The 57,671-nt window shown below is 71.3% G+C and carries 32 protein-coding genes and 1 pseudogene (1 of these 33 running past the window's edge); 8 read left to right on the plus strand and 25 right to left on the minus strand.

The window, feature by feature from the left end; all coding sequences use genetic code 11:
- Window positions 1-241: 241 nt before the first annotated feature.
- On the minus strand, window positions 242-1,513 hold the full coding sequence (locus tag ACZ63I_RS16635) for an MFS transporter (RefSeq protein WP_469339269.1): 1,272 nt from the start codon (window positions 1,511-1,513) through the stop codon (window positions 242-244).
- 305 nt (window positions 1,514-1,818) lie between these two features.
- Here ACZ63I_RS16635 and ACZ63I_RS16640 point away from each other — a divergent pair, with 305 nt between their 5' ends.
- The 3 genes from ACZ63I_RS16640 to ACZ63I_RS16650 all read left to right on the plus strand — a co-directional run bounded on the left by ACZ63I_RS16640 (window position 1,819) and on the right by ACZ63I_RS16650 (window position 5,503).
- Complete coding sequence (locus tag ACZ63I_RS16640) at window positions 1,819-2,073, plus strand: acyl carrier protein (RefSeq protein WP_469339271.1); 255 nt, start codon at window positions 1,819-1,821, stop codon at window positions 2,071-2,073.
- Window positions 2,070-3,701, plus strand: coding sequence for an HAD-IIIC family phosphatase (locus tag ACZ63I_RS16645; RefSeq protein ID WP_469339272.1), 1,632 nt, complete (start codon window positions 2,070-2,072; stop codon window positions 3,699-3,701). Before ACZ63I_RS16640 ends, ACZ63I_RS16645 begins: the two co-directional genes overlap by 4 nt.
- Before the next feature lie 167 nt (window positions 3,702-3,868).
- Window positions 3,869-5,503, plus strand: coding sequence for an outer membrane protein assembly factor BamB family protein (locus tag ACZ63I_RS16650; protein ID WP_469339273.1), 1,635 nt, complete (start codon window positions 3,869-3,871; stop codon window positions 5,501-5,503).
- A gap of 67 nt (window positions 5,504-5,570) precedes the next feature.
- Here the strand turns inward: ACZ63I_RS16650 and ACZ63I_RS16655 are convergent, their stop codons facing one another.
- The gene (locus ACZ63I_RS16655; RefSeq protein ID WP_469339275.1) at window positions 5,571-6,401 is read right to left on the minus strand and encodes an AfsR/SARP family transcriptional regulator; all 831 of its coding nucleotides are present in this window, start codon (window positions 6,399-6,401) and stop codon (window positions 5,571-5,573) included.
- Window positions 6,402-6,569: 168 nt separating this feature from the next.
- Window positions 6,570-7,238 carry a ScbR family autoregulator-binding transcription factor gene (locus tag ACZ63I_RS16660; protein WP_469339276.1) on the minus strand — a complete coding sequence of 223 codons (669 nt, stop codon included), beginning with the start codon at window positions 7,236-7,238 and terminating at the stop codon, window positions 6,570-6,572.
- Between the two features lie 725 nt (window positions 7,239-7,963).
- On the opposite strand from ACZ63I_RS16660, the gene ACZ63I_RS16665 reads away from it, so the two are divergent.
- Complete coding sequence (locus tag ACZ63I_RS16665; RefSeq protein ID WP_469339277.1) at window positions 7,964-8,941, plus strand: ScbA/BarX family gamma-butyrolactone biosynthesis protein; 978 nt, start codon at window positions 7,964-7,966, stop codon at window positions 8,939-8,941.
- A gap of 65 nt (window positions 8,942-9,006) precedes the next feature.
- On the opposite strand, the gene ACZ63I_RS16670 is transcribed toward ACZ63I_RS16665, so the two are convergent.
- A complete protein-coding gene (locus tag ACZ63I_RS16670) occupies window positions 9,007-9,882 on the minus strand; it encodes an NAD(P)H-binding protein (RefSeq protein ID WP_469339279.1) in 876 nt (291 codons plus the stop codon).
- A gap of 177 nt (window positions 9,883-10,059) precedes the next feature.
- Between ACZ63I_RS16670 and ACZ63I_RS16675 the strand changes: the two genes are divergently transcribed.
- Window positions 10,060-10,725 (plus strand): ScbR family autoregulator-binding transcription factor, encoded by a 666-nt coding sequence (locus tag ACZ63I_RS16675; protein WP_469339280.1) that lies wholly within the window; start codon window positions 10,060-10,062, stop codon window positions 10,723-10,725.
- Here ACZ63I_RS16675 and ACZ63I_RS16680 read toward each other — a convergent pair.
- From ACZ63I_RS16680 to ACZ63I_RS16695, 4 genes are all read right to left on the minus strand, one after another.
- Window positions 10,718-12,280 carry an FAD-dependent monooxygenase gene (locus ACZ63I_RS16680; RefSeq protein WP_469339281.1) on the minus strand — a complete coding sequence of 521 codons (1,563 nt, stop codon included), beginning with the start codon at window positions 12,278-12,280 and terminating at the stop codon, window positions 10,718-10,720. The genes ACZ63I_RS16675 and ACZ63I_RS16680 overlap by 8 nt on opposite strands.
- A 355-nt stretch (window positions 12,281-12,635) precedes the next feature.
- A complete protein-coding gene (locus tag ACZ63I_RS16685; protein ID WP_469339283.1) occupies window positions 12,636-14,915 on the minus strand; it encodes a catalase in 2,280 nt (759 codons plus the stop codon).
- A gap of 197 nt (window positions 14,916-15,112) precedes the next feature.
- Window positions 15,113-15,919: an SAM-dependent methyltransferase gene (locus ACZ63I_RS16690; RefSeq protein ID WP_469339285.1), complete on the minus strand. Its 807-nt coding sequence runs from the start codon at window positions 15,917-15,919 to the stop codon at window positions 15,113-15,115.
- 140 nt (window positions 15,920-16,059) lie between these two features.
- Window positions 16,060-16,503: an SRPBCC family protein gene (locus ACZ63I_RS16695; protein ID WP_469339287.1), complete on the minus strand. Its 444-nt coding sequence runs from the start codon at window positions 16,501-16,503 to the stop codon at window positions 16,060-16,062.
- A 128-nt stretch (window positions 16,504-16,631) separates the two neighbouring features.
- On the opposite strand from ACZ63I_RS16695, the gene ACZ63I_RS16700 reads away from it, so the two are divergent.
- Entirely contained in the window at window positions 16,632-16,841 is a 210-nt protein-coding gene (locus ACZ63I_RS16700; RefSeq protein ID WP_469339289.1) for an RNA-binding protein, read from the plus strand.
- Window positions 16,842-16,862: 21 nt separating this feature from the next.
- Here ACZ63I_RS16700 and ACZ63I_RS16705 read toward each other — a convergent pair whose 3' ends face one another.
- Window positions 16,863-18,107, minus strand: coding sequence for a serine hydrolase domain-containing protein (locus tag ACZ63I_RS16705; protein WP_469339291.1), 1,245 nt, complete (start codon window positions 18,105-18,107; stop codon window positions 16,863-16,865).
- A gap of 243 nt (window positions 18,108-18,350) precedes the next feature.
- Between ACZ63I_RS16705 and ACZ63I_RS16710 the strand changes: the two genes are divergently transcribed.
- Window positions 18,351-19,472, plus strand: a complete 1,122-nt coding sequence (locus tag ACZ63I_RS16710) for a lipid II:glycine glycyltransferase FemX (RefSeq protein WP_469339292.1) — start codon at window positions 18,351-18,353, stop codon at window positions 19,470-19,472.
- A 96-nt stretch (window positions 19,473-19,568) separates the two neighbouring features.
- On the opposite strand, the gene ACZ63I_RS16715 is transcribed toward ACZ63I_RS16710, so the two are convergent.
- From ACZ63I_RS16715 to ACZ63I_RS16765, 11 genes and pseudogenes are all read right to left on the minus strand, one after another.
- The gene (locus tag ACZ63I_RS16715) at window positions 19,569-20,291 is read right to left on the minus strand and encodes a dienelactone hydrolase family protein (RefSeq protein ID WP_469339294.1); all 723 of its coding nucleotides are present in this window, start codon (window positions 20,289-20,291) and stop codon (window positions 19,569-19,571) included.
- A gap of 182 nt (window positions 20,292-20,473) precedes the next feature.
- Entirely contained in the window at window positions 20,474-22,048 is a 1,575-nt protein-coding gene (locus ACZ63I_RS16720) for a nickel/cobalt transporter (protein WP_469339295.1), read from the minus strand.
- A complete protein-coding gene (locus ACZ63I_RS16725) occupies window positions 22,045-23,406 on the minus strand; it encodes a tetratricopeptide repeat protein (protein WP_469339297.1) in 1,362 nt (453 codons plus the stop codon). The genes ACZ63I_RS16720 and ACZ63I_RS16725 overlap by 4 nt, the downstream gene beginning before the upstream one ends.
- A 92-nt stretch (window positions 23,407-23,498) precedes the next feature.
- Window positions 23,499-25,064 (minus strand): DUF4331 domain-containing protein, encoded by a 1,566-nt coding sequence (locus ACZ63I_RS16730; protein ID WP_469339298.1) that lies wholly within the window; start codon window positions 25,062-25,064, stop codon window positions 23,499-23,501.
- A 596-nt stretch (window positions 25,065-25,660) separates the two neighbouring features.
- Window positions 25,661-26,236: pseudogene (locus ACZ63I_RS16735) on the minus strand (SDR family NAD(P)-dependent oxidoreductase).
- Window positions 26,237-26,317: 81 nt separating this feature from the next.
- Window positions 26,318-27,127: an aminotransferase class IV family protein gene (locus ACZ63I_RS16740; protein ID WP_469339300.1), complete on the minus strand. Its 810-nt coding sequence runs from the start codon at window positions 27,125-27,127 to the stop codon at window positions 26,318-26,320.
- Window positions 27,128-27,319: 192 nt separating this feature from the next.
- Complete coding sequence (locus ACZ63I_RS16745; RefSeq protein ID WP_469339301.1) at window positions 27,320-28,477, minus strand: ROK family transcriptional regulator; 1,158 nt, start codon at window positions 28,475-28,477, stop codon at window positions 27,320-27,322.
- Window positions 28,478-28,568: 91 nt separating this feature from the next.
- Complete coding sequence (locus tag ACZ63I_RS16750) at window positions 28,569-30,068, minus strand: glycoside hydrolase family 36 protein (protein WP_469339303.1); 1,500 nt, start codon at window positions 30,066-30,068, stop codon at window positions 28,569-28,571.
- Window positions 30,069-30,130: 62 nt separating this feature from the next.
- A complete protein-coding gene (locus ACZ63I_RS16755; RefSeq protein WP_469339305.1) occupies window positions 30,131-31,480 on the minus strand; it encodes an ABC transporter substrate-binding protein in 1,350 nt (449 codons plus the stop codon).
- An 83-nt stretch (window positions 31,481-31,563) separates the two neighbouring features.
- Window positions 31,564-32,460 carry a carbohydrate ABC transporter permease gene (locus ACZ63I_RS16760; RefSeq protein ID WP_469339307.1) on the minus strand — a complete coding sequence of 299 codons (897 nt, stop codon included), beginning with the start codon at window positions 32,458-32,460 and terminating at the stop codon, window positions 31,564-31,566.
- A gap of 9 nt (window positions 32,461-32,469) precedes the next feature.
- Window positions 32,470-33,423, minus strand: a complete 954-nt coding sequence (locus tag ACZ63I_RS16765) for a carbohydrate ABC transporter permease (protein ID WP_469339308.1) — start codon at window positions 33,421-33,423, stop codon at window positions 32,470-32,472.
- A 214-nt stretch (window positions 33,424-33,637) separates the two neighbouring features.
- On the opposite strand from ACZ63I_RS16765, the gene ACZ63I_RS16770 reads away from it, so the two are divergent.
- The gene (locus ACZ63I_RS16770; RefSeq protein WP_469339310.1) at window positions 33,638-35,647 is read left to right on the plus strand and encodes a DUF4832 domain-containing protein; all 2,010 of its coding nucleotides are present in this window, start codon (window positions 33,638-33,640) and stop codon (window positions 35,645-35,647) included.
- Window positions 35,648-36,147: 500 nt separating this feature from the next.
- Here ACZ63I_RS16770 and ACZ63I_RS16775 read toward each other — a convergent pair whose 3' ends face one another.
- The 5 genes from ACZ63I_RS16775 to ACZ63I_RS16795 form a co-directional block, all read right to left on the minus strand.
- A complete protein-coding gene (locus tag ACZ63I_RS16775; RefSeq protein ID WP_469339311.1) occupies window positions 36,148-36,831 on the minus strand; it encodes a helix-turn-helix transcriptional regulator in 684 nt (227 codons plus the stop codon).
- Between the two features lie 389 nt (window positions 36,832-37,220).
- Complete coding sequence (locus tag ACZ63I_RS16780; protein WP_469339313.1) at window positions 37,221-40,037, minus strand: AAA family ATPase; 2,817 nt, start codon at window positions 40,035-40,037, stop codon at window positions 37,221-37,223.
- 24 nt (window positions 40,038-40,061) lie between these two features.
- The gene (locus ACZ63I_RS16785) at window positions 40,062-43,139 is read right to left on the minus strand and encodes a helix-turn-helix transcriptional regulator (RefSeq protein WP_469339315.1); all 3,078 of its coding nucleotides are present in this window, start codon (window positions 43,137-43,139) and stop codon (window positions 40,062-40,064) included.
- A 212-nt stretch (window positions 43,140-43,351) separates the two neighbouring features.
- Window positions 43,352-44,107, minus strand: a complete 756-nt coding sequence (locus ACZ63I_RS16790; protein ID WP_469339316.1) for a thioesterase II family protein — start codon at window positions 44,105-44,107, stop codon at window positions 43,352-43,354.
- A 173-nt stretch (window positions 44,108-44,280) separates the two neighbouring features.
- Window positions 44,281-57,671: the end of an SDR family NAD(P)-dependent oxidoreductase gene (locus ACZ63I_RS16795; RefSeq protein WP_469339317.1), read on the minus strand. The gene runs 19,396 nt beyond the window's last position; only the last 13,391 of its 32,787 coding nucleotides appear in the window; its start codon lies beyond the right edge, outside the window — the gene reads right to left on this strand; it ends in the stop codon at window positions 44,281-44,283.

A 57,671-nucleotide genomic window follows, 5' to 3' on the forward strand; every position in this document is an offset into this window, starting at 1 on the left:
CGCCGCGATCTGTTCAAGTTTCGCGGCAGTGGCAATGACGACTAGCTCCGCCAGCGACCCCAATCTGTCCCGGTGCTGCAGCGGACTTGTCGTGGGGGGGGGGGGGGGGGGGGGGGGGGGGGGGGGGGGCGCCCCCCCCCCCCCCCCCCCCGGGGGGGGGGGCCCCCCCCCCCCCCCCCCCGGGACCGGTCACCCGGCCGGGGTACGCGAGAGGCCGGACGGGTCCGGCGGGAGCGAGCGGTCAGACGGTGGAGGTCCGGTCCGCGCTGGTCTGCGGCTCCTCACCGGGGACGCTCGCGGCGGCCGGCCTCGGAACGGCGAACAGCAGGAACGACAGCAGGACGAAGACCGCAGCGGAGAGGATGGGCACCGCGCTGGAGCCGTCGATGATGCCGAAGACGACACCGGACAGGCCCGCGGAGATCGCCGCGATGGCACCGGCCGTGCCCATGACGGATCCCTGGTGGCTGTCGTCCACTGCCGCCGACATCATGCCCACCATGCCGCTGTAGGAGACGCCGTACGTGGCCGCGCCCACCAGGCACAGGGCGTAGAGCGCGATCATCGAGCCGGTCAGCGCGGTACCCGCGACGCACACGGTCATCCCGGCCAGCGCTCCGGCGACCGCGACCCGCGGCTTGAGGTACTTCATCGAGAGCGGCACCAGGGAGAGGAAGGACACGGCGAGTCCCACGCCGACCACCGAGATGAGGTTGGTGACCGCGCGCTGGTCGAAGCCCTCGTTGGCCGTCAGATAGAGGCCGATGAACTGGAAGAAGGCCGTCCAGCCCAGGGACATGAGGAGCAGCGCGAGCGAGAGCAGCCTGACCCCGGGGAACGCGAGGGCCTCGGTGAGGTGTTTGACCGGGTTCGGGAAGGCCATGCGCCCCGCGGGCCGGGGCGCATCGTCCTCGCGGTAGGCGACGAGCAGGACCAGCAGGTTGAGCAGGGTGATACCGGCGACGAACACGAAGGGGGTCGTGAGGTCGAACCAGGACACCAGGGCGGCGTCGCTGAGGTAACCGCCGATGAGCGGCCCCACCACGTACCCGCTGGAGACGCAGAACATGATCACGCCGATGGAGTTCACCCGGCGTTCCTTCGGCGTGACGTCGAGGATCGCCGCCTGGGCGACGGGCAGGCTGCCGGAGAACAGACCGCCGATGATCCGTCCGGCCACGAACAGCGGCACGTCCTGCCGCATCAGCCCCCAGATGGTCAGGACGTAACTCAGTGCCATTCCCAGCAGACACAGCAGGAGTGTCTTCTTGCGGCGGAAATGGTCGGAGAGCGAGCCGAGCAGCGGGGCGCCGAAGAACATCGCCAGTGAATAGCTGCCGATGGCGACCCCGTAGAACAGGTCGCGGGTACTGGTCCCGCCGCTGCCCATGATGCCGATATCGGCGTCGTAGGAGATCGGAATCAGTACGGGAATGATGAGACTGACACCTAAGTTGTCGATCAGAATGATGAAGTAGAGCGGGATGAGACTGGCCAACCCGTTTTTGCGCACGACTGTTTCTCCCTGTTCGATTCGGGTGGTACCAGTGACTCGTCGGGTCCTGGTGAAGCTGCGGTCAGGGGTGAGAACCGCGCGGACGGTATCTTAACGCACCGTGATTCACCGGGCGTTGACGGCCCGCAGGCCGCGCCCTGCGCCGGAGTCGCTGAACAGGTACGCTCCCGAATCCGTCGTCCGGCGCCTGTCGCGCGGTCTGCCGGGGCCGATGTCCGGCCGCCCGGTGACGGCTGTCGGCGCGTGTGACCTTTCCGTCGTATCCGTTGGCCGGTCACGGCCGAAACGAGGATTTTCCCGCTATGGAAGCGAACGAACTGAAGTCCGTGGAAAGCACGGTGCTGGAGGCGTTCCGCGACGTACTGGGCCTGGACCTGGTCGCCCCGGACATCCCTTTCGCCGCGCTCGGCGGGGACTCGATGCGGGCGGTACGCGTGTTGTCGCGGATGTGGCGTGAACTCGGCGTGGAACTGCCCGTGCACGCGCTCGGCAACGACACCACCGCCGCCGAGTTCGCCACGTCCGTCCGCGCGCACATGAACGGCAGGACCGCGTGAGCGAGCCGGGCGAGCCGGGCGGGCCGGGCGTCGCCCTCGCCTCGTCGTTCACCTCGGACGGGCTCGCCGGTGCCATGGCCCGGCGGCTGCGGGAGACCGGGCGCGAGCTGCGGACCGCGCCGTACGGTCAGCTCCTGGAGCCGCTGCTGGACCCGGAGGGTGTGCTGCTGGGCCACAGCGGGGTCAACGTCCTGCTGCTGCGCGCCGAGGACCTGTACCGGGGCGGCCAGGACCCCTCGGCCGGGAACCGGCTGCTGGACACGCTGCTGTCGGCGCTGTCCGCGGTGCCGGCCCGCAGCGCGGCCACCTGGCTGGTGGCGCTCGCCCCGCCGTCGCCCCGGGCGCTCGCCGACCCCGTGCAGGCCCGCTGGACCGAGGCCGCGGCGCGGCGGGTCGCCGAGACCGTCGGCCCGCTGCCGGGCACCCATCTCGTACCCCTCGACGATCTGGCCGACCGTTACGACGTGCCGGAGACGCACGACGAGTACGCCGACCGGATCGCGCATCTCCCCTACACCGAAGCGTACTTGGACGCACTGGCCGACCGGCTCGCACGGCTGGCCGCCACCACGTGGAACAGGCCCCGCAAGGTCGTGGTGCTCGACTGCGACAACACCCTGTGGACCGGAGTGTGCGGCGAGGACGGGCCGCTCGGGGTGGAGATCGGCCCGGGGCGCCGCGCGGTCCAGGAGTTCATGCTGGACCAGCGGGCGCGGGGAAAGCTGCTGTGCCTGTGCAGCCGCAACGAAGAGGCCGACGTGCGGGCCGTGTTCACCGAGAACCCCGGCATGGCCCTGACGCTTCGGGACATCACCGCGCACCGGATCGGCTGGGGGCCGAAGGCCCAGTACCTGTACGAGCTGTCGCAGGAGCTCGGGCTCGCGCTGAACTCGTTCGTGTTCGTGGACGACGACGCCGTCGAGTGCGCGTCGGTACGGGCGAAGCTGCCCGAGGTCGCCGTGGTGGAGCTGACCCGGGACTCCGCCGCCGCACCCGGGCAGTTGGCCGGGGAGACGGCCTTCGACATGCTGACGGTGACCGACGAGGATCGGCTGCGGGCCGACTGGTACGCGTCCGAGCCGGAGCGCCGGGCCCTGGAGGTGTCCCTCGCGGACTACGACGAGTTCCTGGCCCGCTGCGAGATCGACGTGACGATGGAGGCCCTGACGGATCCCGCGCTGGACCGGGCCGCGCAACTGACGGCGCGTACGACGCAGTTCACCCTGGCCGGCACCGCCTTCACGGTGCCGGAGCTGCGGCGGCTGCTCGACGGCGGCGGGCGGGGCTGGACGGTGCGGGTCCGTGACGTCTTCGGTGACTACGGCACGGTGGGGCTGGTGCTGGCCGAGGCCCGGGGGGACGTGCTGGACGTCCCGGTCTTCCTGCTGAGCTGCCGGGTCCTCAACCGGCGGGTGGAGACCCGGATGCTGCGGATGCTGAGCGCCGAGGCCCGCGCGGCGGGCTGCGGCACGGTGCGGCTGCCGTACCGGCCCACCGCGCGCAACGCGCCCGCGCGCCAGTTCCTCCAGTCGCTCTCCGGGAGCCCCGTCGGCGCCGGGGACGAGGCGGGCGCCGTGGAGGTGCCGGTGGGCGACTGGACCGACGCGCCCGCGCCGGCCGCGCCGTAGGCCGGCGCTCCGCGGTCGGGCACCGACCGCACCGCACGTGGCCGGTGATCCGGCCGGCCATCCGTCAGGCGTACGGCGCCGCGTGCCCGGAGCCGGAGTCGCGAGTCGGCTCCCGGCCCGTGGCCCGCACAGCCCGCGCCGCAGTGAGGGAACGAGGGATCAACTCCATGAATCCACGCACGAGACGCCGGTCACCGCGGCGCGGCGGGCTCCGGCTCCGGCTGGCCGCCGCGGCGGTCGGCTGCGCCGCCCTGACGCTGGCCGGCGTCGCGTCGGCGAGCACCGGTGCCCCGGCCCCGGAGGCTTCCGGGCCCGCCGGTCCGCCGAGCGTCCCCGTGAAGTCCCAGTGGGTCAGCGCGGGGCAGAACAATCACAACACCCGCCACGCCGCGACCGAGCGCACCATCGGCCCGGGGAACGTGGGCAGGCTGGCCCCGAAGTGGACCTTCACGACCGACGGCGACGTCTCCGCCACGCCCACCGTGGTCGACGGGACCGTCTACGTGCCCGACTGGGGCGGCACGCTGTGGGCCATCGACGCCGACAGCGGCAAGAAGATCTGGTCGAACAGCATCACCAGTTACGACGGGGTGGAGGGGCACATGTCCCGCACCAGCCCGGCGTACTGGAAGGGCAGCCTGTACATCGGCACCGGCACCCTGACCACGACGGCGATGAAGAGCGCGTACGTCATCTCCGTGGACGCCAGGACCGGCGCGAAGAAGTGGCTGACCAAGGTCGACGACGACCCGACGACGGTCATCACCTCCTCCCCCACGGTGGACGACGGGGTCATCTACGTGGGGACGTCGTCGAAGGCGTCGACCCTGCACGATCAGCCGGAGTTCCGCGGCGCGGTCCTTGCCATCGACGCGCGTACGGGCAAGATCCTGTGGAAGACCCGCACCATCCCGAAGGGCTACACCGGGGCGTCCGTGTGGGGCAGCCAGCCCGTGGTCGACCACAAGACCGGCCTGGTGTTCGTGGGCACGGGCAACAACTACACGTCGCCGCCCGGTGTCTGCGTCAACCCCAAGCAGACCGACTGCACGCCGCCCTCCGCCGACGACCACTTCGACAGCGTGCTCGCCCTGGACCTGAGGACCGGCAAGATCAGATGGGCCAAGCACACGCTGACGGCCGACACCTGGATGATGTACATGCAGAACCAGGCGCCGGACTTCGACTTCGGCTCGGCCCCGAACCTGTACACCACCAAGGTCGACGGCAAGCCGAAGGACCTGCTCGGCATCGGTCAGAAGAGCGGTGTGTACTACGCCCTGGAGCCGGCCACCGGCAAGGTCGTGTGGGAGACGCAGGTCGGCCCCGGCGGTGCGCTGGGCGGTATCCAGTGGGGCTCCGCCACCGACGGCAAGCGCATCTACGTCGGCATCGGCAACGGTGATCACCTTCCCTGGACGATCACCGCCGCGGACGGCACCACGTCCCGGGTCGAGAGCGGCTTCTTCGCGGCGGTCGACGCCGCCACCGGCGAGATCGAGTGGCAGACCGCCGATCCGCAGGGCGAGGAGGGCAAGTGGCTCGACGACTCCTTCATCACCAGTGCCAACGGCGTCATGTACGCGGGGTCGTCCGCGCCCGGCGGGACCAACATGTACGCGCTGGACACCAGGACCGGTGCGATCCTGTGGGACTTCGAGAGCGGCGGCTCCGTCTTCGGCGGCGCGGCCGTGGTGAACGGCGATGTCTTCTGGGGCTCGGGCTACTACATCTCCAACGTGGGTGAGGGCCTGAGCGGTCACAACAACAAGCTCTACCGCTTCACCCTGGACGGCCGCTGACACACCGTCACCAACGCGAACGGTCCGGGCAGATCCTGCCCGGACCGTTCGCGTGCGGGTACGGCCGTCAGCCCACGTGGGTCAGCCGCTCGCGGTCGCCGGCGACCGGTTGAACGCTGGGCTCCGGGTGGGCCATCAGGATCGAGCGCTGGAGCCGGCGCAGAGCGGCGGAGGGCTCAAGTCCGAACTCCCGCACGAGACTTGTCCGCAACCGCTGGTACACGTCGAGCGCCTCGCTGCGGCGGCCCGAGCGGTGCAGGGCGAGCATGAACTGGCCGTGCAGGTTCTCGTGCGTACGGTAGCGGCTGACCAGGACGGTCAGTTCGCCGAGGAGTTCACGGTGCCGGCCGAGCTTCAGGTCGGCCTCGATGCGCTGGTCGAGCGCGCAGAGCCGGGTCTCCTCCAGCCGCCGGGCCTGCATCTCCAGTTGCGGCCCCGCCTGTACGTCGGCGAGCGCGGAGCCGGTCCACAGGGCGAGGGCGTCGCCCAGTTCGCCGGCCGCGCGCGGGAAGTCGCCCGCGTCCATGGCCCGGTAGCCGAGTCCGGCGAGCCGCTCGAACTCGGCGACGTCGCTGGAGCCGCCGAAGGTGCGGAGCGCGTAACCCCCCGGAGTGGTGGTCAGGACGTCCTTGGGCGTGCGCGCGGGCGCGTCCTCGGGGGCCTTCTCCAGGGCCGTGGCGATCATCTCGCGCAGTTGCAGGATGTAGGTCTGAAGAGTGGTCCGCGCGCTGCGCGGCGGCCGGTCGCCCCAGAGCTCCTCGATGAGCGAGGCGACGGGTACGACCTGACCGGCGTGGAGCGCCAGCAGGGCCAGCACCTTTCGCGGTTTCGGAGCCCTCGGCGCCACCGAGACGCCGTTCTCCCTGACGGCCAAGGGGCCCAGTACTTCGATGTCCACGCCGTTTCCCCTCTTCGTGCATGAGTCATCATTCGCCCGGCGGTTCTCGTCCAGGGCCAGTCCTCGGTAGGTCGAGTTAAAAACAGCACGGACGGTTTGTCAATATCAAACCGTTCGCGCTGTTTTAAAGAGGCGCGCCGTCGACTTCGACGGTGCGCGACGGCGACTTCACGGAGGCGCGGCGTCCTCACCGCTCCGCACGCACGCCTCCCCGCCCGGCTCACCGGCGTGGGCCACGGGGCGGGCGGAGACCAGGACATGAGAGGGCGCGATACCGGGCAGCAGCAATTCCCAGAACCCGGCGATCCGGCGTTCGGCGAGCCACTGCGGATCGTCCCCGGCCAGCGCCTCGGAGCCCACCGTCACCGCCACGATCACGGCCGCGGCGTCGTCCGGCGAGACACCGGAGGCCAGATGCCCCTCCGCCTCGGCGCGGCGGAGCGTCTCCTCGACCCAGCCGTGCCAGGTGCGCAGCAGCCGGGGGCCGGGGCCGAGGGCGCGTTCGGAGCTGAGGTCGAAGCCGGCCCGCACGACGATGTCGTCCAAGAGGCTGCCCGCCAGTCCGTGCGTGGCGTCGACGAGCGTCTGGAGCGCGCTCGTCCCGGTACGGCCCATGGGCTGGACGAGCCCGCGGATCGCGTCGGCGGCGGCTTCCTCGACGGCGCGGGCGAGCGCCCTCTTGTTCTCGAAGTGGAAGTGGAGAGCGCCGTTGCTGACCCCCGCCCGCCGGCTGATCGTCGTGAGCGACGAAAGCACGTACCCCTCTTCCGCGAACACCGAGGCGGCGGCGTGGATCAGCGACTTCCTCGTGCGCACCGCACGTTCCTGCTTGGCCATTCAAGTTCTCCTGGGGCCGCCGACGAACGAGGCGGCTTCGACCGACGTGGTGTGACGCATGAGGGAAGTGGGATCACCGGGCCGGATCGCCGTACGCCCGGGACGGCGATCCGGGGTATTCGGAGCGCGGCGCCCTCGGCGGGCGGAAGAGCGCCCGGCGGTTCGGCGGGGTCGCTCACGTCGCCGTCGGCCGCCCGGTGGGCCGCGTCGCCCCGCGCGTCGGCGGGAAACGCTCTCGGTACCGGGGTCACGCATGCGACCTTAACAAACCGCCCACGCGGTTTATAGATGAAGGACGTGTCTATTCCTCTGATCGGCGACAGCGTCCGGGCGGGTTCCGGCCGCACGGCGCGAAGGCGCGCCACGACCGCCCTGCTCCGCCCCGCCCGCGCGGGCACCACCGCCCGCCACTCCGTGCGCAACCCGCCGGGCGCGCACTCTGCGCCACTCATCCGGCCAACATTGCCGCAGCCGGACCGAGGTGACGGTGCGCCGGACGGTCCGCGCGCCGTCGAACTACCGGGGAACATGCGAGATGCGGGGGCGCTCCCACCAGGCCCGACCGGCACGCCCGCCCCGTCCGCCCCCGGTCCGAAGGCGCCCGGAACAAGCCATTTCCCCCTGCCTGGCCGCCGGGTGACGTCTGGAAAGTAAACCGGGTGGTATGTATCTTTGCTCGCCCGGGTTCCACTTCCGTCCACGTCACCGCGATTCAGGGGACAACCGTGTCTGAGACCTCTCGCTTCACCCGCGCGATGCACGGCACTGCACGCAGTGTGAACGGTACGAAGGTGTCCACCGGTTCCGCCCTCCCGCGCCATGCCAACCTGACCACCACCGTCCCCAAGGAGTTCGTCCACCGGGCGAGCGTGGCCGAGGTGATGCTGACGGACTGGGCCCGCACAGGGGACCTGCGGTTCTCCGTCACGGCCCAGTGGCCGCGCGGGCACAGCTTCTTCACCCCCGTCGCCGACCGCTACGACCCGCTGATGGCCGCCGAGACGTTCCGTCAAGCGGGGGCGCTGCTGGCGCACGCGGAGTTCGAGGTCCCGCTCGACTTCCACTTCCTCATGTGGGATCTCACCATCGAGGTCCGTCCCGCGCACCTGGCGGTCGGCGGCGCCCCCGCCTCCCTGGAACTGGACGTCACCTGCCGGGACGTCAAGGAACGCGGCGGCGCACTCGCGGGCTTCCGCTACGACGTGGTGATGCGCCGCGACGGCCTGGTGGCCGCGACCGGCAGCGCCAGCTTCAGTTGCATGTCCCCCAACGTCTACCGCCGGTTGCGCCGGGGCCGCGGGCCCGATGCCGTACGTTCGCTGCCGCTGACCGCCCCCGCCGTACCGCAGGCCGTCGGCCGGGTCTCCCCCACGGATGTCGTCCTGTCCGCGACCCCCCGCCCGGACCGCTGGCGCCTGCGGCTGGACACCCGCCACCCGATACTCTTCGAGCACCCCGCCGACCATGTGCCGGGGATGGTCCTCCTGGAGGCCGCGCGGCAGGCGGCGCTCTCCATGGTGGGATGCCGCTCCGTACCCCTCGCCCTCAGCAGCGAGTTCACGCGGTACGTCGAGCTGGACGAGCCCTGCTTCATCGAGGCGCGGGTCGTTCCCGGGGACGGCACGCGGGTCGTGGTGACCGGCAGTCAGGGTGACGAGCCGGTCTTCTCCTCCGAGGTGACCATGGGGCCCCTCGCCGCCTGAGACAGCGGGAACCGCTGCCCCGGGGACCGGAGCCGGGCGGCCGGGGTCCCGGTTGCCGGCCGGCGTCATCCCGTCCGCCGGGTCTCCCCGGCGTGGACCGGCACGAACGCGCCCCGGTGGTCCTGGGCCCACTGCCGGAACGTCAGCGGCGCACGCCCCGTCAGCGCGCGCAGCGTGCCGTCCACCGCGGCCTTCGCCCCCGCCCGCTGTCTCTGCGCGCTCTCCAGCAGGGCGTCGACGATCGGCGCCGGGTAACGCGCCGTCATGCCCGCACGGGCCTGCTCCGGTGTCAACTCCTCGAAGCGCAGCGGCACTCCGAGGGCCTGCGCGAGCTGCCGGGTCTGCTCGACGGGGGTGACCGACTCGGGGCCGGTCAGCGTGTACGCCCTTCCCGCGTGGCCCTCCCCTGTCAACACCCGCACCGCGGCCTCGGCGACGTCCCGCGGGTCCACGCACGCGTTGGCCGACGTCCCGTGCAGAGCCTTCACGACCCCCTCGGAGCGGATGGAACGCGCCCAGGAGAGCGTGTTGCTCATGAAGGCGCGCGGCCGCAGCAGCGTCCATTCCAGACCGGAGGACCGCAGCAGTTGCTCGGTCGTACGCTGCCAGCGGGTGATGAGATCGGCGGCGTCCGGGTCGAGCACGGCCGCCGCAGACAGTTTCACCACCCGCCGCACACCCGCCGCGCGCGCCGCGCGGACGAGCCGCAGATCGTCGTCGCGGCCCGGACGGCTCGTAATCACCAGCAGCGTACTCACACCGCGCAGTGCCCGCTCCAGCGACGGCGGGTCGTCGTAGTCCGCGGCAACGGTTTCCGTCGCCCCGCCGCCCGTTACGATCTTGGCGGGATTTCTCGCCATCAGACGGAACCGGGGCCCCTCGGGCAACCGTCGTACCACCTCGCGACCCACCGTCCCCGTCGCTCCCGTCACCAGAATCATCAGACCTCTCCCCCTGGAGAAGAGCAGCACGTTCCGCTGCCCCACCCGGGCACGGACGACCCGCGGACGCTCGCCGCGCACGGCCGCGACCAGTAAGATACATACTGGGCGGTTTTTATTGCGCGGTTTTTACCGAGCACAGAAGCTCCACGGCTGCACCGACTGAAAGAGACCTTCATGGCCAAGCAGGACCGAGCCATCCGTACACGGAAGGTGATCCTTTCGGCGGCGGCCAAGGTCTTCGAGCAGAACGGCTTCCAGGCGGCGACGATCAGCGAGATCCTCAGGACCGCCGGCGTCACCAAGGGGGCCCTGTACTTCCACTTCCCCTCCAAGGAGGACCTCGCCCAGGAAGTGCTGTACGAGCAGGACCAGCGGCTCCCGGTCCAGGACCAGACGTGCAAGATCCAGCAGCTCGTCGACACCGTGATGCTGCACGCGCACCGGCTGCAGACCGATCCGATGGTGCGGGCGGGGGTCCGGCTCTCGCTCGACCAGCAGGCCCACGGTGTCGACCGGAGCGGGCCCTTCGTGCGCTGGTCCGGGATCGTGGAGACACTGCTCGCCGAGGCCCACGAGCGGGGTGAACTGCTCCCCCAGGTCGTCCTGACCGAGACCGCGGACGTCGTCGTCGGCGCCTTCGCCGGGGTCCAGGCCATGTCCCAGGCCATGTGCGACTACCACGACCTGCTGAACCGGGTCTCGGCGATGCTGCGGCATCTGCTGACCAGCGTGGCGGACCCCGCCGTCCTGGCCGGCGTGGAACTGGGCGCCGACCGGGGCCGCGTGGTGGCCGAGTCGCTGGTGCAGTCCGCACCGAGGGAACCGGCCCCGGTTAGCTGACGGCGTCGGCCACGTCGCGTTCGCCCGCTCCGCACCCACCGGGCCGCGGAGCCCCTCGTCCCGCGCCCGCGCCGACGGCTTCGCCGAAGTGGACCGCCAGCGCGCTCGCCAGGGGGTCTCCTCCGGGAGCCCAGGCGATGTACCCGTCGGGTCTCACCAGCAGTGCCTCGCACGGCAGTTCCGGAGTCCTCCCGGCGTCCACCACATGGAGCAGGCCCTGCCACGGCCGCGCCTGCCGCCGGTACTCCTCGTTGTCGTCGCCCGTGAGCAGCAGCAGCGGACGCCCCTGGCGCAACAGGCCGATCACGTCGTCACGCCCGTCCGCGGTGTCCACGGCGGCGTTGTCGAGGAACTGTCCCTCCCAGCGGGAGGGGTTCGCGGTGAGCGGCGGGAGCACGGTGTCCTGAGCGCTGACCGCCGACGCCAGGGCGTCCCCGAACGGTCCCCCGGCCAGCATCCCGGCGAACATGTCGCGCAGCGGGTCGAGTTCGCTCCCCGGGCGCATCAGGGCGAGCTGGGCGCGCGCGCCGTCGATGACGCGCCGGGCGGCGGGGCGGCGTTCCCTGTCGTACGTGTCGAGCAGCCCGCCGCCGGCCTCGCCGCGGACCGCGAGCGCCAGTTTCCAGCCGAGATTGAGCGCGTCGAGCAGTCCGGTGCTCAGCCCCTGGCCGCCGATCGGGAAATGGACGTGCGCCGCGTCCCCGGCCAGCAGGACCCGCCCGGCACGGTAGGAGGAGGCCAGCCGGGAGTAGTCGCTGAACCGGCTCAGCCACCGGGGCCCGGTCATCGTCACGTCCCGGCCGGCGATCCACCCCGCCTCGTGCTGGAACTCGGCCAGGGTGAGCGGCAGATGGCGCGCGGGGTGCGGCCCGGAACAGTTGAGGGTGCGCAGCCGCAGGACGCCTCCGCCCGCGTCCTTCGCGATGAGCCAGCCTCGTGGTGTCCGGTGCCATCCGGGCCGTACCGCCGCCGTGTCGGCAAGCCGGACGTCCCCGGCCATCGCGGACACCGTCGCCGGGTACGAGCGGGCCGTAATGCCCGCCTGGGCGCGGGTGGTGCCGCGCGCGCCGTCCGCGCCCACCAGGTACGCGGCGGTGAACGCCACCCGCCCCGACGGCCCGTCCGCCTCGACGCGCACCGCGTCGGGTGTCTGCCGGACACCGGTCACCCGGTGGTTGCGCAGCACGCGCACGCCGGCGGCCTGGGCCCGCTCGCCGAACAACCGCTCCAGATCCTCCTGCGGGCATTTGAGGACGGGCTCGGGCTCGTGGGCGGGGACGGAGATCATCAGCCCCGGAATTCCGGCGAAGTGGAACGGGCTGGCCTGGCGGGCCGGGGCGCGGGGCCCGTCGGGGCCGGGGAGATGGCCGCGACGGTGCAGGCACTGCACCGTACGGGCGTGCAGGGTGGTGGCCTTCGGCCTGCGGGACACCTCGTCGCGCGCCTCCAGGACCACGGTGCGGACTCCGCGCCCCGCCAACTCGCAGGCCAGGAGCATGCCGACGGGCCCGCCCCCGACGACGACCACCTGGGGCCGCCCGCCGTTCGCCGTCACACGCCTCCCCCGTTCCTGGACGCCCTCGTGGGAGGAAATATACCGCGCAGCCGGTTCTCGCCAGGGGCTGGGTGATGCCGTACGCCGTGAGCGATGTCGCCCGCGACCATCTGGCCGGCCGGTGGGAAACGGCCAGGGCCGCCTTGCTCGGGCGGGTCAACGCCGAGGTTTTCCTGGGCTTCTGACTCACCGTCATCGGCATGGAGGGGGCCGACGCGAGTGTGTGCCGGCAAGAAGGGCGCCTGACCGGGGGTATGCCCGGCAGGCGCCCTTCTTGGCGCACATCTGAGCAGCGAGCCGAAACACTCGCTTACTCCCGATTACCCCCGTATTCCCGATATGAAATGGCCGGCCCTCAGACCGCCGGCGTGAAGCGGTCCCAGGCGCGGTGGTGGGCCAGCAGGGCGGTCAGCGGCTCCAGCACCGCGTCGGCACTGCCGGCGGCCACCACACCGGGAGCATCGGGCGCGATTCCGGCCGCCACCAGCGCTTCTGTCCCGTCCGCCCAGGCGCCGAGTGCCTTGCCGTGCCGGTACGCCTCGCTGATCAGCAGCAGTACGCGCGGGTCGATTCCCAATGCTGCGGCCGCGTCGTCGTCCACCTTGGCATCGCGGGCGCCGTAGGCATCCGAGCCGGGGGTCGGCGCTCCGGCAAGCAGGATCGCGTCGAACTCGGTGGAACGAGCGGTGGCAAACGTACGTTGCACGGTGACGGGTTCGCCGTCCGCGTCGAGTGTGCCACCGACCGGCGCGATCACGAGAGGAACCATCCCGGCGTCCAGGACTGCCTGACGGACGGCCCGTAGACCGGTCAGGTCCTGGTCTCCGGCGGTGACGATGCCGATGATCCGGCCGTCGAGCGGCCAGCTCCCGCCCAGTTGCGACAGTGCGGTGCTGGGCTGCGGCTCGGTCAGCGGCACGGATGCCTCGGGCGCGGGCAGTCCCAGCCCGAACGCGACCTCGGCGCACAGGATCGGGTCGATGTTGGCCAGCACGGTCAGTGCCCGTTCCTTGATCGCCGCCTCCCAGCACTTGTTGAGTTCGAAGGTGTACGCGGCGACGATGTGCTCGCGTTCGGTGGGTGTCATGCTCAGCCAGAACAGCCGGGCCTGGCTGAAGTGGTCGTCGAAGGAGGCTGCCGCATCCCGGACCTTCCGGCCGGCGGGCACCTCGGCCGGGACTTCGATGTAGGCGCCGGTGTCCTCGCCGGCCAGGAACGGACAGCCACCGTCGAGGGAGTTGGGGTGGTACGGAGCGACGCCGCGGTGGACGGCACTCTGGTGCATGCCGTCACGGAGCATGTCGTTGACCGGGGCGTGGGTGCGGTTGATCGGGAGCTGACCGAAGTTGGGGCCGCCCAGCCGGCTGATCTGCGTGTCGAGATACGAGAACAGCCGCCCCTGGAGCAGCGGGTCGTTGGTCACGTCGATACCGGGGACGAGGTGGCCGACGTGGAAGGCGACCTGTTCGGTCTCGGCGAAGTAGTTCGACGGGTTGGCGTTCAGTGTCATCAGCCCGACCGGCTGCACCGGGGCCAGCTCCTCCGGCACGATCTTCGTCGGGTCCAGCAGGTCGATACCCTCGAACATCTGGTCCTCGGTGTCCGGGAAGGTCTGCACTCCCAGCTCCCACTGCGGGAACGCGCCGGCCTCGATCGCGTCGGCCAGGTCCCGGCGGTGGAAGTCCGGATCCATTCCCGAGGTGATCTGCGCTTCCTCCCACACGAGGGAGTGCACACCGAGCTTGGGCTTCCAGTGGAACTTCACCAAAGTGGTGGCGCCCTCGTCGTTGACCAGGCGGAAGGTGTGGACGCCGAAGCCCTCCATCATGCGGTACGAGCGCGGAATCCCGCGGTCCGACATGTTCCACAGCGTGTGGTGGGTGGCCTCGGTGTGCAGGGTGACGAAGTCCCAGAACGTGTCGTGGGCGCTCTGCGCCTGCGGAATCTCCCGGTCCGGGTGCGGCTTGCCGGCGTGGATCACGTCGGGGAACTTGATCGCGTCCTGGATGAAGAACACCGGGATGTTGTTGCCGATCAGGTCGAAGACACCTTCGTCGGTGTAGAACTTCGTGGCGAAGCCACGGGTGTCGCGCACCGTGTCGGCGGAGCCGCGCGAGCCCAGCACCGTGGAGAAGCGGACGAAGACGGGCGTCTCCACGTCCTTGGCCAGGAACGCCGCCTTACTGATCTGCGCGGCGGTGCCGTACCCCTGGAAGACGCCGTGCGCGGCGGCGCCGCGGGCGTGCACGACGCGCTCCGGGATCCGCTCGTGGTCGAAGTGGGTGACCTTCTCGCGGAGGTGGTGGTCCTGCAGCAGCACCGGTCCGCGCGGGCCGGCCTTCAACGAGTGATCGGTGTCGTACAGCCGGGCGCCCTGAGCGGTCGTCAGCCGGTTCCCGGCCTGGGCGACCTTCTTCTGCGGGACGCCGGTCTGCTGACCTGTCGGGCTGTACGTGTCAGGCCCGCTCTGATCCGCCTTGGGAGGCAGCGGGCCGACCGGCTCGGTGGGCTCATCCACCGACGGCGGCACGGGACTCGGCGCCCCGGGAATCTCGTTGCCCGGGTGCACAACCTCCTGCACCTTCTCGACCACCTTGTCCGCTGCGGCCGCCACGGGATTCTTCTTCTCGCTCACCAGAGATTCCGATCATTCAGTGGGTTACGCCACCGCGATGACGCAGCAATGTCCGGACATTCACGACATCACGTGACGCACGAGTACCCTTCCACCTCCGGCTGACACACGGGTTATGGGCCATTCGGCGGCCTGCCGACGACGTTCACCTGGGGCCAAGCCGAGTCGCACGGTGCACGTGAGGGGTCTTCCTCGTTTCACGGCTTCCGGAGATCTGGCGGCACGACTCGGGCCACCGCCGCGTAGATGCCGCTCCCCTCGGGGGCGGGAGCGGGTGTGCCCTGGAACCATTCGGGGGCGGTGACCAGGCCGGGGTCCAGGATCTCAAGGCCGTCGAAGAAGTGGCCGACCTCCTCACGGGTGCGGAAGCCCAGTTTGATCCCGCCCTTGGCGTACTGCGCGGTGACCAGGTCGGCGAGGTCCGTGTAGCGGTCCGACGCGGCGTGCGAGAGGACCAGGGCGCTGCCCGGCGGCAGCGCGTCGACCAGCGTGGCCACGATGCCGTACGGGTCCTGCTCGTCGGGGACGAAGTGCATGAGCGCGATGAGGGAGAGCGCGATCGGCCGGTCGAAGTCGAGGAACTGCCGGGCGTGTCGGAGGATCGCCTCCGGCTCGCGCACGTCCGCCTGGATGTAGTCCGTGACGCCGTCGGACGTACTGACGAGCAGGGCCTCGGCGTGCCGCAGCACGATGGGATCGTTGTCGGTGTAGACGATGCGGGCCGCCGGGTTGATCTCCTGGACGATCTGGTGCAGGTTCGGCTCGGTGGGGATACCCGTGCCGATGTCGAGGAACTGATCGATTCCGGTACCGGCCAGCCACGCCGCCGCCCGATTCATGAACGCACGATTCTGCCGGGCGGCGTCCTTCGCCTCCGGCGGGAGCTGCTCGCCCACCTCCTGGTCGACGCGGTAGTTGTCCTTCCCGCCAAGGAGCCAGTCGTAGACACGCGCCGGGTGAGGCTTGCTGGTGTCGATCTGGACCTTGGGCGTACCTGCCGTCATGAACGGCTCCTTACACGGGCGGACGGTAGTGGACCGGCGCAGCGCTGCCACCGACCGGTCGGCCGGCCGGCCACAGCCCTCTGAGCTTCGGACAAAGTATCAACTGCCGTGCCGGGGACGGCCTCAGGGGAGTCGCGGTGTCAGTTCGCGGTCTTGAGGAACGCCGTCAGACTGTCCAGCAGCATCGTGGTGCCCTGCTCGGCGAGGTCGCGTTCGTCGGCGGTGTCGCAGGTCTGGGACGCCACGATGCTCGTCTCGTGACCGCTCAGCTCGGCGAATTCGACCGTCATCAGCCCCTGCTCGCTCTTCCCCGGCGCGTCCATGCCGACCACCAGACGCCGGTTCTCCTCGACCTCGGCGTAGGAACCGGTCAGCGGGAACTGCCCGGCGTCCGGGGTGACGATCGTGGACTTCCAGGCCCCGCCCGGCCGCACATCCATCTCGACCGACCCCGGGGCGGCGTAGGACCACTGCGCGTAGGACTCCGCGGTGGTCCAGGCGCTCCACACCTCCGCCACCGGGGACGGCAACGTCCGCTCCAGCGTGTAGGAGAAGCCTTCGGCCGTGCTCTGCTGCGTGGTCATCTCGCACTCCCTGTCTCCCCCGTGTGGGGATGTCGCACTGTAGACAGGGGCCGCGCTCAAAACTCAGCGGTCTCCCGGATATTTTCTCGGCGGTCACTCACGGTGACCGGGGCTGCCGGAGGCCGCTCATGCCCGCCTCGCGCAGCTCGGCCACCGCCAGATCTCGCAGTACGCGGGCGGCGGCGGTGAACTCGGGTCTCGCCGGTTTCTGTTACACCCAGTTCACCGACACCGAGCAGGAGATCAACGGCCTGTTGACTGCCGACCGCCGCCCGAAGATGCCGGTGGCCGAGCTGCGCGATATCCTTACCCGGCCCCGGTCGGCGCGCAGTTCGTGACGCCCGTGTACCCACGGGGCACTACCCGCGGCCGCACAGCGCGCGGTCGGTGAGTGACTGCACGGCCCGGTCGGCCTTCGTCTGGTCGACCAGGGCCGTGGTGGTGGTGATCGACACGGTCACGGCCCGGCGCCCGTCCTCGCTCACCGCGGGCCTGGTGTACACGCCGAGCCCGTCGCCCTCGTGCAGGTAGTACACCCCGCCGCAGGTCAGCGGGATGGCGCGCAGACCGAGCCCGTACCCGCCCTGCTTGCCCGACGGCGGCACCGGCAGGTCGTCGTACGGGACGGTCTCGCGCATCTGCCGCCACAGCCCGGCCGGCAGCAGCTTTCCCTTCGCCAGCGCGGTGAAGAAGGTGTTCAGGTCGGACGGGGTGCTGACGACGCCGGAGTCCGCGGTGTGCTGGAGGCTCTGCTCGGTCAGGTCCAGCGGCGTACCGCCGGGTCCATCGATCGTGACCCGCACATGCGGGCCGGGCAGGAAGGGGTTCTCGCCGGGGACGGAGGTGTGCCGCAATCCGAGCGGGGCGATGATCCGGTGCTCGACCAGCTCCCGCCAGGTGGCGCCGCCGGCGTCCGCCTTCTGGGCGATCATCGCCGCGAGGAGGTAGTTGGTGTTGGAGTACGCCCACTGCCGCGCCGAGCCCGCCGGTCCTGGGGTGAACAGGGGGTGGTGCCGCATCGCGACGGCGACCAGTTCTTCGGCCGGTGTCGCGTCGTGGCGGTTCTCGTCGAAGTGGTTGATGAGGGCGTCCTGCATGCCGGGGTCGGTGATGTAGTCGTAGACCCCGCTGGTCTGCTGGAGCAGGTCCCGTACGGTGATGCGCGACCCGTCGTTGCCGTTCCCGCCGACCACGCCGGGCAGCCAGTGCTCGACCGTGTCGTCGAGCGAAAGCCTTCCCTCGGCGACCAGTTGGAGTACGACCACCGCCGTGAACGTCTTCGTCGTACTCGCCACCCGGAAGTGCGGGTCCCACGGCACCGGCGCCTTCGATCCGACGCCCGCCGTGCCGTACCGCGCGCGCAGCGCACCCTGCGGTGTGTCCAGCCGCGCGACGACGTTCACATCGCCTCCCCCGGCCGCCCTGACCGCGGCAAGGTCCCGCCTCAGGTCGGCGGCGGTGTAGCCGGCGCCACTCCCCGACGCGGTCGGCCCCGACCGCTGACGCCCCACCGCCTGCGCCCCCACGGGCAGTACCGACGCCGCCACGACGACGGCGAGTGCGACGGCGGTCTTCCTGGCGGTCCCTGACCTGGCAACGCGCATGCTGTTCCCCTTACTCACGGCCGGTGTGTCCGGCACTGATCCGGCAGGCCTTCAGTCAAACGGCCGAACGATCTCCGGAACATGGCCTTGCCACCCGGGGCCATGGTGGACGTAACCCCCCGGGGAACAGTGGGGACAACAGGCCCGGACACGCGTCGGCGGCCAGGGCGACCCGGGCTGTCGGAACCGGTGTACGGCGGTGGCTCTCAGTAAGCTGACACGTCGAGCAAAGGAGCACCGCGCATGAGTTTCCGTCTCAAGGCGATCAGCCGTGAGGAGCATCTGGCCTTCGTCAAGGCCATGCCCTCGGCAAGCCACATGCAGGTTCCGTCCTGGGGGGATGTGAAGCCGGACTGGCGGGCGGAGAGTCTCGGCTGGTTCGACGGGAGCGACCGTCTCGTCGGGGTGGGGCTGGTGCTGTTCCGGCCGCTGCCGAAGATCAAGCGGTATCTCGCCTATCTGCCCGAGGGGCCGGTCATCGACTGGGCCGCGCCGGATCTTGAGCGGTGGCTGGAGCCGATGCTCGCGTACCTCAAGGCTCAGGGCGCCTTCTCGGTGAAGATGGGCCCGCCCGTCGTCGCCCGCCGCTGGAGTGCGGAGGCGGTCAAGGCCGCGATCGCCGATCCGCAGGCCAAGCAGTTGCGTGACGCCGAGGCCACCGTGCAGGAGGCGCAGGCCGCCGGTGTCGCCGACCGGCTCCGGCGGATGGGCTGGCAGCAGACCGAGGCCGGCGGCGAGGACGGCTTCGCCGCCGGGCAGCCGCGCTATGTGTTCCAGGTCCCGTTCGCGGGCCGCTCGCTGGAGGACATCCAGCGCGGCCTCAACCAGCAGTGGCGCCGCAACATCAAGAAGGCCGAGAAGGCAGGTGTCAAGGTCGTCCGGGGCGACTACGACGACCTGCCGGCGTTCTACGACATCTACGTGGAGACCGCCGAGCGCGACCGGTTCATCCCGCGCCCGCTGGCCTACTTCCAGCGCATGTGGACCGCGCTGACGGCCGAGGACCCGGACCGGATGCGGCTCTACCTCGCCCACCACGACGGGGAAGTGCTCGCTGCGGCGACGATGCTGACTGTCGGTCAGCACGTCTGGTACTCCTACGGCGCGTCCACCAACCGCAAGCGCGAGGTCCAGCCGAACAACGCGATCCAGTGGCGGATGATGTCCGACGCCCATGAACTCGGCGCGGGCGTCTACGACTTCCGAGGCATCACCGACACACTGGAGGAGGACAACCACCTGCTGGGCCTGCTCCGGTTCAAGGTCGGCTCGGGCGGTCAGGCCGTGGAGTACCTCGGTGAGTGGGACTTCCCCCTCAACAAGCTCCTGCACAAGGCGCTCGGCCTCTACATGTCGCGCCGCTGAGTCCGAAGGGGCGCGGTGCCCCGATCGCACCGGTACCGCTTGCGGGCGGTACCGGTGCGATCGGGGCGGTGGTGCGTCCGGCCTGCCGGGCGGGCGCTACTTCAGGTGGCGGGTGTAGAACCGGGCCCCGTCGTCCAGCTCGAACCACGGGGTGCCGGTGTGGCCGCCCAGGTTGGCGTGCAGTGTCTTCTCCTTCGTGCCGAAGGCGTCGAACAGGTCAAGGGCCCGTTGCCGGGGGTTCCCCTCGTCGTCCCACTGCAGCAGCATCAGCAGCGGAACGGTGACCTGCCGGGCCTCTTCGCGTTGGGCGAGGGGCACGTACCCCCCTGCGAAGAAGCCGGCGGCCGCGACACGCGGTTCGACCGCCGCCAGCCGGATACCGAGGGCCATCCACCCGTTGTAGCCGACCCGGCCGCCGATCTCGGGCAGGGACAGCAGGGCGTCCAGGGCGGTCTGCCAGTCCGGGACCGCCTTCTCGACCAGCGGTCCGATGAAGGATTCGAAGATGTCGTCGACCGGCTCCCCGGCCCGTATCGCCCGGCGGAGGTCCTCGCGGGCCTGCTCGTCCGCGGCGGAACGGGGCCGGTCACCGCACCCGGCGGCGTCGATGCTGGCCACCGCGAAGCCGCGCGCCGCGGTGGTCCGGGCGCGGGCCACCAGCCGGGGCTGGTTCTTGGACATGGCGTTGTTGTGGGCCATCAGGATCAGCGGAGCCGGCGCTGCGGACTCGGGCGTCCACAGGGTGCCGGGGATCTCGCCGAGGGCGAATTCGCGTTCGAGGACGCCGTCGTCGAGGCGCTGCTGGGAGGTGAAATGCATGGTCGTGCCTTTCGGGAGAGCTGCTTGCGGCGCTCCCGGGACGACCTATCGTCCGACCGCGACCCCGGAGGGGAGCACCCATGTCGATACTGCGTTCACGGGTACCACCTCCTCGTTCTCTCGCACGGCCTCCGCGAAGGTAGCAGGGGTCGCGGTCGTTCACCAACCGGTTTTCACGCGCGCTACCAAGGGCCGGTGGCCGCGCGCAGGGTGAGCCCGATGCCTACGAGCAGGACGAGGCCGGACGTGGCGACCGGGCCGATCGCGGCCAGCCGGGCGAGCGCCGCCCAGCGGGGGCTGGTCGCGGTGCGGGCCGTCCGGTCGATGCGTTCGCGGAGCCGTACGAGCAGCAGGCCGGCGAGGGTGAGGGTGCCGGCCATTCCCAGCCCGTAGCCGAGGACGAGCAGCACGCCGAAGGCGGTGCGGCCCAGCGCCACGGCTCCCAGCAGGACGACGAGGGCGGACGGGCTGGGGACAAGTCCGCCCGCGATGCCCATGCCGATCAGGCCGCCGCGCGTGGCGGCCGGCGCGGTGTGGGTGTGCGGCTCGTGACCGTCGTCCTTCGTCAGCAGGGCGACGGCCGACTCGTCGCTCTGCGCCCGCGCGGGAGCCGCGTCCGGGTGGGGGTGGTGATGGTGGTGTGCGTGGCCATGCCCGTGGGAATGCCCGTGGCCGTGGCCGTGGGCATGCGAGTGGCCGGGGGTGTACCGGTTGAGTACGGCGGAGCGCAGCAGCCATACGCCGATGGCGGTGACGAGAAGGCCGCTGGCCAGGCCGAGCCAGGTCAGCACCGTCTCGCCGGCCAGGCCGGTCGCGACGGGGAGGATCAGCCCGAGGGCCAGTACGCCCGCGGTGTGGGTGAGGGTGACGGTGGCGCCGACGACGACCGCGTCCTTCGGTGTCCCCCGGCGCCCGGCGAGGTAGGCGGCCATGATGGTTTTGCCGTGGCCGGGCATCGCGGCGTGCGAGGCCCCGAGGACGACGGCCAGCAGGAGCGCCAACATGCCCACGGAGAAGGTGAGTTCGCGGGCGCCGACGAGCGAGTCGAAGGCGCCGGACACCTGGGCGAGGGCGGTCGTGAGCAGTCCGGACCCGGGCAGGGCCGCGGGTACGACACCGGCGCTGCGGCCCGGCGCTGTGCGCAGTACGGCGGATCGCTGGTCGAGCGGGTTCGCCAGGGGGTCCGTCGGGTAGTGGCGCAGTTCGCCGGTGGCCGACGCGGTGGGTACGTCGGAGGCGACGAGGGCGACTCCCTTGCCCTGCGCGGTGATTTCCCGCCAGCCGATACGGCGGCTGTCGTAGCCGGTTCGTACGGTGACGTCGGCCGGGTGTGCCAGGTCGGCGGCGGCCGTCAGTTCGCAGGTGAGGCGGCTCGTCCGCAGTCCGGCCTCGCCGGGACGGTAGGCGAAGGCGCTGCTGCCGGCGTGCCAGGCGGCGTCGCCCCCGGCCTCGACGCGCAGTTGACGGGTCACCGTGCCGCACTGGGCGCGGGCGTACGTGCGGGCCTCGGCCGGGGTGACGGTGCCGTTGCCGTCGCGGTCGACCTGGGGGCGTTCCTGGGCCGTGGAGATCTCGGCCCGGTCGACGACGATACGGGCGTCGATCCGGTCGGTACGCAGGGTCAGGCCGGTGTGGTAGTTGACGGTGAAGTTGCCCAACGGGTGGGCGGAGGCGGGCTGTACGGCTGCGGCGGTCGCGGTGGCGACGGCGGCGGCCAGGGTGCAGGCGGCGAGTGCGCGGTGGAGGGTGAGGTTCATGACGCGGAGTCGATTCGGCGCAGTGCGGCGCGCGCCCGGGGCGCGAGCAGAGGATGGAAGTGCGGGTCGACGGCCAGGGCCCGTTCGAGGTCGGCACGCGCCGACGCCCGGTGGCCGAGGGACTGTTGGATGGTGCCGCGGTGGTAGAGGGAGAGCGCGCTGCGGGTGCCGAGGGCCAGGGCGCGGTCGGCGTACGGCAGTGCTTCGTCGTCCCGTCCCGCGCGGTGCAGCGCCCAGGCGTAGGCGTCCTGTACGGCGATGAAGGGCCGGTTCCGCAGTGCGGCCCGGCCCAGGGCGACGGCGCGGCGGGCGTCGCCGTGGTCGGCTTCGAACAGGACGTCGTCCACGTCGGGGGCGATGCCGCCGGCCCGGCGGAGCTGCTCCTGCGTACGCATCAGCGCGTACTGGGTGTCGGCCTGTGCGCGGTGGCCGAGGGACTGGTGCAGCTCACCGAGGCCGACGACGTACTGAGGCAGTGGTGCGATGGCGACGGCGGCGGTGTAGTCGGCGATGGCTTGCCGGGTGTGGCCGAGTGCCGCGTCGGCGCGGGCCCGCGCCTCCAGCAGGGCGGCGTCGTGCGGGGCGGCGCGCAGGCCGCCGCTGGCCTCGCGCAGTGCGGTGCGGGCGTCGCCGGAGTCCTGGGCCAGGGTGGCGAGATGCAGCCGGGTGAACGCCTGGTCGCCGGGGCCTGCCGCGTCGTCCAGTGCCCGCTTCATCAGGGCGCGGGCCTGGGGGATGTCGCCGCGCAACTCCCAGGTGTAGGAGGCGCGGGCGAGCGAGGAGGTGTCGGGGCGGAGGTCGACCATGCGCTGCACGGCGCGGTACGAGTCGGCGTACCGGCCGAGTTGGGTGTACGCGTCGGCGAGGACCGCCTGGGCCGCCGCGTTGGCGGGGTTGGCGGCCGCGGCCTTCCTGCCCCGGGCCAGTGCGGTGGTGAAGTCGTGCCGGGCCGCCGCGAGGGCGCCCATGCCGGTCTGCGCCTGGTAGTTGTCGTCGGGCTGGATCTCCAGCGAGCGCCGCAGCGCGGACTCCGCCTTCGTGTAGGTCGCCGCGTCCGCGGTGACGCGGCCCTGTTGGACGTAGGCCATGCCCAACTGCGCCCAGCCGGCGGCGTCCTGCGGCAGCCGCTCCACCTGCTTCCGCATCGAGGCGAGCGAACTGACCCGGGCGGCACCGGGCGGCGACGCCGCGCTTACCGGCTGGCCGGTGTTCTGGCCGGTGTTCTGGCCGGTGTTCTGCGGCGACAGTCCCACCGCGCCCGCGGTGAACATGGCAGCGCCCAGGGCCAGGGTGACGGCGGTGGTGCGCAGCCGTCTGCGGCTCGCGGTTCTGGGCGTGTTGGCGGTGGGCTGGGGCACGGTCCTCCTCGCGGAGCGCGTTGCGGTGGGGGGACAGGGGCCGGGCGAAGCTGGGAGGACATCGCCCGGCCCCGGTCATGAGGCGGGGCGGGTCAGCCGGTGGTGCGGCGCCGCTTCATGCGGTAGGCACCGGTACCCAGCAGCAGGGCGCCGACGCCGCCGATCGCCGCCGCGTTGCTCGGGTTCGTCACGCCCGCATGCCGCGCGCCGGCCCGGGTGGCGTTGACGTTCTTGGTCTCCGGCAGGGCCAGGTAGGGGAAGGCGGTGCCGAAGCGGACGTCGTTCTTGTCCACCTTGTCCCCCGCAGCGAGCGCGGGCACCAGCTTGCCCGTCTGGGCCGCGCCTTCCACGGCTTGCAGGGAGATGTCGATGACGTCGTCGGCCAGCCGGCGTCCGTTGGGGAAGCCTGCCAGGTCGCCGGCGAGCACACCGAGCCGCTGCGGCTTCTTGGCGGGCGCGACGCCCATGTTCAGCCGCAGTTCCTCCGCCGGGACGATCTCGTCCGGGTCGGCGTCCTTGTTGAGGCTGTGCGCGTTGAGGTCCGCCTTGATGGGACCGCACGCCGTGCAGACACCGGTCAGATAGATCTCGGCGAGGTCGTTGCGCGGCACCTTCGGGGCGGGCACCCCGTAGACCTTCTTGATCAGCTTGGGCAGGATCGGGTCGTAGACCTTGTCGACGACCGGCTGCACGGTGCGGTCCTGGTCCGGCGAGATCGAGTTGAAGGCGTCCTTGTACTTGATCGGTACGACGACCTCGTTGACCAGCGGGTTGCCGAGGCGGGAGACCTGGCGCCAGTCGTCGCCGTGGGTCTTCACCCGGCTGTCGGACACGTTCGCGCCGCGGCGTTCGGTGGTGGACCAGATGCCGACGACCGGGTTGCGGCCGGCGCTCCCGTGCAGGGCGAGCAGTCGCTTGGGCACCTGGAGGGCGACGGAGTTCACGTTGTAACCGGCCAGGGTGTCCTTGCCGCGCTCGCTCAGGTTTCCGCCGTAGAGCAGGTCGAAGACGCGCAGGTCGGCGAAGAACGGGTCCTCCGCCTGCCCGGCGAACGCCTTGGCCCCGCCGGGCACGGGGCGTACGGCCTGCGCGCGCAGCGCCGCGTAGTTGGGCATGGAAGCGGGGCCGGTACGGGACGGGGCGACCGGTGCGTCGTGCAGCAGCGTCTCGGTGTGGCCGTCGGTGGTGACGGTCAGGTCGTACACCTGGCGGAAGTTGAGATTGGCATCGTCGATCTTGCGTACGGGCCCGGTGTTGTACAGGAACTGGTTCTCGGCGTCGCGGACCTCGCTGCGGAAGTACCAGGTGTACGTGACGTCGGGGCGGCCGTCACCGGTGTTGTCGATGTTGATGTGGTATCGGGCGTCGTCGGCGAACGCGTAGAAGTTGGGCCCGCCGTTGGGTTCCTCGAAGGGGATCCAGTTGGCGACCATGGTCACGGTGTCGGAGCGGTCCGGACTCGTGAACGCGTACACATCGGTGTTGTCCGCGCGGGGGTCGCCGGCCACCATCGGCGCTTCGCGGTGGCTGGAGGCGGAGCTGACGCCCGGCGCCAGAGTCAGTGCGGCCAGCCCGGTGGCCAGTGCGCTCGCGCCGAGAACGAGCAGCGACTGGTCGAGGGTGCGTCGTGAACGCGGCTGTGATGAGGGGGACTTCATAGGGTTCCTCTCGTCTGCGGATACGCCCGCCCGCGCTGCCTGCGGCTGGGCCGCACGGCAGAGCGGGGTCAGGTGAGCAAGGGTGCGGTCGGTCGACCCAGCGGGCGGGACATCAATCGGGACGAGTCCGGGCGGCTTCCACGAAGGCACGGGGGCATGGTGCCTTCGCCGGTCGAGTACCACTGCGCGGTGGAACGGGCCACCGCACAGATGGCAGCGAACCATGAAAAACCGGTGAGAAGTGCCGTACGGCTGCGGGGACCCGGGGGCGGTCGCCGGGCTCGTCCCGCTGAAGCCGCAGGTCGAAGCGGCTGCGGGCGCTGCTCGGACCGACGGAGAAAACATCGCGACACGGAAGGTCCGCGTTAGTCCGATCGGGAGTCGGCGCCTGTGGGACGGGGTACGGGCCGGCCGTGGCGGCGGGACATACCGCTCACCCTTCGGAGTGAATGCCCCGGTGATTCGGTGGCAGCGGCAATCCACAACGGCCGCCGCTCCGAAGGGGGTGTGATGACGGAACACGGTGGTGAGGCAGCGGCAGCCGGCAGGGGCCCCGGACCGAAGGGGCCCCCGGCGGCTGCGTCGTTGGTCGGCGGTCAGGTGGTCTTGACTGTGCCGCCGTCCACGGTGATCTCGTCGCCGACGACGGACGCGGCGGCGTCCGAGACGACGAAGCCGATGACGTCGGCGATCTCGTGCGCGGGGGGACCGTGTGCTTCGGCGATACGCCGGGCGAGCCCGTTGGCGCTCTCGCTCTGGATTCCGCCCGGTGAGACCGTGTTGACGCGGACGCCGCGCGGAGCCAGTTCGTTGGCGAGGCCCTTGCTGTAGGCGCGCAGGGCCGCCTTCGCCGCCGCCTAGCCGAGAGTGCCGTCGTACAGCGGCATCCTGCTCTGGATGGAGCCGACATGGACGATCGTGCCTTTGCCCTTCGCCACGAGGAGCGGCGTCAGCGCGCGGTCGATACGTACGGCGGCGAGGAGGTTCAGGGTGAGTTCGGCGTCCCGGTCGGCGTCGGTCATGGCGGCGTGTCCGCCGCTCGGGGACGCGGAGCCGCCGGTCACCTGGACGAGGATGTCGAGGCCGGACCGGCCGATCGCGATCACTCGCGCACCGGCGTCCGCGAGGCGGCTGACGACGGCCGCGCCGAGGCCCTTCGTACCGCCGACCACGACCGCGCGAAGTCACCGATCGTCATCCTGGCAGCCACCCGGCCACCCTTTTCCTCCGACGAACCGCGGAAGGGCCGCCGCTCAGACCGGGTCGCCCGGCAAGCTCAGATACGTGTCGCGCATCGAGGCGAGTACCGGGTGGTCGGTGGGGAACGTGACGTCGTCGACGGCCGAGATCGCCCGGACACCGATGCTCGTGTTGGTGGCGAAGGCCGCCGCCATGCCGCGTACCGCGTCGAGGGCTACCGGCGCGGTGGTGTGCGTGAGTGTGGGCGTGCGCGTGTCGGTGCGATCGTGGTGCCGCTGGAGCAACGCGGCGGTGACGCCCGGCAGTACGTCGCCCTTGGGCCACACCACAGTGCCGGCGGCGTCGACGAATCCCACGTTCCAGGTGCCGCCCTCGGACACCAGGCCGTCGGGGCCGACGAACAGCGCGTCGTCGAAGCCGGCCAACTGGGCGGCCCGTCGGGCGTGCAGGGCTCCGAACAGGCCGACGTGCTTCACCCCGGGCAGATCCCGTACGTACGGAACGGACTTGGCCCGCAGCGGCGGCAGGGCCATGGGGCCGGACGGGCGCGTGGTCACCAGGACGTGCGGGGTCGCGGGTGACGAGGGGTGCCCCAGCTCCAGAGCCGGGTCGAACACCGAGACCCGGACCACGAACGCCCCGTCCTGCCCGCGCACGGCACGGCGCACGTACTCCCGTACGCGATCGGTGTCGAGCCGTACGTCGAACACCGTCCCGCAGTCCCGCGCGAGCCGCTCCATGTGCAGCGCGAGACCGCGTACGCGCCGGTCGTCGACGCGCATCGAGGTGAAGTGGCCGTAGTTGACGAGCGCCAGGGCCTGCAGGGACTCGGGGTCTGCGGGCCGTCCGTCGAGTTCCATCACACCGAGCAGTGTGACAGTGCGGGCACCGAAGGGCAGTGCGCAGCCGGCGGTGGCCGTCGCGGTCGGTGAAGAGCACCCGGGAGGTCTCGGCGCGGGCGGACGGCCCCTGAAGGTCCTCCGCCGAGTCCTCGGCGCGGCAGGTCAGCGGGTCGGGCGACCGGTTCGTCGCGTGGAGGCGGCGGTGCGCCCTCCCTACCGCCGGGGAGCCGTGGGGTCGGCCAGGCCGTCGCTCAGGAGGCGGCTGTCGACCTCGTCCAGTGCCAGGCGTACGGCGCCCAGGGCCACGCTCTCGTCGCCGAGGGTGGAGGTGCGCAGCTCCGGCAGGCGCAGGCAGTGCTTGGTGAGTTCGCGTTCCAGGGGGTCGAGGATGACGTCGGCGGAGCGGGAGAAGCCGCCGCCGAAGACGACGACCTGGGGGTCGAGGGCGAGCACCAGGGCCGCGAGGCCTACGGCGAGGTCGCGGGTGTAGCGGCGGACGGCGGTCTTCGCGTCGCGGTCGCCGTCGCGGGCCGCTTGGAACACCCAGGCCGCGGCCTCGCCGGGAGCGGCGGACTCCGGTGCGCCGGGGCAGTTCTCCAGGTGGCTGGGGGCGGTCAGCCACCGTACGGCCTTGAGCGCGCCCAGCTCGCCCGCCGCGCCGCCGTGGCCGCGCCGCAGGGTGCCGTCGAGGATCAGTCCTGCGCCGGTGCGCAGTCCCGCGAGGAGGAAGACGATGTCGTCGGCGTCCTGGGCGACTCCTTTCCAGCGTTCGGCGACGGCGGCGAGCTTGCAGTCGTTCTCGACCTGGATCGGGCAGGGGAAGCGGGTCGCGAGATGCGCGGCCGGGTCGATGGTGTGCCAGCCGGGCAGGGGGGTGAACAGGGTGGTACGGCCGCTGGCGTCGACCGGGCCTGTCACCCCTACGGTCACGGCCCAGATGTCGCCGGGTGTCATACCGGCTTCCCCGAGGACCTCGTCGATGACGTGGTCGACGGTCGCGAGGCGGGCCTCCGGCGCCGCCTCGGGGTCGGCCGGGCGGCGCACGGTCTTGACGAGGTTGCCCTCCAGGTCGCTGAGCATGACGAGGATCTTGTGGACGCCGATGTCGATGCCCAGCACATGCCCCGCGTCCGCCCGGAAGCGGAAGCGGCGGGCCGGGCGCCCCACCACGCTGCTGGCGCCCGGCTCCTCGACCTCGGCCCAGCCGTGGGTGACCAGGCTCTGCACCAGGACGTCGACGGCGGGCCGGGACAGCCCGGCCCGGCCGGCGAGTTCGGTGACGGTCGCGGGGGGATTTCCGCGCAGCGCCCACACGATCGACAACTGGTTCAGCTCGCGCATCCGGGACAGATCTGTTCCGGTCGTCGTCATGTGGTACTCCCTGAAGGGGTTCCGGTGCCCGCCGTTTAGATAATGCTGAGCAGTTTACAATTCGGGGCGGTGGTCGGCCCGCCGGACGGCGTCATGAGATCGGATAGCGCTGCTGCGTCTCGGGGGCGACCGCCGGCGTGAAGTCGACCTCGCGTCCGTCGAGTGCGAACCGGTACCTGCCGAGTCTGCGCACCTCGGGCCGGGCTGCCAAGTACGCCGTCATCGCCTGCAGTTCGTCGGGGTGCAGCCAGCCGGGCGGGTCGGAGACCGCCCGGAAGCCGCAGATGTCGGCGAGGTCGCGCAGCCAGCGCTGCTGCTGCTCGGTGAGCAGGTTGAGGCGGCTGCGGAAGTACACGACGTCCGGGTCCACCTCCAGCAGCGGCGCCTGCCAGAGCCGGTGCAGGGTGTTGACGACGGCGTTGCGGGCCAGCGCGTCGGACGGGTCCTGGGTGGCGTAGTGCTCCCACAGCGGCGCGACGTCGGGGCCGCTGCGGATGCCGTCGATCAGGCCGAGGGACGGCAGCAGCGGAGCGCCGCTGCCGAGGAGGTAGACGTCCGGTCCTGCCTCCTCGCGGATGATCCGCAGTCCTGTCCGGTACGCCTCCTCGCGGCCGGTGTCCTCGGCCCGCTTGCCCGGCGCGGCCCCGGCGCCGATGAAGTCCGCCTTGAGATATCCGAACCCCCACTCGTGGACGACCCGGCGGATCATCCGCCGGAGGTGCTCCTGCGCCGCGGGCCGGGTCAGATCGAGTGCCCAGTAGCCGGTGCCCCAGTTGTGGCCGGCGACCACCGGCTCGCCGCGCTCGTCGCGCAGCAGCAGCTCGGGCCGCTCCTGGGCGGTGCGGGATCCCGGGAGCAGGATGAACGGGGCGAGCCACAGGCCGGGACGCAGCCCCGCGTCCGTGATCCGGTCGGCCAGCGCCCGCATTCCGGAGGGGAAGTCGGCGTTGGGTTCCCAGTCTCCGACCATCCGCTCCCAGCCGTCGTCGACCTGGACGACGTCGAAGGGCAGGCCGCGCAGCGCGGTGATGTCCTTGGTGAGCTGCTCCTCGGTGATGTTCTCGTAGTAGGCGTACCAACTGCACCACACGTTGCCCGCGCGCTTGTCGCTGCGGCCGAGCCGGGCGGCGAGCTGCCGGGCGTACGCGGCGAAGACCTCCTCCTCGCCGCCGTACGCGAGGAACCACGGCGCCCCTTCGCGCTCGTACCACCCGGCGAGGGTGTTCCCGTCCGCCGTCAGGCGCGGTATGTCGAGCCCGAGTGCGCCGAGCAGCAGGACCTGCCCGTCCGCGCCTTGGAGGGCGGCGACGGCCGAGGAGTGGTGGCGGGCGGGGTCGTCCCACACGGTGTCGTCGGCGGTGAGGCGGCGTTCGGCGCTCTCGATGCGCAGCGGTTCCGCCGAGAGCCGGCGCCAGCCGCACGGGCTCCAGGAGTTGTGTCCGTGCCGGTAGAAGAGCGCGTCGCCGAGGCCGTGCAGCAGGGCCGCCCGGCCCGGCGGCAGCAGCAGGCCGCCGTCGACCGGCTGCGCGGGGGCGTCGCCTTCGAGCTCGACGGCGAACGTGCGCCCGCCGAGGTCCAGAAGCTGGGCCATGGGTCTCCTTGCGTCATGGTGGTGGAAGGGTGCGCGGCCGCGCGGGTGGCGCGAACCTGCGGTTACTTGAAGAGGCCGTTGACCTTGTCGTTGGCCGACTTCAGCGCGGGTCCTGGCTGCGCGGCGCCGAGGATCACGGACTGGATCGCGTCCTGGACGAGGGGGCTGATCTCGGTGGCGTGTTCGGTGACGGGCAGCAGGAACGTGCCGTTCTTCGCGGCTGCGGCGTCGGTGAAGACGTGCACGTCGTCGCCCTTGGCCTCGTGTGCGGCGAGTGCCTTCTGGGTGGCGGTCTTGAGCGCGGGGAAGACGACGGCGCGTTTGGCGACGAGGTCCTGGCAGGCGGGCGAGGCGAGGAACTTGACCCACTTCCAGGCCTGTTCCTGGTGCTTGGTGCCGGCCCAGATGGAGTCGGCGAGGCCGTTGATGGCGCTCTTGCGGCCGGCCGGACCCGTGGGCAGCGGTGCGAAGGCGAGCTTCTGCTGCACCTTGGGGTCCATGAAGGTGGAGATGGTCCAGGAGCCCGTGACCATGAGGGAGCCCTTGCCGGCGATGAGCAGTTCGCTGTTGGCGACGGTCGACTGCTTGTCGAGGGCGGGGGTGTACCCCTTGTCGATCAGGTGCTTGAACCAGCCGATGGTCTCGGCGAGTTTGGGGTCGTCGTACTTGTAGTGCGTGCCCCACGGGTTCTTGTCGAGGTAGCTGAAACCGTTGGCCGCGGCGAGGTCGCCCCAGCCGTTCTGGCCCTGGGAGCCGTCGTTCCACTCGGCGAGGAACCCGTAGGTCTTCACGTGCTTCTTGTCGAAGGCGGGGTCGAGGCCGTTGTGGCCCTTGGTGTCGACGGTGGCCCTGGCGATGGCGTTCTCCAGGGTGCCGCCGTCGGCGGGGTTCCAGGTCAGGTTGTCCAGCTCGGCGGTGTCCACCCCTTGCTGCTTGAGGGTGGTGGCGTTGTAGACGAGCGCCATGGTGTCCCAGTCCTTCGGCAGCCCGTAGCGCTTGCCGTCCTTGACCCAGGTGTCGGCGAGCCCGGCCTGGTAGGCGGAGACGTCCACCTTGTCGCGGTCCACCAGGGGCTGGAGGTCCAGCAGTTGGTTGCTCGTGGCGAACTGCGGATAGTACGTGCTCTGGTTGGTCCACACGTCCGGGGCGTCGCCCGCGGTGAGCTGTGTGGTGAGGTTCTGCCAGTACTGGGTCCAGGCGGTCTGGGTGATCTTGACGGTGATGTCGGGGTTGGCCGTGTGGAAGGCGGTCGCGCAGTCCTGGTAGGCGGGGAGCTGCTTGTCGTCCCACAGCCAGTAGTTGAGGGTGGTGCTGCCGTCGGCGGCGTCGTCGGAGTTTCCGCAGGAGACGAGTGTCGATGTGGCGGCCAGGCACAGCAGGGCCGCGGCGGCACGCAGATGCGTGGATCGCATGGTGGGTGACCTCTCTGGAGGATCTGGTGAGGACGGGGGTGTGCGAATGAGGGTGTGCGGAGGGAGAGGTGAGGACGGAGCTGCTACTTGATGCCGGTGAAGTTGAGGGACTCGACCAGTCGGCGGCCGAAGACGACCAGCAGGACGAGGACGGGCAGGACGGAGAGCGCCGAGCCGGCCATCAGCCCCGTCCAGTCGGGCATGGTGTTGGGCGACTGCTGCTGGAAGACGCCGAGTGCGACGGTCAGTACGCGGGTCTCCTCCTCGCGTCCGGTCAGCAGCGGCCACAGGTAGTCCTTCCAGGCCCAGACCGTGGTGGTGAGTCCGATGGTGATGAGCGGTCCGCGGCTCATCGGCATCACGACCCGCCAGAAGACGCCCCAGGCGCCCACCCCGTCGAGGACGGCCGCCTCCTCCACCTCGCGGGGGATGGAGAGGAAGAACTGGCGCAGGAAGAAGACGGCGAACGGCGTCATGAGGACGCTCGGCGCCACCATGCCGGCGAAGGTGTTCAGCCAGCCGAGGTCTTTCACCAGGACGAAGTTGGGCAGCACGGTGAAGATCGGCGGGACCATCAGGGCGGCGATCAGCACACCGAAGACCGCGTCCCTGCCGGGGAAGCGCAGCCGGGCGAAGGCGTAGCCGGCCATCGCGCAGAACAGCGTCTGCAGGACGGCGATCAGCCCGCTGTAGACGACCGAGTTGAGCAGGTAGCGCAGGAAGTCGACCTGTGCGCCCGAGCCGCCGGCCGCCCGTGCCTCCTCCTGGCTGGTGAGTCCCAGCACCCGGAGGAAATTGATCATCGTGGGGTGGTGCGGGACGAGGCCCGTCGAGTCGGCGTAGATGTCGGCGGCCGGCGTGAGGGCGGTACGGATCATCCAGTAGAAGGGGAAGACGGTCGCCACCAGTACGAGGACCAGCACCGCCCAGGCGGCGACCCGGCCCGGCGTGAGACGGCTGCGGGTGCGCTTGCGTGTCATGGTCACTCCTCAGGCCAGGTACGAGCGGGAAGCGCGCAGGACGCGCATCTGCACGGCGGTCAGCACGCCGAGCAGCAGCGCGAGGACCACGGCGATGGCGGAGGCGTAGCCCATGTGGAAGTTGGTGAAGGCCTGTTCGTAGATGTAGAAGTAGATGACCCGGGTGGAGCTGACCGGCCCGCCCTTGGTGGTCACGGCGATCGTGTCGAATATCTGGAACGAGCCGATGAGCGAGACCACCAGCACCAGGGCCAGCACCGGGCGCATCAGCGGCAGGGTGATGCGGGTGAACATGCGCCACTCCCCCGCGCCGTCCAGGGTGGCGCTCTCGTAGAGGTGTTGGGGGATCTGCAGCATCCCCGCGTACAGCAGCAGGGCGGTGTATCCGGTGTAGGCCCAGGTGTTGATGCCGGCGACGGTCGGCATCGCCCAGGTCGGTGAGGTGAGGAAGCCGGTGCTGTCCATGCCGAGCGCGTTCAGGATGTGGTTGACGAAGCCGAGGTTGGCGTCGAGCATCCACATCCACAGCAGGCCGACGGAGACGTTGGGCACGAGCCAGGGCACCAGCAGCATGGCGCGCAGCGCGATCGACCGGGTCAGCCGGTGCATCAGGGTCGCCAGGCCCAGCGCCAGGACGGTCTGCGAGACGATGTTCAGGGCGACGTAGTAGCCGGTGACCTTGAGCGCGTTCCAGAACTGCTCGTCGCCGATCAACTGCCGGTAGTTGTCCGTGCCGGTGAAGTTCGCTGCGCCCAGCAGGCTGTAGTCGGTGAGCGAGTAGTAGACGCCGCGGACGGTCGGATACGCGTAGAACAGTGCGAAACCAGCCAGGGCCGGCGCCAGGAACAGCCAGGCCGCCTTGCGGTCGTCGCGGAACTTGCGCGGCCGTCCGGGGCCCGCCCTCCTGCCCTTGCGGATGTCGGCGCGTTGGCGCCGCGGCGCAACTGCCAAGTCAGCGCCCATGGTTACACCTCCGAAGAGATCTGCGCCGCACCTCTTGCCAGTGGAGCGCTGTGCACACATATTGATGTGCACCAGTGAAACTTTGTCAATGCTGGCTCACAAAAGAACGAACTCAAGCCAGTCCGGCGGCACTGTTTCCCCTGGTGAACCCCGGCTCGGGCAGCGGCCCGGCCACGGACCTGACCAACCACAGCCGTCTCTTCGGAGGTTGACCATGCGCACGTTCGCGCCCAGACGCGGCAGCGGGCTGCTCGCAGCTCTCTGTTCCGCAGCCCTCGCCCTCACGCTGGCGGCGCTCCCCGCGAGCGCCCATGCCGTACCGGCCCCGGTCGGCGGGCAGTCGGCCGTCCCGGCCCAGGGCGTCCCCACCCGGCCGGCGCCGGGGCCGAGCCCGGACCCGGCGCTGCCTGTCCACGCGCTCGCGGCCGGTGACGCCCCGTTGGACAACCCGCTCAAGGGGTTCGCCCGCTTCTACCAGCCGGGCGGCGACCAGAACACGGGCTACCCGCACTCGCTGACCTGGGGCTACTTCGGCCTGTCCGAGGTCATGGACAACGCGTCCAACTGCGCCGACTACAACTGGGACGCGTTGGACGACACGCTGGACGCCATCGCCGCCGCGGGCAACCAGGCCGCGATCCGGCTCTACATGGAGTACCCGGGCGGCACCGGCAGCCACCCGGCCAACGCCGTGCCGCCGTGCTTCGCCGGGCACGTCGCCAACCGCGACAACGCCTACTGGGGCACCACCAGCCCCGACTACAACAGCCCGTACCTGATCGACGCCCTCAAGAACTTCATCGCGGCCTTCGGCGCGCGCTACGACGGCGACCCCCGGCTGGGCTACATCCATCTGGGTCTGATCGGCCTGTGGGGCGAATGGCACACCTGGCCCTACGACACCGACACCAGCGGCGACTCGTACCCCGACTACATGCCGACCGACGCGCACGCCGCCGAGATCATCAACGCGTACAACAGCGCCTTCACCCACACCAAGATCGAGATGCGCTACGCCGACTCGGCCGGCGGAGCGGCCGACAGCCTGCCGGCCCTCGGCTACCACGACGACTCCTTCTGCTACCGGGAGGGCGACCCGGCGAAGGGCGTCACGCTGCCGGAGTCCATGGGCGGCGCGGACTACTCGCAGTTGCAGAAGGCCGTCGAGCACGGGGTGGAGAACCGCTGGACCACCGCGTCGATGGGCGGTGAGGTCCGCCCCGAGATCCAGTCCACCGCCTTCAGCAACTGGCCGGGCGGCTCAGGGGCCGTGGACAACATGAAGGCGTGCGTCGAACTGGAGCACACCACCTGGAAGATCAACGAGGGCAGCTCGAACTACTCGCCGTCCGACCCCAACGTGGCGGCGGCCGTCCGGCTGATGGGCTACAACCTCGCCGTCAAGAACGCCTACTTCCACGACAGCGCCCAGGGCGCCACCACCGTGGGGGTGCAGATCGCCAACACCGGCGTCGCCCCGTTCTACTACCCCTGGACCGTGAGCCTCGGCCTCAAGGACGCGGCCGGCAACGTCGTCAAGACCTGGAACACCTCCTGGGACCTGCGCAAGGTCATGCCTACCAAGATCCGCGCCTTCCCCGACTGGGGCGTCGGCTCCGACCCCACGTACCTCGACTTCGGCTATCCGCAGTACTTCGACACGTCGGTCGACCTGTCCGGCGTGAGCGCCGGCGGCTACCAGCTCGTGATGAAGGTCAAGAACCCTCTGGAGGACGTGAGTTCGAACGCCAAGAAGCTGCGCTTCGCCAACGCCGCCCAGAACAGCGACGGGTGGCTCGGCCTCGGCGCGATGACCGTCGGTTCGGGGCAGAGCGGCGACCCGACGGCGCAGGACTACGAGGCCGAAGCGGGCGGCAACACGCTGCAGGGCGGCGCCGTGACGAGCGCCTGCGGCGGCTGCTCGGGCGGCGGCAAGGTCGGATACATCGGCAACGGCGCCACGCTGACCTTCAACCACGTCGACGGCGGGAGCGGGGGCACCCGCACCGTCACCGTCCACTACGCCACCCAGACAGCGCGTACCGCGACCGTGCAGGCCAACGGCGGTACGCCGCATACGGTCAGCTTCAGTCCGACAGCCGACTGGACCACCACCGGGACAGCCGCGGTGACGCTGGACCTGGCCGCCGGCACCAACAACACCGTCACGGTCGCGAACCCGGCGGACTGGGCTCCTGACATCGACAAGATCACCGTGTCCTGACACCCGGCCCCTGACACCCGACGCAGCACAGCGGCGGCGTCCCGCTCACTCCTGAGCGGGGCGCCGCCGCCCGTCTTGCGTGCAGCGGTGCCCGTATCGCGCCCGCCGGCTGCCCGCGGGCAGCCGGCGGGTCCGGATTCGGGGTGTCGGTGCCGGTAACGAATGACGGGTACGGAAAATAGCTGTAATGCTCCGGTGAAGGAGGCGCAGACCGCGCTGAAATAAGCGGGCAGCAAAACCACATCCACAGCAGTCCAAAACCACATCGAAATACTGAAATTCAAACTCGAATAGATCAGGAAGCGCTTCAGGAGGTAATTAAAGTGGTGAAGCGGGAAGAGCCGAGTTCTTACCTGTTCACGACTCCGCATGATTCCGGGGCAAGAACCCGAAAGCCCGCCGGAACCGTGGTGCCCTTCGACAGGGCGCCACCGTCCGACGGGCGGTGTACGGGCCGGCACAAGGCGGCGGACGGGCGAGGAAACGGCCCGCCCCGGGCCTCACTTGATGAAGTCTTCAACGACTTTGGGCGGCCAGGTACCGACGTTGAGGACGCCCATGGAGTAGGCGCGGGAGACCAGGGCGGCGCGGTTGGGCACCCTGAGCTTCCTGAGCAGTCCTGTGACGTGGTACTCGACGCCCTGCCTGCTCAGATAGAGCCGCGAGGCCAGCGGGATCGTGGACAGACCTGCGGCGATACCTTCGAGGATGCGCGCGTCGATCTCCGTCAGGATCTTCTTCCTGCTGGTCAGGACGCCCGCGTCGTCCGCGCCCTTCGTCGACCGCATGAGCACCAGGATCGCCGCCACGTCGGGGGTCTCCCCGGTCACGGCGGCGGCGGTGAGCGTACCTGCGAATGCGGAGTCTTCCGACCCCAAAGCCACCACATGCGAGGCGAACCGTTGGCGCTTGCCTTCGATCAGCCGGGAGAACTGGCGCATCAGCGGTTGCTGGACGCTGGGGTGCACCAGCTCGCGGAAGCTGCGGCCGCAGAGGTCGGCCGAGGAGTCGCCGAACTGGCGGAAGAACTCCTGGTTCCCCTGCTGGATGTTGAGCGCGGGGTCGAGCGAGGCCATGCACAGTCCGAGCTGGTCGAACTGCCGGGCCTCCGCGCCTCCGGCCCGGTCAGGTACGAGTTCGCCGGTTGTGACCGGCGCAGAATCTGCGAGTGCAGCAATCTCCACGAGACCGCCATCCTTTCAGTCCGACTCTGATTCTTCCGAATATGCATGACGTCAGGCGCCGGTTGACGTCAGTATCCGGCCATACCACCCGACCGGCATTCCACTTACAAATTGAGGCTAGGTAATTTGGAGTTACCAGTCAACGACGCCTCTGGCCCCCTGACTAAATCTGTGGTCGCACCCTCCGGAGGTACGGTCCGAAATGGCGGCGGTCGGCGAACCCGAACTCGGCAGGACCGCCCGATCGATTGGGGCGCATCCCCACAATTGAGTCGCGCTTGAGGTTCCTCTGAGGTTCGCATATGCGCTTTGAGTAGGCCACGATTGATCGTGGGCCATTAATGCGCGTCAGAGCCGGGGCGTGCACAGGGGAGCCGGGGGACGTACGGTCAGGCCGGCAGCGCGCCCGCGAGTTCGTGGCGGCCCGAAACGCCGAGCTTGCGGTAGGAGTTCGTCAGGTGCTTCTCGACGGCGCGGGCGCTCACGCCGAGTTCGCACGCGATCTCCTGGTTGGTCAGGCCGCGGCCGACGAAGTCGAGGACCCGGCGCTCGCTGCGGGTCAGCACCGCCTTCTGCGGCATGGCGGCGGCGCTCACACCGAGCCCGGCCCGCTCCACCAGCCAGGGAGCGCCGCAGGCCGCCGCGAGCGCGCCGGCCTCCCGCAGCGCCGCCTCCGCCTCGGTGCCGCTCCCCAGCCGGCGGCCCAGCAGCACCAGGGTGCGGGCGAGTTCGAGCTCGTGCACCGACCCGCGCAGTACGTCGACGGCTTCCCGCAGCAGGGGTACGCCCTCGGCCTCGTCCAGCCAGCCCTTCAGCCGCAGCGCCCTGCCGAGCCCGGTGGGCGCTCCCCAGGCCGTGGCCCAGGCGTACTCCTCCTCGGCGAGGCTCAGCGCGGCGCGCGAGTCTCCGAGGCGGTGGTAGAGGCCGATGGCGTGCGGGCGCCACGGGAAGAGCGCCGAGTTCTGCCAGCCCGCGCCGTCCAGTTGCCGGCCGCAGGCGAGAAGGCTCTCCAAGGCCCGCGCCCGCAGCCCCTGTTGGGCGTCGAGCGACGCCTGGAGGATCTGCAGGGTCGCCGCGAGGGCCGGGCCCGCCGAGCGGCGGCCCCTGCTCAGGGCCAGGATCCGTTCGCTGAGCGCCGGGTCGCGCAGTTCGAGCGCGACCGCCGACAGCACGATGATGGAGATCTCGCGCCAGTCCGTCTCGGCGAGGCCCATGACGTGTTCGACATGTTCGCGGGCCTGGGTCAGCCGGCCCTGCGAGACGAGCACGAGCGCCCGCTCGGCGGAGACGAGCACGTCGTCGGCGCCTGTCGCGCTCCGCTGCCGGGGATGCTGCTCGGCCGTCAGCCAGGATTCGAGCACCCGCACGGATTCGGCGGCGAACAGCGTGATCACGACCAGCGGCAGCGCGGTGTGCACCCGTGCCGAAGCCGCGGGCTCGCGTTCCAGTACGCGGTTGGCGGTACGGGCGGCCTCGGCGGCGGAGAGCCGGCCGGTGAGCGTCCCCGAGCAGACGAGGACGGCCGCCAGTTCACGTTCGGCCGGGGAGCCGAGCGGGGGCTCGTCCCCCAGCTCGCGCAGGCGTTCGGCTGCCGAGGCCAGCTCGGCGGGGCTGTCGTGGCCGCAGTGCCTGAGCCGGGCCTCGATCCGCAGGGCCGCCTCACGCGCGGGGCCCTCCAGGGACGCGGGCTCGCCCAGTTCCGCCGCCGCCCGGCGCAGCAGGCCCTTGGCCACGGGGGACGCCGTGCCGAGGAGGGCCGGCGGGATCCGCAGCGCCGCAGCCGCCCGGTCCCCGGCCGTGGTGAGCAGCGCCGTCGCCTGGGTGATGTGCCGTTCGCACGCCTCGGGGTCGTAGCCGCCCTCCGCCGTGGCCAGGTCGATCAGCAGCCGGGCCCTGCGCTCGTCCTGGGCCTGGTGGCGCGGCAGCGCGTGGCGCAGATAGCCGGCCGCCGTCTGCGGCGCGCCCCTGCGCAGCGCGGCAGCGGCGGCGGCGCGCAGTACGGCCACCGCCCAGGGGCGGTCGACGGTGGAGACCGCCGTGAGATGGGCGGCGACCTGCTCGGCCGGCCTGCCGCGCCGGTGCAGCATGTCGGCCGCCGCCGTGTGCGAACGCTCGCGTTCCGAGGGCGTCATGGTCGCCTCGACCGCGTCCCGTACCACCGGGTGGACGAAGCGCGGCTCGTGCGCGTCGCCGAGCAGACCGATCTCGCACATCGCGCGCCGCGCGGCGGCGAAGCCGTCCTCGTCGAGCCCGGACAACTGCCGGATGAGAGCCGGGTCGTCCTGGTCGCCGAAGGCCGCGACGGCCGCCGCCAGGGCGCGTACCGCCGGTGGCTGCGTCCGCAGCAGGCTGGCGAGCCGATCGCGCAGCCCTGAGGGGCGCAACGCGCGTGCCTGCACGCTGTGTTCGGTGGTCGGCGGGAAGCCGCTGCCCGCCATGGTCAGCAGCACGGACGTCAGGAACAGCGGGTTGCCCGCCGATGCCTCGTGGCAGGCGCGGGCGTACTCGTCGTGGCCCGGTGTGCCGTACTGCGCACGGATCAAGGCCCTGGTGGCGTCGAGCGACAGCGGCGCGGGGCGCAGCGTCTCGGTGGCCGCTTCGGCGACCTCCCGCACCGCGCTGTGGCGGGCCCTGGCGTCCCCTTCGCGGAGGGTGCAGACGAGCACGACGGGCGGCGCGGCGCGGCCGGGCCGCCGGGCGGCCGGGCGGGCGAGGCGGGCCAGCCAGCGCAGCGACGGGGCGTCCGCCCATTGCAGGTCGTCCACCAGGATGAGCAGCCGGGTGTGCGGGGCGGCGCCGGCGAGCAGGGCGCGCGGGTCGAACGGGTCCGTAGCGGCGGGAAGTGCGGTGGCGGAGTGAGGTGTGGTGTCGGCGGGAAGTGTGGTGTCGGCGGGAGGTGTGGTGTCCGTGGCGCGTGCGGTGTGGTGCGCGGTGGCGGCCGGGAGGCTGTCGAACAACTGGTGGACGACGCCGTGCGCGAAGTCCTGCTCCATCGGCGCCGCGTTGGCGCGCAGGACCCGTACGTCCTGGCCCGCCGCCAGGTCGGGCAGGCTCCGCAGCAGTACGGACCGTCCGATCCCGACGGGTCCCGCGACGAGGACCAGCGAGGATGTGCCCGCGTCGGCGGCTCTCAAGGCGGCTTCCACACAGGCCAGTTCGGTGTCCCGCTCAAGAAGCATCGGTCGGCCGTCCTTTCGTGCGGTCACACGCATCGCCTCGCTCAGATCGCATCAGCTCTGTCGGCGTGACTCGAACGCCCAGCCAGGTGGTTGTCTGTCGGGGACGTCGGGAGTGTGCAGGACGGCGCCGAGTTCGGTACGGCGGCTGACGCCGAGCTTCCGGTAGACGCTGGTCAGGTGGGTCTCCACGGTCCGTACGGTGACGAAGAGGGACTCCGCTATGGACCGGTTGCTCGCTCCGTCGGCGGCGAGGCCCGCCACCCTGCGCTCCATCGCGGTCAGCATGTCCAGCGGGCTGGCGCTCATCTTGCGCATCCTGCCGCCCGCGGTGACCAGCAGTTTGCGTGCGGTCCCCGCGAGCGCGAGGGCGCCGCAGCGCTGGGCGAGGTCGGCGGCGCCGCGCAGGTGTTCGCGTGCGGCGCGCTGGTCACCGGTCTTCAGCAGGGCCCTGCCGAGGAGGTACTCGGCGTTGGCGTGTTCGCCCCGGGCGGGCGAGTCGGCCAGGAGCCGGACCGATTCGGTGAGCAGTTCGACGCCCGCCCCGCCGGGAGTGGTCATCCCGTCGGCCAGCAGGGCGAGGCCCATGACCCGCGGCGTTCCCCAGCGCGCGGCCAACTCACTGCTGTACTCGGTGATCTCGCGGGCCTCGTCGGCCCGGTTCAGGCCCGCGAGCAGGCACGCGGCCTCCGCCCACCACGGCAGGAACGCCGGGTTGGTGAAGCCGGCCTGCTCCAGGGAGCGGCCGCACCGCAGATACAGGGCGAGCGCCGCCTCCTGGTCGCCGAGTGCCCGGCGGGCGCGGGCGCGGGCCATCAGGTACCAGTGGTGTTCGAGGATGAAGCGGTCGAGGTACTCGCGCTTGATCCCGGTGAGCAGTTCCTCTGCCCGTTCGGGCTTTCCCCTGTCGATCATCACGATCGCGAGCGCGGTCTGCGGAAGGACCGCCGTGTCGCCCCAGCTCTCCTGGCTGATGATCTCCATCGACGTCTGGGCGTCGGCCAGCGCGTCGGGGATCGCCCCCATGTTGTGCAGCAGCAGGGCCCGGGTGGACAGGGCGGCCACGTACGTCCAGACGGCGGCGTTGTCCTTGCCGTACTGGAGCAGCCGGTCGAGCGCGTCCAGGGCCTCGCCGACCTCGTCGGCGAGGGTGAGCGCGAAGGACGAGGTGATCAGCAGCCAGCTCTCCAGCTCGAATCCCTGGAACCGCAGGGCGCGGCGGGCCTGTTCGACCGTCCGCTCGGCGGAGTGGCCCTCCATCGCGTCCAGCATGGTCATCGTGGAGAGCATCTGCCGCTCGGCCGGGGTGTCGCCGGGCGGGGCGGTCAGCCGGGCGGCCCGCTCGCGGACCGCGGAGATCGTCGTTCGCTCCCTCGCCCCGACGATCAGCAGCACCGATTCGAGCAGGGTGCGCAGTTCGCGGTCCGCCGGATCGGCGGGGCAGGTGCCGAGTGCGGCGTCCAGGTCCGTCAGGACCTCTTCCATGACCCGTACCCCGCTGGGCGAGTTCTGTACGGCGAGGCAGGTCATGCCGTACTGGACGGCGACCTTCGCCTTGGTGCGGATGTCGCGGGACCGGGCGAGCGCCTCGTCCAGCAGCCGGATGGCCTGCGGCGGATCGGTCTCCGCCAGCGACTTGGCCATCTGGAGGCGCAGCCGCACACTGTCCGGCTCCGCTTCCAGCACCCGGTACAGATAGCGCACCGCCGTGTCGGGGGCGCCCCTGCTCCCTGCCTGGTCGGCCGCGTCCCTGAGCACGTCCGGCATCCAGGGCTGCGGCAGCGCCGGCAGCAGCATGAGCTGATCTGCGGCATGCTCCGCGGGCCGCCCCGCATCGCTGAGCAGCAGGGCTGCTCTGGAACGCAGTTGGGCCAGTCCCTGGGCGCCGATCGGTTCGAGTACGGCCGAGCGCACCGTGTCGTGGATCAGCTCCGCCCGGTCCTGCGCCACGAACCCGGCGCACCGCAGGATCAGCAGGGCGCGCGCCACGAGCGTGGGGGGTACGCCGGCGAGGGTGCCGACCAGGTCGGCGGACTCCTCGCCGAGGACGGCGACGGCTCGGGCCACGTCACCCACCCAGGCCGGCTGCCGGTCCAGCAGCCCGTGGACGGAGCCCGCGGTGACCTCGCGGCCGACCTCGACGACTCTGCCCAGCCCGTGTTCGTCCGGCCGTACGCCTTCGGTGCGCAGCGTGTGCAGCAACCGGCCGAGGGTGCGGGGGTTGCCGCCGGAGACGGCTGTGGCCTGCTCGACGAAGGTCCGTTCGGCGGGGTCCGCGGTGGCGACGGAGGTGTGGGTACGGGTGGAAACGGCGGAGGCGCGGGTGGACATGGCGGAGACGCGGTTCCTGGCCGGGGCGTGCGTCCCGTCGCGGAGCGGAAGGGTCCGGCGCACCATCTCCCCGACGTCCGTGTACGTCAGCGGCGCCAGGCGCAGCAGGGTGGGCCTGCGCTGCGCGGTGATCTCGGCGAGGGCGGCGGGGGCGGCGGGTTCGTACTCGCTGCGCCGGGCGAGGACGACGAGCAGCGGCGTGTCGTGCGCGCGCCGGAGCAGGAAGTCGAGCCAGCGCAGCGACTGTTCGTCGCACAGGTGCACGTCGTCGAGCACCAGCACCAGCGGGCGCTGCGCCAGCACGTTCGCCGCGAGCCGGTACAGCCCGTGCAGCACCTCGTAGGCGGCCGGGGGGCCGGACAGGTCCTGGCAGGGCGGCCTTTCCCCGGCCTGGTCGGCGCCGAGCACGGACCGGGCGCGCGGGGCGACGCCCCGCAGCAGGGGTGAGTCTTCGGGGTCCTCGGAGTCCTCGGAGTCCTCGGCGGCGTCGCGGTCCTCGGAGTACGCGGCGTCCTCGCAGCCGAGTCGCAGCGGAGCGAACAGCTCCCGGACACCGCCGTACGCGGAGCCGGCCGTGGCGGGGCCGCAGACCGCGTGCAGAACGGTCGCGCCGCGGCACGCGTCGCCGGCCAGGAAGGCGGCCAGCAGGCTGGATTTCCCGATGCCGGCCGGGCCTGACACGATCACCAGACCGGGCTGTCCCGTCCGCGCCGTCCCCGCGTGGTGGTCCAGCAGCCGCAGCTCTTCGGCGCGACCGACCAGGATGCTGGACAAACCGGCGAGATCGGCCTGATCCAGCATCAAGATCTCCTCACTTGGCGTGGACACGACAGGCATCCTGACCTGGGTGGGTACCCGGTGGGGGGCAGAATACGCGCAGCCGGAAGCTCCGCCTGTTCCCCTACCCCGGAAGGCTGAGGGGACACGCGTGCGCGCCGGGCATCACGCGCCGCCGGGACCTCACCCGCACGGACACGGCGATCTCACGGACACGGCGCACGCGCGGAGACCGCCTAGACCCCGGTGGACAGGTGCTCCTGCAGGAGCGCTATCACGGCCGGGGCCTGGGAGGTGAGGTAGAAGTGGCCGCCGGGGTAGACCTTCAGCTCGAACGGTCCGGTGGTGTGCCCGCGCCAGTCCTCGGCCTCGTCCAGCGACGTCTTCGGGTCGCTGTCGCCGGTCAGCGCGGTGACCGGGGCCCGGACCGCCGTCCCCGGCTCGCACCGGTACGTCTCGATGGCCTCGTAGTCGCTGCGGATCGCGGGCAGGATCATCCGCAGGATCTCCTCGTCGCCGAGGAGCTCCGTGTTGGTGCCGGACATCAGCTTCAGCTCAGCGACGATCCCGTCGTCACTGCGCCGGTGCACGTCCTCGTCCCGGAAGCGCGACGGCGCGCGCCGCCCCGAGGCGAACAGGTGGGAGAGCTTTCCGCCGTCGGCCTCGAACCGCCGTGTGACCTCGAAGGCGAGCGTCGCGCCCATGCTGTGCCCGAAGAACGTCGTCGGCCGGGCGAAGAGCCGCTCGCGCAGCGCTGCGTAGACCTGGTCGGCCATCGTCCCGATGTCGCTGGGGCTCGTCTCCTTGCGCCGGTCCTGGCGGCCCGGGTACTGCACCGCGAACACCTCTGCCACGGAAGACAGTTGAGCGGACACGGGAAAATAGAAGGACGCCGAGCCACCCGCGTGGGGGAAACAGAAGAGCTGTCTGGCACTGTCGGGCGCGGGGTGGAAGCCGCGCGCCCAGAGGCTCTCCTCGGTGGACGTCGTCATCATCTCCTCCTAGCGACAGACCGAGCGTTTCGGCCCGGTGAGCGACCGCCCCATTCCACTAGGACGGACAGTGGGAAATTCCCTAGACTCTGCGCGCCCCCTCGGCGAGCCGAGTTGCCAGACCCCCGTTCCCGGCTCCGGGCCGAGCGGCCCGGAGCCGGGAACGGACCAGGTCAGGACAGACCCAGCTCGTCGTCGAGAAGCGCGAACACATCATCGTCCGAAGCGCCTTCGAGGTCGAATTCTCCGTTGCCGTTCGCCGACTCCTTGCCCTGTGCGGCCCACTTCGTCCTCAATACCTCGATTCGCCCGGCAACATGCTTGTACTCCTGGCCATCGACGGTCATCTCCGTCATCGCCTTCTGCAGGTGGTCGAGGATGGCGAGCACCGATCCGACGCCGGTGGCCTCCTCCGTGACGAGCCGGCCGCGGAGATGGTCCACGACATCGGCCGGGGTGGGGTAGTCGAACAGCAGGGTGGCCGGGAGCCGCAGCCCGGTGGCCGCGTTCAGCCGGTTGCGGAAGTCCACGGCCGTCAGCGAGTCGAAGCCCAGCTCCTGGAACTGCCGGGTGGCTCCGACCGCCGTTCCGTCCGCGTGTCCGAGCACCAGCGCCGCCTGGTCGCGCACCAGCTTCAGCAGGACGTCGCGCCGCTCCTCCTCGGTCAGTCCGGTCAGCCGCTCGGCGAGCGAACCGGCCGACTGCGGGGCGGCCGTCGCCGACCGCCGCACGGGCGTCCGGATCAACCCCCTGAGCAGCGCCGGGATCTCGCCCTGCGCCCGGAGCGCCGGCAGGTCCAGCCGTACGGGCAGGACCAGCGCGTCGGCGGTGGTGAGCGCCGCGTCGAACAGGGCCACGCCCTCCTCGGCGGAGAGCGCCGGCATACCCGAGCGGGCCAGCCGTCGCATGTCCTCCTCGGTGACACTTCCGGTCATGCCGCCCGCCTGGTCCCACGGCCCCCAGGCCAGCGACACGCCGGGCAGTCCCTCGGCCCGCCGCTGGGCCGTGAGCGCGTCCAGGAACGTGTTGGCCGCGGCGTAGTTGCCCTGTCCCGCGCCACCGAAGACTCCGGCGACCGACGAGAAGACCACGAAAGCGGACAGGTCCAGGCCGCGGGTCAGCTCGTGCAGGTGCCAGGCCGCGTCGACCTTCGGCCGCAGTACGGTGTCGAGCCGCTCAGGAGTCAGCGAGCGGATCACGCCGTCGTCCAGGACACCGGCGCAATGCAGGACCGCCGACACCGGATGCGCCGGGTCAACCGCCGCCAGGGTCTCGGCCAGGGCCGCCCTGTCACCGGCGTCACAGGCTGCCGCCGTGGCCTCGGCGCCGAGCTGTGCCAGCTCCTGGACGAGTTCGCGCGCACCGTCGGCGCCGAGGCCCCGGCGGCTGAGCAGCAGGAGCCGGCGTACGCCGTGTTCGGCGGCCAAGTGCCGGGCCAGTATGCCGCCGAGACCACCGGTGCCGCCGGTGATGACCACGGTGCCGCCCCGCTCCCAGCCGTCGCCCTCGTCCTTACGGTCCTCGTCCTTACGGTCCTTGTCGTGACCGTCTTCGGAGGTCGCCGGCTCGGGGAGTACTGCCCGGTCCAGCCGTGCGGCGCGCAACTCCCCGCCGCGCAGCGCCCATTGCGGCTCGTCCGAGCCGAGCGCCGCCATCAGCGGAGCCAACTCGGCGCCGTCGGCGGAGTCTGCGGGATCGAGGTCCAGCAGGCCGAAGCAGCCGGGGTTCTCGCTTTGCGCCGAGCGGACCAGGCCCCGGACGGAAGCCGCCGCCAGATCGGCCACGGCACCGCCGTCCACCGCCACAGCGCCCCGGGTGACGAAGACCAGCTTCGACCCGGCGAACCTTTCCTCGTCGAGCCACCCCTGGAGGTGCTCCAGCGTCCAGGCCGTGAGCGCCCGCACCGATGCCGGGACGGCGTCGGCCGGTTCACCCGCCGCGGAGATCAGGACCACATCCGGCACCGGGGTGTCGGCCGCCGCCAGTGCGGCGAGGTCGGCGTGCGTCTCGACGACCGCACCGGATCCCGCGGAGCCCTTGGCGCCGGCAGCGCCGGCAGCGAGAGCGAAACGGTCAGGACCAACCAGGGCAACGGACTCGGCATCCGCCGTATCGGACTGTACCGGCACCGGAATCCAGTTCTGTACGAAGAGCGCGTCCTTCGCCGTTCCTTCCGTCGCGTTCAACTGTTCGCTCGACACGGCCCGTACGAGAAGCGAGTCGACCGAGGCGACCGGCGCTCCGGAGGTGTCGGCGGCTGTGATCGACATCGCGCCGTCCCCGGCGGGCGCGATCCGTACCCGCAGCGCCGAGGCGCCGCTCGCCCGCAGCGAGACACCCGCCCAGGAGAACGGGAGAGCCGCGGAGCCCGACCCGTCCTCACCGGCCAGCAGCGAGGCGTGCAGGGCGGAGTCGAGCAGTGCGGGATGCAGACCGAACGCGGCTGCCTCACCCTCGGCGTCCTCCGGCAGACTCACCTCGGCGAAGAGCACGCCGTCCCGCCGCCAGGCGGCCTGGAGTCCCTGGAACACCGGCCCGTAAGCGAACCCGGCCTCGGCGAACCGCTCGTAGCAGCCGTCCAGTTCCAGGCTCTCCGCGTCCTTCGGCGGCCAGACCGTGGCGTCGAACGCCGCGTGCCCCGCGTCGGAATCGGTCTGCGGCGTACCGGAGCCCTCGGCCAGCGCGCCGCTGGCGTGCTGGGTCCAGGGGGCGTCGTCCGGCGCGTCCTCGGGCCGGGAGTAGATCCCCACCGAGCGCAGGCCCGCTTCGTCGGGGGTGCCCACCGCGACCTGCACCCGTACGGCGCCGCGCTCCGGGAGCAACAGCGGTGCGGCGAGGGTCAGTTCTTCGACCCGGTCGCAGCCGACCTCGTCACCTGCCCGGATGGCCAGCTCCAGCAGCGCCGTACCCGGCAGCAGGACCCGCTCCATGACCGCGTGGTCGGCCAGCCACGGATGCGACTGGACGGAGAGCCTGCCGGTGAACAACACACCTTGCCCTGCGGCGAGTTCCACCGCAGCGCCCAGCAGCGGGTGCTCGGCGGAGCCCAGCCCCGCCGCGCGTACGTCACCCGCGCCCGACGGCGATCCGGCCGGCCAGAACCACTGGTGCTGGAAGGCGTACGTGGGCAACTCGACGCGCCGCGCGCCCGTTCCGGCGAAGAATCCGCTCCAGTCCACCGTGGCACCGTGCGTGTGCACCTGCGCCAGGGCGGCGAGTGCGGTCGGGACCTCGTCCCGGTTCTTGCGCAGGACCGGGACGGTCACAGCGCCGTCCGGCACGGACTCCTGGGCCATGGCGGAGAGTACGCCGTCCGGGCCCAACTCCAGGAAGGTGTCGACGCCTTGTTCGGCGAGGGTCCGTACCCCGTCGGCGAAGCGGACCGCCTCGCGGACATGCCGCACCCAGTACTCGGCCGAGCACAGCTCGTCGGCGCTCGCCAGAGCGCCGGTCAGGTTCGACACGACGGGGATGCGCGGCGCCTCGAAGGCCAGTGTTTCCGCCACCGCGCGGAAGTCCGCCAGCATCGGATCCATCAGCGGCGAGTGGAAGGCGTGCGAGACCCGCAGTTGGTTCGTCTTACGGCCCTGCTCCGCCAGCAGCGCCGCGACCTCCAGCACCGCGGCTTCGTCGCCCGAAAGCACGACGGACGCAGGCCCGTTGACGGCCGCGATCGATACGCCTCCGGTCAGCAGCGGGACGACTTCGTCCTCCGCGGCCTGGACCGCGACCATCGCACCGCCGGCGGGCAGTGCCTGCATCAGACCCGCACGGGCCACGACCAGCCGCGAGGCGTCCGCCAGCGAGAACACCCCGGCCACATGAGCCGCCGCGATCTCACCGATCGAATGACCGGCCACGAAGTCCGGGGTCACACCCCACGACTCCACCAGCCGGAACAACGCCACCTCGACCGCGAACAGCGCCGGCTGGGTGAACCCGGTCTCGTTCAGCAGGTCCGCGTCGTCACCCCAGATGACCTCCCGCAGCGAACGGCCCAACTCACCTTCCAGCTCCGCCAGTACGGCATCCAGCGCCTCGGCGAAGACCGGGAAGCGCTCGTACAGCTCGCGTCCCATCCCCAGCCGCTGGCTGCCCTGGCCCGAGAACAGCAGCGCCGTCCGTCCGCCGGTCGCGGCACCGGATACGGCGAGCGCGTCGGGCTCGCCTGCCGCCAGTGCGGCGAGTGCCCGCAGCCGGTCGGCCGGGTCAGCGGCCAGGACCACCGCCCGGTGCTCGAAGCCCGACCGGCTCGTGGCCAGCGAGAAGCCGACATCCACCGGACGCAGCTCGGGCCGTGCCTCGGCCGCGGACAGCAGCCGGGCCGCCTGGTCCCGCAGCGCGTCCGCCGTCCGGCCCGAGAGCAGCCACGGCACCACCGTGTCCGGAGTATCAGGCAGCTCAGGTGCCGGTGTGACCGCAGGTGCGGGTACGGGGGCAGCCGCGGACGCGGGCTGCTCCAGGATGACATGTGCGTTCGTCCCGCTGATGCCGAACGACGACACACCCGCACGGCGCACATGGTCCGACTCGGGCCACGCCGTGGACTCCGTCAGCAGCTCCACCGCGCCCGCAGACCAGTCCACATGCGAGGACGGGGCGTCGACGTGCAGGGTACGCGGCAGGCTGCCGTGCCGCATCGCCATGATCATCTTGATGACCCCGGCGACACCCGCTGCGGCCTGCGTGTGGCCGATGTTCGACTTCACCGAACCGAGCAGCAACGGCCGCTCCGGATCCCGGTCCCTGCCGTACGTGGCGAGCAGCGCCTGCGCCTCGATCGGGTCGCCGAGCGACGTGCCCGTACCGTGCGCCTCCACCACATCGACGTCGTCCGCCGAGAGGCCGCCGCCGGCGAGGGCCTGGCGGATCACCCGCTGCTGCGAGGGACCGTTCGGCGCTGTCAGGCCGTTGGACGCGCCGTCCTGGTTGATCGCGCTGCCGCGCAGCACGGCCAGGATGTCGTGCCCGTTGCGCAGCGCGTCGGACTGCCGTTCCAGGACGAGCATGCCGACGCCCTCGGACCAGCCGACCCCGTCGGCCGACTCGGAGAACGCCTTGCAGCGTCCGTCGGCGGCCAGCCCGCGCTGCCGGGAGAATTCCACGAAGGCGCCCGGCGTCGACATCACCGTCACACCGCCGGCCAGTGCCATGGAGCACTCGCCGGTGCGCAGCGCCTGCGCCGCGAGGTGCATCGCCACGAGCGACGACGAGCACGCCGTGTCCACCGTCATCGCGGGTCCTTCGAATCCGAAGGTGTACGAGACGCGGCCGGACGCCACGCTGCCCGCGCTGCCCTGGCCCTGGTGGCCTTCGAAGTCCTTGCCGTTGAGCGTGCTGCCGTAGTCGCTGTACATCACGCCGGCGAACACGCCGGTCGCGCTGCCGCGCAGCGACTGCGGGTCGATTCCGGCCCGCTCGACCGCTTCCCACGACGCCTCAAGCAGCAGCCGCTGCTGCGAGTCCGTCGCCAGCGCCTCACGCGGGCTCATCCCGAAGAACGCCGGGTCGAACTCGCCCGCGTCGTGCAGGAACCCGCCCGAACGCGTATAGGACGTGCCCTTGTTGTCGGGGTCCGGGTGGTAGAGCGATTCCACGTCCCAGCCGCGGTTCACCGGGAAGCCGGAAATCGCGTCCGTCTCCTCGGTCACCAACTGCCACAGGTCCTCAGGCGAGGTCACTCCACCGGGATAGCGGCAGCTCATCCCGACGACCACGATCGGATCGTCGGCGAGCGGCGGCAGCAGCCGGACCGGGACCGAAGCGTCGGCCTCCGTCCCGAACAACTCGTCGCGCAGATGGTCGGCGAGCACGCTCGCCGTCGGATAGTCGAAGATCAGCGTGGCGGTGAGCCGCAAGCCTGTCACCTGCGACAGCCGGTTCCGCAGCTCGACCGCCATCAGCGAGTCGAAGCCCAGGTCCCGGAACTGGACGGCCGCGTCAACGGCCGCTGAGCCGGTGTGCCCGAGCACGAGGGCGACTTGGGTCCTGACGAGGTCGAGCAGCGCCTCCTGCCGCTGTACCGGGTCGAGTCCGGCCAGCCGGGCGGCGAGCCCGGTGGCGGTCGCGGCCCCGGCCACGGCGGTCCTGCGGGTACGGGTGCGGATCAACGACCGCAGCAGCGGCGGGACTTCGCCCTGCGCGCGGAGCGCGGCCAGGTCGAGCCGTACCGGCGCGACCACGGACTCACCAAGCGCCAGCGCCGTGTCGAACAGCGCCACGCCCTGGTCGGCGGAGAGGGGCGGCATACCCGCCTTCTCCATCCGTCGCATGTCCGCTTCGGTCACGCTTCCGGTCATGCCGCCCGACTGGTCCCACGGCCCCCACACCAGCGACACACCGGGCAGGCCCTCGGCCTGCCGACGGGCGGCCAGGGCGTCCAGGAAGGCGTTCGCCGCCGCGTAGTTGCCCTGTCCCGCTCCGCCGAACAGACCGGCGACCGAGGAGAACACCACGAAGGCGGACAGATCGAGACCGCGGGTCAGCTCGTGCAGATTCCAGGCCGCGTCCGCCTTCGGACGCAGCACCGCGTCCAACCGCTCAGGAGTCAGCGAACCGACCACACCATCGTCCAGCACCCCCGCCGTATGCACCACGGCGGACACCGAATGCGCGGACAACAGCTCTGCCAGCGCCGCCCGGTCGGCGACATCGCATGCCTCGACCGCGACCTCGGCGCCTTGCTGCTCAAGCTCGGTGACCAGCTCAGCGGCGCCCGGTGCGTGCGCGCCCCGGCGGCTGACCAGCAGCAGATGCCGTACGCCACGCTCGGCCACCAGGTGCCGTGCGAGCACACCACCCAGACCGCCCGTGCCACCGGTGATCAACACCGTGCCGTCGGCGTCCCAGACCTGCTCGGTGTGGTCGGCGCCGACTGCGGCCCGAGCCAGCCGTCCCGCGTGGATTCCGCTGTCCCGGATGAGGAGTTGCGGCTCGTCGCTGCCGAGAGCCGCTGCCAGCAGGTCGGTTGACGTCTCGTCGGGACCGAGGTCGATCAGTCCGAAGCTGCCGGGGTTCTCGGTCTGCGCGGACCGCACCAGACCCCATACCGAGGCAGCGGCGATGTCCTTGACCTCGTCACCGCCGTCAGCGACCGCGCCACGCGTCACGAACACCAGGCGCGATCCGGCGAAGCGCTCCTCGGCAGGCCAGCCCTGGATCAGTGCCAGCACGTCTGCGGTCAGCGCGTGTGCGGACCGCACCACCTGTTCGTCGGTATCACCGGTCACACCCACCAGCACCACGTCGGGCACCGGTGTCTCCCCCGCAATCAGTTCCGCGAGGTCGGCGTACGTCTCGACGGCGACGCCGGACTCGGCCAGCGCGCCGGCCAGGGCCGACGTGTCCGCTCCGAGCACGGCGGCGGACTGCGGGGCGACCAGCTCGTCCTGCACAGGAGCCCAGGTCAGCCGGAAGAGCGCGTCCTTGCCGACCGCTCGGTTGTCGGTCAACTCCTCGCTCGACACGGTGCGTACGAGGAGTGAATCGACGGAGGCGACCGGCTCGCCGGTGGTGTCGGCCACCTCGATCGTCAGCGCGTCGTTGCCGGCGGGGGCGATCCGTACGCGCAGCGCCGAAGCGCCTGTCGCGTGCAGCGAGACACCCTGCCAGGCGAACGGCAGTCCGCCAGTGCCCTGTTCACCGTCACTCGCGAGCAGCGAGGCGTGCAGGGCGGAGTCGAGCAGCGCGGGGTGCAGACCGAAACGGGCCGCTTCGCCCTGCGCGTCCTCCGGGAGGCTCACCTCGGCGAAGACCTCGCCGTCACGCCGCCAGGCGGCCCGCAGCCCCTGGAACACCGGACCGTAACCGAACCCAAGCTCCGCGAACCGCTCGTAGCATCCCTCGACGTCCAGGCTCTCGGCGCCGGTCGGCGGCCACACCGTGGCGTCGAAGTCGCCGGTCGGCCGCTGCCCCCCGGTTGTCAGTACGCCCGTGGCGTGCTGCGTCCAGGACGCGTCCGCCGCGCCCTCGGGGCGCGAGTGGACAGTGACGGTACGCCGCCCGGTGTCGTCAGCGACACCGACGCGTACCTGGGTCCGCAGGGCGCCGCGCTCAGGGAGTACCAGCGGTGCGGCGAGGGTCAACTCCTCGACGCGGTCGCAGCCGACCTCGTCACCGGCGCGGAACGCCAGCTCCAGCAGCGCCGTGCCCGACAGCAGGACCCGGTCCATGACCGCGTGGTCGGCCAGCCACGGATGCGACTGGACGGAGAGCCTGCCCGTGAACAACACGCCCTCGTCCTCGGCCAGTTCGACCGTTCCGTTGAGCAGCGGGTGCTCGGCGGACGTCAGTCCGACGGCAGCCGCGTTCGCCGCGCCGTGCGCTCCGGTCGGCCAGTACCACTGGTGCTGGAACGCGTACGTCGGCAGATCGACCTTCCGCGCGCCGGTCCCGGCGAAGAACGCCGGCCAGTCCACGCGTACACCGCGCACCTGCAGTTGGGCCAGGGCGCCGACCGCCGCCGTCTCCTCCGGCCGCTCCTTGCGCAGCAGCGGCACGGTCAACGCGCCGTCCGGCACCGACTCCTGCGCCATCGCTGACAGCACACCGTCGGGACCAAGCTCCAGGAACGCGGTCGCGCCTTCGTCGGCGAGCGTCCGCACGCCGTCCGCGAACCGTACGGCCTCACGGACGTGCCGTACCCAGTACTCGGCGGAGCACAGTTCTTCGGCGGTCGCGAGTCGCCCTGTCAGGTTGGACACCACCGGCACGGACGGCTCGGCATAGGACAAGGTCGCAGCGACGGCGCGGAAGTCGTCCAGCATCGGCTGCATCAGCGGCGAGTGGAAGGCGTGCGAGACCCGCAGCCGGTTGGTCTTACGACCCTGCTCCTTGAGCCCGGCCGCGATCTCCAGGACCGCGTTCTCGTCACCCGAAATCACCACGGAGGAAGGTCCGTTGACCGCTGCGATCGACACGCCGTCAACCAGCAGCGGCGTGACTTCGTCCTCTGTCGCCTGGACCGCGACCATCGCACCACCGGACGGCAGCGCCTGCATCAGACCAGCACGCGCAACCACCAGACGCGAGGCGTCCGCCAGCGAGAACACCCCGGCCACATGAGCCGCCGCGATCTCACCGATCGAATGACCGGCCACAAAGTCAGGGGTCACCCCCCACGACTCCACCAACCGGAACAACGCCACCTCGACCGCGAACAACGCCGGCTGAGTGAAACCGGTCTCGTTCAGCAGGTCCGCGTCGTCACCCCAGATGACCTCCCGCAGCGAACGGCCCAACTCACCTTCCAGCTCCGCCAGTACGGCATCCAGCGCCTCCGCGAACACCGGGAACCGCTCGTACAGCTCACGGCCCATCCCCAGCCGCTGCGAACCCTGCCCCGAGAACAGGAACGCGCGCTTGCCACTGCCCGAAGGCCCGGACACGACCGAGGCATCCGGTTCACCGGCGGCCACCGCCGCCAGCGCACGGGCCGCATCGGCCGGGTCGCCCGCCAGCAGTACCGCTCGGTGCTCGAACCTCGACCGGCTCGTGGCCAGCGAGAGTCCGACATCCACCGGGCGCGACTCCGGCCGCGCCTCGATGTACGAGAGCAGCCGCGCCGCCTGGCCGCGGAGCGCTTCCGGCGTCTTGCCGGACAGCACCCACGGCACCACACCCGGCTCCACCGCCGCTTCCACGGTGGCGGAATCAGCGACCACCGTCCCCTGGATCACCGTCGCCGGCTGCTCCAGGATCACGTGCGCGTTCGTCCCGCTGATCCCGAACGACGACACACCCGCACGCCGCACCCGGCCGGCGTCCGGCCAGTCCGTCTGCTCGCTGAGCAGTTCCACGGCGCCCGCCGACCAGTCCACGTGCGAGGACGGCTCGGTCACATGCAGGGTCTGCGGCAGTACACCGTGCCGCAGCGCCATGACCATCTTGATCACACCCGCGACACCTGCGGCGGCCTGCGTGTGGCCGATGTTCGACTTGAGCGAGCCGAGCCAGAGCGGGCGCTCCGGCTCGCGGCTCTGACCGTACGTGGCGAGCAGCGCCTGCGCCTCGATGGGGTCGCCCAGCGTCGTACCCGTACCGTGCGCCTCCACCGCGTCGACATCGGCGGGCGAGAGTCCGCCGCTGGCCAACGCCTGCCGGATCACCCGCTGTTGCGAGGGTCCGTTGGGCGCGGTCAGACCGTTCGACGCACCGTCCTGGTTCACCGCGGAGCCCCGCACGACGGCCAGGATCTCGTGCCCGTTGCGCACGGCGTCCGACTGGCGCTCCAGCACCAGCATGCCGACACCCTCCGACCAGCCGACCCCGTCGGCCGACTCGGAGAACGCCTTGCACCGCCCGTCGGGCGAGAGGCCGCGCTGGCGCGAGAACTCGACGAAGGTGCCGGGCGTCGACATCACCGTCACACCGCCGGCCAGTGCCATGGAGCACTCACCGCTGCGCAGCGCCTGCATCGCCCAGTGCATCGCCACCAGCGACGACGAGCACGCCGTGTCCACCGTCACCGCGGGACCTTCGAGGCCCAGCGTGTAGGACACCCGGCCGGACGCCACGCTGCCCGCGCTGCCCTGGCCCTGGAAGCCCTCGAACTCCTTGCCGTTGAGCGTCGTGCCGTAGTCGTTGTACATCACACCGGCGAACACACCGGTCTGGCTGTCGCGCAGCGACTGCGGGTCGATCCCGGCCCGCTCGATCGCCTCCCACGACGCCTCAAGCAGCAGTCGCTGCTGCGAGTCGGTCGCCATCGCCTCACGCGGGCTCATCCCGAAGAAGGCGGGGTCGAACTCGCCCGCGTCGTGCAGGAATCCGCCCGAGCGGGTGTACGACGTGCCGTTGTGGTCGGGGTCCGGGTGGAACAGCGCGTCCACGTCCCAGCCGCGGTTGGCCGGGAAGTCCGAGACGGCGTCCCCGCCCTCGGTGACCAGCCGCCACAGGTCTTCCGGCGAGGTCACTCCGCCGGGGTAGCGGCAGCTCATGCCGACGACCACGATCGGGTCGTCGGACATGGGCGGCAGGGAGGACACCGGGACGGCCAATTCGGCTTCGGCGCCGAGCAGTTCGTCGAGCAGATGGTCCGCGAGCGCGGTCAGCGTCGGGTAGTCGAAGGCCATCGTGGCCGGCAGCCGCAGCCCGGTCGCCGTGTTGAGCCGGTTCCGCAGCTCCACCGCAGTCAGCGAGTCGAAGCCCAGATCGCGGAACGCGCGCTCCGCGTCGATGTCGGCGACGCTCGCGTGTCCCAGTACCAGTGCCGCCTGGGCGCGGACGAGATCCAGCAGCACTTCCTGCCGGTCCGCCGGGTTCAGGCGGCTCAGCCGCTGGGTCAGACCGGCGTCCGCGCCCGCGCCTGTGGTGGCCGCCCGGCGCGACGGCGTACGGATCAGACCGCGCAGCAGCGCGGGGGCGACGCCCTGTGCCCGCAGGGCGGGCAGGTCCAGCCGCACCGGGACAGCGACCGGTTCGCCGGCCGTCAGCGCGGCGTCGAACAGAGCCATACCGTGTTCGACGGACAGCAGCGGCATGCCGGCGTCCTCGGCCCGGCGCAGATCGCGGTCGGCCAGCGCGCCGGTCATGCCGGCGCCCTGCTCCCACGGGCCCCAGGCGAGCGACAGGCCCGGCAGGCCCTCGGTCTGCCGATACGCGGCGAGCGCGTCCAGGAAGGTGTTGCCCGCCGCGTAGTTGCCCTGCCCGGCGCTGCCGAACACACCGGCGACGGAGGAGAACATCACGAAGGCGGACAGATCGAGATCACGGGTCAGTTCGTGCAGGTTCCAGGCGGCGTCGACCTTCGGCCGCAGGACCTTGTCCAACCGTTCGGGAGTCAGCGAACCGATGATGCCGTCGTCCAGCACACCCGCCGTATGCACCACGGCCGTCAGCGGGTGGTCCGACGGAACGGACGCCAGCAGCTCGGCCAGCGCTTCCCGGTCCGCCACATCGCACGCGCCGACCGAGACGTCGGCGCCCTGCTCGGTGAGTTCCGCGACCAGTGCCTCCGCGCCCTCGGCAGCGAGACCGCTGCGGCTGAGCAACAGCAGGTGCCGTACGCCGCGTTCGGTCACCAGGTGGCGCGCCAGCCGGCCGCCCAGACCACCCGTACCGCCGGTGATCAGCACGGTGCCTTCGCCGTCCCACGCGGTGTCAGCACCGGACTCGGCGACGGTCATACGGGCGAGGCGCCCGGCGCGCAGGCCGCCCTCGCTGATCACCACCTGCGGTTCGTCCGTCCCGAGCGCCTGCGGCAGCACGGCCGCCGACTCGTCGGAACCAAGGTCGATGAGCCCGAAGGAGCCCGGGTTCTCGGTCTGCGCTGTGCGCACCAGACCCCACACGGAGGCGGCGGCGACATCGGAGACCTCTTCGTCACCGGCAGCGACGGCGCCCCGTGTCACGAACACCAGCCGCGACCCGGCGAACCGGTCGTCGGCCGACCACTCCTGCGCCAGGGCCAGTACGTCAGCGGTCAACGCGTGCGCGGACTGGGCCACTTGCCCTTCGGAGGTGTCGGCGACACCGACCAGCACCACGTCCGGCACGGGGGACTCCCCCGCCGTCAGCGCTGCCAGATCCGGGTACGTACCGACCGCGACGCCGGTGTCCGCCAAGCCGTCGGCCAGGCCGAGCACGTCCGGGCCGATCACCGCGACCGCGTCGGGCGCGGCCTCGGGCCGAGCGGCCACCGGGATCCAGCCCAGACCGAACAGCGCGTCCCTGGCGGGCCCGGTCGTCCCGACGGCGCGAAGCTGCTCGCTGGAAATGGTCCGTACGACAAGGGAGTCGACCGAGGCGACCAGCTCACCGGAGGTGTCGGCGGCCGTCACCGATATCGCGTCGTCGCCTGCGGGGGCGATCCGTACGCGCAGCGCCGAAGCGCCTGTCGCGTGCAGTGAGACACCCTGCCAGGAGAACGGCAGGCCGCCAGTGCCTTGTTCGCCGTCACTCGCGAGGAGCGAGGCGTGCAGGGCGGAGTCGAGGAGCGCGGGATGCAGACCGAAGCCGGCCGCGTCGTCCCGCATGTCCTCCGGGAGACTCACCTCGGCGTAGATCGCACCGTCCTGGCGCCAGGCGGCGCGCAGCCCCTGGAACACCGGACCGTAACCGAACCCAAGCTCAGCGAACCGCTCGTAGCATCCCTCGACGTCCAGCGCCTCAGCGCCTGCGGGCGGCCACGCGGCGGCGGCGAAGTCGGTGGGCGCGTTCGGCGCACCGACGGCGAGTACGCCCGTCGCGTGCTGCGTCCACGACTGCTCGTCCGCACGGTCGAGCTGGGAGTGCACGGTGATCGCGCGTCGGCCGGTGTCGTCGGCGACGCCCACCCGCGCCTGCACCCGTACCGCGCCGCTTTCCGGCAGCAACAGCGGTGCGGCGAGGGTCAGTTCCTCAATCCGGTCGCAGCCGACCTCGTCACCGGCCCGGAAGGCCAGCTCCAGCAAGGCCGTACCCGGCAGCAGTACCTGGCCCATGACCGCGTGGTCGGCCAGCCACGGATGCGACTGGACGGAGAGCCGGCCGGTGAACAACACGCCCTCACCCTCGGCCAGTTCGACGGCGGCGCCGAGCAGCGGATGCTCGGCCGAGCCGAGTCCTGCCGCCCGCATGTCGCCCG

Source organism: Streptomyces sp. NPDC087906 (assembly GCF_055584925.1).

What these genes read in the sequence shown, in the direction of transcription:
- ACZ63I_RS16660 (WP_469339276.1), bottom strand. Translation starts at nt 7,238, where the DNA reads ATGGCCAAGCAGGAACGTGCGGTGCGCACGAGGAAGTCGCTGATCCAC.
- ACZ63I_RS16710 (WP_469339292.1), top strand. Translation starts at nt 18,351, where the DNA reads ATGAGTTTCCGTCTCAAGGCGATCAGCCGTGAGGAGCATCTGGCCTTC.
- ACZ63I_RS16640 (WP_469339271.1), top strand. Translation starts at nt 1,819, where the DNA reads ATGGAAGCGAACGAACTGAAGTCCGTGGAAAGCACGGTGCTGGAGGCG.
- ACZ63I_RS16770 (WP_469339310.1), top strand. Translation starts at nt 33,638, where the DNA reads ATGCGCACGTTCGCGCCCAGACGCGGCAGCGGGCTGCTCGCAGCTCTC.
- ACZ63I_RS16790 (WP_469339316.1), bottom strand. Translation starts at nt 44,107, where the DNA reads ATGACGACGTCCACCGAGGAGAGCCTCTGGGCGCGCGGCTTCCACCCC.
- ACZ63I_RS16715 (WP_469339294.1), bottom strand. Translation starts at nt 20,291, where the DNA reads ATGCATTTCACCTCCCAGCAGCGCCTCGACGACGGCGTCCTCGAACGC.
- ACZ63I_RS16785 (WP_469339315.1), bottom strand. Translation starts at nt 43,139, where the DNA reads ATGCTGGATCAGGCCGATCTCGCCGGTTTGTCCAGCATCCTGGTCGGT.
- ACZ63I_RS16765 (WP_469339308.1), bottom strand. Translation starts at nt 33,423, where the DNA reads ATGGGCGCTGACTTGGCAGTTGCGCCGCGGCGCCAACGCGCCGACATC.
- ACZ63I_RS16720 (WP_469339295.1), bottom strand. Translation starts at nt 22,048, where the DNA reads ATGAACCTCACCCTCCACCGCGCACTCGCCGCCTGCACCCTGGCCGCC.
- ACZ63I_RS16695 (WP_469339287.1), bottom strand. Translation starts at nt 16,503, where the DNA reads ATGACCACGCAGCAGAGCACGGCCGAAGGCTTCTCCTACACGCTGGAG.
- ACZ63I_RS16760 (WP_469339307.1), bottom strand. Translation starts at nt 32,460, where the DNA reads ATGACACGCAAGCGCACCCGCAGCCGTCTCACGCCGGGCCGGGTCGCC.
- ACZ63I_RS16675 (WP_469339280.1), top strand. Translation starts at nt 10,060, where the DNA reads ATGGCCAAGCAGGACCGAGCCATCCGTACACGGAAGGTGATCCTTTCG.
- ACZ63I_RS16730 (WP_469339298.1), bottom strand. Translation starts at nt 25,064, where the DNA reads ATGAAGTCCCCCTCATCACAGCCGCGTTCACGACGCACCCTCGACCAG.
- ACZ63I_RS16755 (WP_469339305.1), bottom strand. Translation starts at nt 31,480, where the DNA reads ATGCGATCCACGCATCTGCGTGCCGCCGCGGCCCTGCTGTGCCTGGCC.
- ACZ63I_RS16705 (WP_469339291.1), bottom strand. Translation starts at nt 18,107, where the DNA reads ATGCGCGTTGCCAGGTCAGGGACCGCCAGGAAGACCGCCGTCGCACTC.
- ACZ63I_RS16700 (WP_469339289.1), top strand. Translation starts at nt 16,632, where the DNA reads ATGCCCGCCTCGCGCAGCTCGGCCACCGCCAGATCTCGCAGTACGCGG.
- ACZ63I_RS16750 (WP_469339303.1), bottom strand. Translation starts at nt 30,068, where the DNA reads ATGGCCCAGCTTCTGGACCTCGGCGGGCGCACGTTCGCCGTCGAGCTC.
- ACZ63I_RS16745 (WP_469339301.1), bottom strand. Translation starts at nt 28,477, where the DNA reads ATGACGACGACCGGAACAGATCTGTCCCGGATGCGCGAGCTGAACCAG.
- ACZ63I_RS16670 (WP_469339279.1), bottom strand. Translation starts at nt 9,882, where the DNA reads ATGATTCTGGTGACGGGAGCGACGGGGACGGTGGGTCGCGAGGTGGTA.
- ACZ63I_RS16650 (WP_469339273.1), top strand. Translation starts at nt 3,869, where the DNA reads ATGAATCCACGCACGAGACGCCGGTCACCGCGGCGCGGCGGGCTCCGG.
- ACZ63I_RS16690 (WP_469339285.1), bottom strand. Translation starts at nt 15,919, where the DNA reads ATGACGGCAGGTACGCCCAAGGTCCAGATCGACACCAGCAAGCCTCAC.